This is a genomic window from Pseudomonas sp. MF7453 (genome assembly GCF_016405455.1).
Lineage (GTDB): Bacteria > Pseudomonadota > Gammaproteobacteria > Pseudomonadales > Pseudomonadaceae > Aquipseudomonas > Aquipseudomonas paralactis.
Window position 1 is genome coordinate 229040 of record NZ_JAEKCN010000006.1, and the last position, 57671, is coordinate 286710.

Here is a 57671-nt window from a genome sequence, read left to right on the forward strand (position 1 = left end):
CTGCTGAGCCAGGCGGGCGTGGATGTGGGGATCACCGATTTGCTGGCGCTGATTGACTGAAGGCCGACACGGTCAATGTGGGAGCTGGCTTGCCTGCGATTGCATCGCCGAGGTGTGACAGACAAACCGAGGTGCTTGCATCGCAGGCAAGCCAGCTCCCACAGTTGCCCTATATTGCCCACAGTATCAGTGCCGTCACTTCACCTTGCTGCTCAACGTCTCCACACTTCGCTTCAAATCATCCAGGCTGCGCTTGAGCCCGTCGATCTCGCTTTTCTGCCGCTCTATCGTGCTCTTCTGTTCATCCATCGTGCGCTTGAGACTCGACAGCTGGCTGTCACTGCTACTGGCACTCGAACCGTCCTTGCACTTGAACTCATCAAACGCATGCCGAAATGGCATATCGCAATGACTGTCATTTATGGGGCTTGTTCCTGCGTAGCGTGCGTTCATCAGGACTTGACACAAAGGCCCTGTAGATCACTGATCTGCCAAGCTTTTTCCTGCGCATCTTTATTCGGGAAAACCGGCTTTGAGGTTGCGCTGAAGCGACTGGATCTATATATTCCCAACCCTGCTACACCGCGCTACCGCCCGAATGGCGAAACTGGTAGACGCATGGGACTTAAAATCCCCCGCTCGTAAGGGCGTCCCGGTTCGATTCCGGGTTCGGGCACCATAGATATCAAGGGCTTGCCGGGGAAACCTGGGCAGGCCCTTATCTTTTCTGTTCCGCAATTTCCCTTCATCGGCGTCCTGTCGAACGATTATTTAAAAAAATTTGCAATAGCCATCTACGGCGGGGCGAGATCAAATCGTTCGTTCGCTTTCGTTGTTATCTCGAAGCGAGAGCAATGCCCGGCAGAAGACAGCTGCGCGGCCACAGAACAACCCAATCGTGAACCCTGATGCAACACCCGCAAGCACTATCATTTTTGCGTCGGCCGACGTAGCTGGATGCACGGCGGCTTGATAACCAATGAAATATTTCACAGCAAAAAAGAGCAGAGAGATACCGAGTACTTTCCAGGTGCCGGGAACGATCAATTGCCGGCGTGCCTCGTCAAAGGTGAGGCCGCGTCGGGGAAATAACACCAGGGAGGTCAAGCTGCCCAACATTATTCCGGCAAGCCAGCTACCCACAGCCAACTCAACGCGATCTAAATAACTGATGGAAAAAAGTGACCAAACCGCCAGGACAGCCGGTGTGATGATCAGAGACCGTAGACTTTCACGATTGGTTTTCCGAGCACTTAAACCGTAATACCAGACCAAGAGAAATGCGCCGTAAACCCAGAGTGGCGTGCCTTCCAGAGCATCGAGCATTGTTCAGCGTCCTTGCCAAAAGATGTGACCGGATGCTGGCACAGCCTCAGGACTGTTGCCACTTATTTCAGATAAGGCGAGTGGTAACACCCGGATTGGGCCTGACTCAAAAAGCAAGAAAAAACCCCACAGCATCAATGACGCTGTGAGGTTTTTACCGTCACGCTTGAGCGTGCCGCTTCAGACCACGCTGATCATCTCGGCACTCAGTTGTGCCGCATTGAACCCCACCAGGGTGACGCTGCTGTCCCCCGCCAGAATCACGCTGTCATTCCCATTCTGGGTAGCGGAGCCGAGGACCGCATCGGCGCTCGCAAACAGCGATTTTGAGAACACCAGCACATCATGCCCGTTCTGATGGATATTGAAGTCACTGATCACGTCGTGGCCGAATCCGCGTTGATCGAACACGAACAAGTCGCTGCCCACACCACCACTGAGTTGGTCATTGCCCTGCCCGCCGATCAAGACGTCATTACCACTGGCTCCATACAGCGAGTCGTTACCCGTGCCGCCCAACAGCGTGTCGTTACCGTCACCGCCGTGCAACAGGTCATTGCCGGCACCACCGTCGAGCCGATCATTGCCGTTCTGGCCGAATATCAGATCGCGCGCCGCGGTGCCTTTCAAGGTGTCGGCCAGTTGGCCACCTTCAATGGATCTGGCGTAAGCCTTGTCGGCGCCGAACAGGCCATCAAAATCCAGCTTGCCACTGGTGACCGTATAAGACGGCGTCAGCGCCTGCCCAATCCCGCTGAAGATGCCACCGATGACAGGCAACTGACCGAGCGTATTGGCAAGGCCTGTCTCGAACTCCACATGCTCTACGCCATGCAGTTCCTTAAGGCCATAGTGCCCGCTGCTATCGTTCAAAAACAACGTACCGTCGCTCAGTTTTACCGCTTCGTAGGAAGACGCCGCACCTTTAAGGAAGGCTTTGTCATCGCCTGCGCCGCCGGCGACGATATCGGTACCGGTGCTGACCCGGAAACTGTCGTCACCACTGAACCCGTCGAGAAAGTCATCACTGCGACCGTCCTGCAGCTTGTCTGCGCTGTCGGTACCGAGCAGGAAGGCCGGTGTGCCGTAATGGTTGGAGGTGGCGGTCTGTTTGTCGCTGACCCAGGTGAAGCTGCGGCTGATCGCATCGAGGTTGCTGATCACGATGGTGCTATCGCGCTCGATGTAATCGTAGAACGTCGACTGGGCGATACGCTGGATGGGGTTGATGAAAATACCTTCGAGGTGCGCAGCCCATCCTGACAAGTTGGCGATGGAAAACGGACCGTTGGGCCAGGTTGGCAGGGCGTAGATCGTATCGAACAGCACGATATTGTCGGTCGTCGAGGTGTAACTGGCGTCACTCCCCTGAAGAGCGTCGATGATGGCGCTTCCCACGTTGGTTTCCTGCCCGGTGAGGCGGTGCACCACATCGTTTTCAAAACCGAAGTTGTAGATTCCGTCGCTGTTGCTGGACTTGGGCGACTCCATGCCAAAGTAATCTGAATCCCTGAAGAAACCGTCTGCCAGCGTGTCCTTGCCGATATACATGCTGTTAGTGACTGAGCCGCCCTGGCTGTAGCCGGTTACCAGCACATCCTTGCCGCTCAGGTTGTGGTCTATCGCGTAATCCTTGATTGAATCGAGCAGGTACTCATAGCCGTTGATATAGGAGTTATCGATCATGGCCGGCCAGCCCAGCAGATCAGTCAGGGAGTTGGTGCCGGCAATGGAAAACCCCATTTTCAGCAATTGACCACTGTCATCGTATTGACCAAACACCCTGGCCTGGGAGCCAAACACACCTTCGCCGGTGAAGCTTCCAGTGATATCAGTGTGACTGCTATCAACGCTCAGTTCATTGGCACCGATCTCACGCCAGCCTTTGGGCAATGCAAACGTGTTGCCCTCCCCCAGTACCGCCCCTGGAAGGTTGTAGAGCGCGCCTACGGTTGCGACACCACTGGTGTAAGTGGCGAGGTTCCAGGCATCTGAAATCAGGACACGGGCATCTTGCCCCTTGTAATCGAATATAGCCATGTCAGTACTCCTTGAGCCCAGCGATCAACACCGAAGTCGACGGCAATAACTGATACGTCGGGCTAAACATATGCGTTGAAGTTGTTATTGTGCATTCTGTTCAGGCTGCTTCTTTTCTTAATATCGACTTTGACCATTAAGGAAGCTTGTCAACATTAGCGTAGGAGTACGGTGGGGAAGCGACCGGTTATCGGATTACAGGAGTATGTTGTTAGGAATACATACGACATAACTGCCATGAGCAGTGTTTACCGAGCGTTACGGAAATATCTGTATGCTTCGTGACCGACCGGTCAAGCGGCATTGGATGTAATGCCCAGTTTTGAATGGATGCAATTCTATTTCGGAGCCAAATAAACCTAAGATCAATTACAGCCATGGCCTAGCGCTCGGAAAATGCCCTTAGCGTTTCCTCAACAGCACGACTCAGTCTATCCAGGCTCTTATCATCAACCTAAAACCGGCGCGCTTTGGATGTGCGGCGGTGTGTTCTTCGAACTAGATGGGGTCGTGTACCTGAACCTTGGCCTGAGGATGGAAACGAAAACATCGAGTGCGCCGCCGAGATTCTCGGCAGCGAGTTTGAAGCCGCGCGGCAGCAGGTATTATGCCAGCGCAATGCGGCTTGAATTGTTACTCCGTCCTTGATAGCACCAGTGAGTGGGCATTACTAATCTCTTGCGCGGCCTGAACCCCGTAGGCGTTGCTGGCAATTTGATAAGGGCTGCCGCTGTCGACGATATATAAGCCGGCCTTTTTAATGATATTTCCGACGTCCACACCGCCTGTTTCGGCGGCTGCAATTATAGCGACGAGCGCCTGTTCCAATGCGACTTCACGATCTGTTGGCATCTGTCTCTCCTTGAGCCGGCTCCATGCCGGTCACCCGTAATACCGCCGCCAATACAAAATTTCCATTGCCCCGGAGAATGGTACCTACCTAAACAAGCACGATACTCAGCTTGGGGTTTCGCTTAAGACTACCCATCTCATTTTGTATGGATAGTGGTCGTCGCCGTAGCTGCACTGCAAGGAAAGATCCTCTGAGGGTTGAAGAGTGAAGGGCTTTAAAGCTTCCGTTGGCTTTCCCCCGCCCCATGGATTGAAGATCTCTTTAACAACGACCTTATATGCCCGTTTGGCATCGCTATTTATCAGATGTGCGATTTGGCCAGCTGAGGCGAAACCGCAGCGTTCATTGTATTTGACCGTTACGACAGGGTCAGCCATAGCTGGTCCAGAAAAAACCAAGACGACTGACCAACCTATCCAAGTCCTTACTCGCATAGACACCTCACGTGTTTCCGCTAGCCTAATGCCAGCTCACAAGTTATAGCCCACCAAAACCAAATTGCCACCACCGGTAACGGAGGGCGGCGCTTACCTGAGGTAAACGAAATGCCTGTACGCCATAGCGTCATCCACAAGATCGACAAGAAGCCCGACGGTAGCCCCGCCGTGCTGTTCCTGGGCGCATCCGAGCAGGTCGAAAGCCAGGCACGCGACGACCTGATGAGCCAGCTCAACGAAAGCTACGACAAAAGGGGACCGACAAAAGGGCGACGACAAAAGGGGACAGATTTATTTTCCGGAGACTCACTCGCCATATCTAAAAGGACTCGTCAAATCAAATAAATCTGTCACGAATGGCACTTCCTTAACAGCTAACCAGCTGATATGACTACAAAAAAATGAAAAAAGGCCGTCCTTGGTCTACGGTGATAGTTGCGAACACACACCACTCGAACAAGGACAGCCCGCGTGAATCGTAGACGTCAAATCGTCAGGCATCAACAGCAGCGCATTCAGCAGCACGCCAAAAACAGCAACGCCCATGCATTCTTTAAGCTGCTAGCCGATCCGGCGCTGCTACAGCGTGCCGAGTCAGTGATTCCCAAGCATCGTCAACGCTTATTCCCGCCGACTGAAACACTGTCGATGTTTCTGGCTCAGGCCATGAATGCCGACCGTTCTTGTCAGAAGGCCGTGAATGATTTTTCGATCAAACGTTGCTGCGATGGGCTAAGCCCCAGCAGTGTCTACACCGGCGCTTATTGCAAAGCACGGGCGCGGTTACCGGTAGAGATGGTTTCAACATTGTTGCGCTCCACGGGATCCTCGATGAGTAACAGCGTGCCACCGTCATGGCGCTGGATGGGTCGCCCGGTACGTCTCGTGGATGGCACCACAGTGACCATGCCAGACACTGCGGCCAATCAAGCTGCCTATCCGCAATCTCGTGGCCAGAAAGCAGGGTTGGGCTTTCCCATTTGTCGTTTGGTAGGAATCATTTGCCTGTCCAGTGGTGCCGTTTTAGACGCCTCACTGGGGCGCTTTCGAGGCAAAGGTGGCGATGAGCAGACGTTACTCAGAACGATGCTCGGTACACTGAATCGAGGCGATATTGTGCTGGGCGATGCCTACTACGCGACATACTTTTTGCTGTGCGAACTGCGACGTCGCGGGATTGACGGCGTGTTTGAACAATACGGCGCCAGACGGCGCAGTACGGACTTTCGGCTCGGGCAATCGCTTGGGTCGGAGGATCATTTGGTTGAGCTGACAAAGACCAAGAAGCGACCTTCTTGGATGAGCCAGGCTTCTTACGAAGAAGCGCCTGAAACACTGACAGTACGTGAACTGAAAACCGATGGAAAAATCCTGGTAACCACTTTGAACTGCCCGCAACAAGTGCCTAAAGCCGGGCTAAAATCATTGTACAAAGACCGTTGGCATGTTGAATTGGATCTGCGCAATATCAAGACAACGCTGGGTCTTGAAACGCTGAGCTGCAAGACGCCTGGCATGGCTGTAAAAGAATTATGGGTGTATCTGCTAGCGCATAATTTGATTCGGATGATCATGGCCCAATCAGCGCTGTTAGCGGATTGTTTGCCACGCGAGCTTAGCTTTAAACATAGCCTCCAATTATGCCTTGCGATGCAGCAGTACGGTGCCGACGAACAAGACGATGGGGTACCGAATTTACTCAGGTTGATCGCCAGGAAACGTGTCGGAAACCGGCCGGGACGGATTGAGCCTCGCGCCATAAAACGAAGGCCCAAGCCTTACCCGATGCTGATGCAGACGCGTTCGGCGGCTAGGGCCGAGGTCAGGAGAAATGGACACCCGAAGAAGGTTAAGTAAGTGCCATTCGGGACAGATTTATTTTCCGGAGACTCACTCGCCATATCTAAAAGGACTCGTCAAATCAAATAAATCTGTCACCTTTTTTCTCCAACTTCCCAGTCGCAGGGTTATACCTTTCTTGTGCTGTACTCCCTGTTCCAGGCGTGGTCTGATGCGGTTTTTTCCCCGTAAACACTTCGTCTGGAAAAGTTCCTTTCTTTTCAACGAGTTCCGGCTGTCCTGTCTTAGCAGTACCTGCTACCTCTTTTGCACCGACTAATTATCGACTATGGGCAATACTCAACCATATAACTGCTCCCTAGTTCTTGCTGCATCGATTTGGCCAGTTCCTCTCCCTCTGCTTTATGCCGAAGCTCTGCCTCAGGCGTGGCAAAACAAGAATCGGGCGGGTAGTCGTTGTTGAACGTCGATTGATACTCACCGTCCCACTCACTGATTTTGACCCTCAGCTCTGGACAAAGGGGTAAATCTTCAATATCAACGTGCCCCATTCTATCCGGATCTGGGCAGAATATCGGCCCAGCCAAATACTCACTCGTTAGTCTTAACCTGATCATGGCAATGGTTTCCAAGAACTTACCGGATTAGCTCGAACCACGAAGCCGTTTGAGCCAACCCCAACTGCGATGTTTTGCTCAACACCATTGTGCGTGATGCGATAAACATTAGCCGAACCATTGGTCCCGACAACTTTGCCACGCTCAAGAGCACTCATTACAACATTTGGAATGTCATCACGTGAGATGCCCGTGTTGACAAAGTCGGCTTCGTGTCGTTTGTAGATATGTTGCAATCCGGCAGCATCAGTACCCTTTTCCAGCCAGACTGTTCGGCCATCTGGCAACCTACGGATATCAACCACACTTCCTGGGGTGATTTTAGTGCCTACAGGCAATCCCGAAATCAATTCGTCCCTCGTCAGAGCGGACCCCGACACTCCTTTTGCACCGTTAGCAAAAATTTTACTTCCAGTTTTTACGCCTGAGGACTTGACCTCCCCGAGCACAGCATCCATCAAAAACTCGACCCGCACAGGGACAGATTTATTTTTAAGGATTTTTGAAACCCCGGATTCTAATCATATAAATCTGTCACCTTTTTTCGTCCGCGGCTTCAGTCACGAGGCTTGCAGCTTAAAACTGAAAACCCACGAGACAGCACTTCAAATCCAGAACCTCCATGATCTTTAAACCTAAAATTGATGCCTTCAAGCTGATCTGCCGAAACATTTTCCAGCTCTATCTCGCTCAAGTAAAAAGCACCGTTCACTTCGGGAACTTTAAACCGACTCACCCCCATAAACCTTAAGCAAACTTCAAACTCAGAACGCTCAAACTCATAAAGCATGACAAGCCCAATCTCATACGTTGAGACATCCTCTCCCGAGTGTTCTTGCCGAACGTTAAAGCTTAATACGAGATTCAAATTGTATAAATTAAATCCTGGAATGATCGAAAGTTTTTCAACCCCATCTACATTACTTCCTATCGTTTGCATATCCGCTCCTAATAATCCGGATGCACACCAGGCCTAGCGCCTCTCACATTCTGATTTTTTTCGAGATCTCGCACATGATGGTGCGGATTCGGATGCACGTCCGGCTGCCCGTGGTCAGTCATGTGAGTCTGGCCTTTGCTACGTCCGTATTCATCATAATGCGTCGTCCGCTCGTAGACTTCATCTTTTTTCCGGCTACTGGGTTTCAGATCCACCACACGTTTGGTTCCAGGAGTAACCTGCACAGGTGCTTCTTTATCCTTCCAATAATTATCAGGGAGCATCGTATCTTTGGAGCCGTTGACTGAAACCTTACTCCCTGCTTTTACGCCTAATGACTTGACCTCCCCGAGCACAGCATCCATCAAAAACTCAGTCGCTACAACATACTTATCTCCATGCAAAAGGTTATCAGGGTCAGCTTTAGCCTCTGCATGAAATCCCCTCATGGTTTCAACGGTACGGTCAGTCAGGTTTGCAGCAAGCTCGATAGCTTTAGATTCTTTGAACTCTCTGTACTGATCCCCCGCTACCGCTTCAGCTGCTGCATGTGCGACAACACTCACTACCAGCTTCATAGGCCCCATCATGGCCTGCACGCTAAGCATCGCAGCCTGAAACTGCTCTGCGGGCAGCTTCTGGGAAAGCTTGACTATATCAACGATGCCATTGAGCGCTGCTTCACCCCCGTTACGCGGTAAGTCATCAATGAGCACGGCCGGTAGCTCGTACCCTGAGCCAGTCTTCGGCTGGGTGGAAGGTGTGGCACGGCAACTGCCATCATCCATGCAGCCCTTGATTTTCTTATCGTAAATTGCTGCCTTTTCCGAAAAATCATTCAATGCGCTTATAACATCCGCCGGGAGCGCATCCAGAGTCTCAGGGGCGATGCCCTTTCGCACCAGATTCTTCGAAATTGTCAGCGCCTGCTCATCGCCGAATTTTTTACGAATATTCGCTGAAACATCGTCAATGCTGACGCGCTGAGCCTGAATTGCCTGAATTTCGCCCTTGATCTGTTCGAGCGCGCCGGCAACTGCTTCGATCTTTTTCTTTTGGTTGTCTTTGAAATTGACAACGTCTGCAACCAGATCTTTGGCGGCTTTCTCAGGATCCATCACAGCATCAATGGACGAACTACTCGCATAAAGATCCGTTCGCTTTTCATCATCCTTGGTGATCTCATAGGCCTTACCCACATCCCGGTTCAACCCGGCCGTAGAGTCAGCGCCCGTCTCGGTATCCCCACGTACGACGATTTCACCTGCCCCCACCGTGGCGCGGACAATCTGTTCACGTTCTTTCTCGTAGTTCCAACCCTCAACGCTCCAGCCGGTTTGACCTTCCTTGCCTTTTCCCGCCTGGCTGTTGTCTTGTACGGTGTTGCCTTTGCTTTCACTGCTCCCGGCTTTATAGGTGCCACCTACGTTCAGGTAGTACCCATGCTCTTTGTCTTGCCCGGCGATATCGCTGAAGCCGAGGGTGCCGGTGTCCAGTTTCAGGTTGCCGTTGTCAGCGGCGATGACGGCTCCGTCGATCTGGGTATGGTTCTCTGTTCTGATATCGACTGCATTTTTGCCGGTGATGCGGGTTTGCTCTTCGACCCAGTCGGTTTTGCCCGTGGTCTTGCCAAAGCCGACCGAACCGCTGACACCGGCGCCCGGGCCGATGGTGGCCGTAACGCTGATGTCGAACTCTTTGCCCTTGACCTTGCCCGTATCGGCTACCGACGAAACCTTGAGGTCGCCGCCCACGCGCCCCACCACTTCGTCGCCTCTGAGGTTCGCTCCGCCGATGGTGGTGTCTTTGCCACTGGCGAACCCCAGACGGTCGCCGGCATAGAGGTATGCCTCTTGTTGGCGTTGGCCTTCTCGCTCCAGGTTGCCCTTGCCCATGCTGACACTGACGTAGACGCCAATACCTTCGGAGCCAAACGTCAGGCCTGCTTCCCCGCCGCCACTGTGGCGGTTGTTTTCGCTGTTGCTGTCGTTATGCGCCGAACGAATATTCAAGTCGTTGCCGGCATTCAGCTCGATATCCCGTTGGGCTTTTGCCTGCGTTCCAATCAGGTTCAGGTCATTGCTGGCCTTGAGGTTGATATCGCGACCGGCCTCCAGCTGTGAAGCCGTAGACGAGCCTTGAGAGCTCTCGCCCGTAGCCGTGCCGAAGCTACCGCCGGCGCCCAACTTGATCCCGCCGCTGGTACCGCCATGGATGCCGCCCCAACTTTGGGTGTGGGTGGTTTCTTCACTGATGCTGCCCTTGGCTACGTCCAGCGTGACGTCACGCCCTTTGATATTGATGTCACGCCCGGCGTCAAGGTGGCTTCCCTTCACCAACACATCGTTGCCAGCGTTAAGGTGCAGATCGTTACCAGCGCTCAGGGTTGAAGATCGGTTGGTCTGCTCGATAACCTGCTTGCTGTTGGTTTGCTTGCTGTTGCCGAACTTCCCGTCCAGCGTCGGCCCACTGACAAACTGACTGACCGAATCAACCGCTTTGAGTGTGCTTGAGCCTTTGCTGACATTGTCCTCGCCTTTCCCTGCTCCGCTGACGGCATCCTTGGTATTGGCATAGTTATGGTTGATCGAAACACCCAGGCCGTTGCTCTCTTTCTCGCGTATCTGCTCGGTGAGCACGCTTTCACGCGCAGCATCGATATTGATATTTCTGCCCGCCGTCAGCTCGATATCATTGGCAGCGCCCACATCAGAGCCGCGCTGGTTGATATCACGCTTGGCGTTGATCGCCACATCTTGTCCGGCGCTGATCTGGCTGCTGGAAGCGGTCTCGTGTTCGACACGATTCTTCTCCCCACTGCCTTCGGTACCGGCGAAGATGCTGATGCCATTACCGTTACTGGAGATGCTTGAACCCGTCTGCTTTTTCTTCTCCCAGCTACGTTCGCTACGGGTGTCTTGTGCGGCGACCACATTGACGTCGCGCCCTGCATCCAGATTGACATTGCGCCCGGCGGTGATGCCGCTGCCAACCAGATTGATGTCGCGTTCAGCCTGCAAAGTTGCATCGCGCTCGGCGCTAACATGGCTGCCCACGCTGGTGCTGCTCTGGGCTTCACGACCGGCCTTCTTCGCAGACGAAATGGCGACCGATGTCGGCCTTTCCGTATAACCAAACTTCTTCTTGTGTTCTTCACTGCGACTATAAGCCGTGTCATTCGCAGAAATCAGGTTGATGTCACCCGTGCTATTGACCAGCCCGGAACGCAGTTCAGTGTCGTTATCGGCACTGATCTCACTGGCCCGCACCCGTACATCATTACCCGCCGCCACCACAACATCATTGCCCGCCTCCAACTCACTGCCCACTTGGCTGGCAGTGGTCTTCAACTGACTCTTGCCGCTTTTAGACAGCCCCAGGAACCCGGACTTGGTCTTCTTACTGTAAGAGCCATGCTCCTCGACACCCGACAGCACCGCGATGTCACCGGTGGCACCCAGCAACATGTCGCCACCCGCCTTCAACTGGCTGCCGATCACAGTGACGTCACGCCCGCCATTGATGCTCATGCCGCCATCGGCGTTCTTGCTGGCGTTAACGGTCAGGTCTTTACCGGCTTCGACGACAGAAGCCACGTTGGAACTGTCGTAACTTTCCCGCTGTTGGCTTTTGCTGCGTCCGAACGAGCCCTTGCTCTTTTTCGAGTAGAACGAAGCGTCTTCGTCCAGTGCCGACAGGATGCTCACATCGCGCTGTGCATCGAGGGCCACGTTTCCGCCCCCGGCAATCCGGCTGGCGGTGAGCTCGAGGTCTTTACCGGCATTGAGCGACACATCGCCGCCGGCCGTCAGCACGCTGGAAACCTGGCTGATGTGGTCCTTGGACTGGGTGACTTTCTTGGACTTGCTCGATGAATGCTGCTCGTCGGCGGCCGAAGAAATACTCAGGTTCTCAGTCGTCGTGATGCCCAAGTCACGCTTGGCGTCGATGCGGCTGGCAATGGCGGTGAAGTCACGCCCTGCCGAGACCTTGAGGTCACGACCGGTCTCCACACTGGCGCCGTTTTGCGTCACGGTTTCGGTGCGCAGACGGTTGCCCAGATCCAAGCCATTGCGTTGCTCAACGGCTTCGATGCGCACATCGCGGCCAGCGACCAGTGTGGTGTCACGCCCGCTTTTCAGCACGCCACCGGTATTGGCAATGTCCCGACCTGCATTCATCGTCAGGTCATTGGCCGCCTCGATGCGGGACGCACTGTCCAGATAGTCGCGGCGTTCAGCAGTGCCGTTGCCGGTACGGGTTACTGCGCGGTCGTTGATCACATCACCCTTGATCGCGGTGAGCGTCACGTCGCGTCCAGCGATGATGCCACCGGACTTGTTGACGATGTTGTTACCCGCCAGCAGGTCCAGGCGGTTGCCGGCTTCGATCAAGCCGCTGTTGATCAGGTCGTTGCCTGCTTTGGCCGACAGGTTGTTGGTGGCGCGCAGGGTCCCGGCGTTCTCCAGGTTTTCACCGGCAATCAGGTTCAGGTCGTTACCGGCGATCAAGGCACCGTTGGGCGCGAGACGATTGTCGGCCTGGGCCATGTACAGCACGGGCACCAGCACTTTCTCACCGTTCACTTCGTGCTGTTCGAGCCAGACGATGTCGTGGGTCAGCGCCGCGACCTGTTGAGAGGTCAGAGTCACACCCACTGCCAGGTTCAGTTGCTGCTTGCTCTGGATCGCATTGTCCATCAGGTACTTGAACAGCTTTTCGTCGGTGTTCTGACCGTCGATAAACCGCTGCCCTGTGCGTGCCTGCACAGCCTGCTGGATCAACCGTTGTTCATACAGCCCGTCACCCAGGCGCTTGGCACTTTCGTCCGGGTTGTAACCCAGGCCCGCGAGCAAATAGTCGGAGCTCATGAACTGCTTGAGGTCGGTGAGCACCGGGTTGGTTTCGATCAGGTATTTATGCGGCTGCGACTTGGGCGTGGTGGGCGTAAAGCCCTGTACACGGTTGATGGTCTGGCTGGCGACTGTCGTGGTTTGCGCCGCGGCATTCAGCGGCTGGGCAATCACCGCAGCGATCTGGGTGGGGCTGCTGCTCGGAGCTTGTGCAGCCGGTGTGCTCACAACTGGCTGCACACCTGGCATTACCGGCGTCACGCCAGGAATGTTCAGCGTCGGTCGAGCAGGCTCGTTCGGCGTAATAACCTCAATGCTTGTATCCCGCTCGATCAGCGCCAGCTCAGGCTGATCGCCCTGCCCGGTGACCATCGGCACTGGTGCAGTTGAGCCGGTAGACGGATTTTGGGCGTTGATGCCATCGCCCCGCGCGATTTCACCTGTAGTGATCTGGCTGGGCGTCCAGCCACTACCGTTGGCCGCATCGTTGGCACCTGCAACGTTAAGCGTTCTGCTGGTGGCGGTGATGCCACTGACCTGACGTGCGGTCGGATCCAGCTGATGAGTAGACGCCTCCTGTTGAGCGACGCCCTTGAAGTCGAAGGTGCGTGTTTCAATCGCTGGCTGTGCGTCCTGGCGTTGAGCAAGGCCCAGGGTTGCACCGCCCATTGTCCAACTCTGCGGGCCGCTGGGGGCTTGGGTGGCTTGAGTGTCATCAACCGCTTGGCTACTGAGGCGGAACAGACCGTGGGTGCCGGAGGGCAAGGTGAAGCCGCGTAGCGTTAACGGATTGACCTGTTGTTGGGCCAAGTCTGGTGGCAGCTGCGCGTTCAGGTCGATCGCAACAACAGCATTATTGACCGGGCGCGTCGCATCAAACCCACGCCCAGTGCCTACCGATAGTGGCTGGCCCTCTTGAATGACACTGTTGACCAGATTCTTGCTGGCATTGATTTGAACCGCACCGCCAGCTTGAACGATGGCTTGCGCAGTACCTGCGCTGCCGGGCTTGGAGATCATTCGCTGATCGTAGAAATTGACGCCACCCAGTGTGGCGGGTAATGCGGACCTGTTGCCCGCGTTGTAGGCTGGCGCAGGAAACAGGGCTTGGAAATTGACATTGAAGGTCGTGTAAGTTTTCCAGCCAAAAGTCAGGTTGGTTTGTCGTTGAGCCGTACCCCCCATTCTTGTGTAGGGCGTCACCATCGACTCGTTCCAGTTTTGATCCCAGAAATGCAGGGTTCCCGCGCGTCTCGAACCGGAGCCTTGAAGCGTATAGGACGGATCATTCGCAGCGTTGTAACCCATGATCGAGCCCCAGAAACGGGCGATATTCTTGTCTTCTTTGAGGTTAGGAAGGTCGAAAGACTTGAGAACCGAATACTTTCCTAATGTGGCGCCAACGTTATTAAAGTTTTCCAGCGCAGCATTGATATTGCCGGTGGCCGAAATAACCGAGGCAGAGTTCAACAGGCTACGTCCCTGAACATCCAGGTTCCTGCCGGACGAGATGCTTGCGGACACCGACTCCGCATCCACCTTGGATTCATATTCTTCCATCAACACCATGTGCCCGGCCCGTGCCGACGTGCCTCTCATCCCGATAGCGCCGGAGACCAATGTCGATGAAACATTGAAGAATTCTTTTTTGTTTTCTATCGCGCCCACATGGAGCGTCATATCACCCGCACTTTCCAGGTTGGCCGAAATATTGCTCAGGGTGCCCGCCCAATTCCCCTGTATATCCCGGGCGACAAAGAGTTTGCCCAGGCTGTAAACATCAGCGTTTTTATTGGTAAAACTCTCAGCCAGCAGCGACATGTCACCACCGCTGATGATCGAGCCGCGCTCGTTGAGCAAGGTCTGCGTGGCAATTTGCATGCCCTCACTGCTACCGAGAGTGCCCGCGTTAGTCAGCGCTCCAGCGTTGATCGCCAGATTGCCCATGGCGCTGATACGGCCCGAGTTAGTCATTTGGCCTGCGACGCTTAGGGTAGTCCCTCGACCTCCCGTAATACTTGAAGAAGCATCAAGGTTTAACGAAGCGGCGCCGACGTTCAGCGTATCTACGCTGCTGACACGCCCCCTGCCGCTGTATGTCCCCGTTAGCCCCAAGCTGAGCGTGCCATCACTGGCAATCAACCCATTATTGACCCAACTGCCACCCCTGCCTTCCAGGTGCGTCGAAGCCAGCAGTTGCCCGGTTTCCGTCTGGGTAAAGTGATTGACGTTGACGTTCAAACGCCCTGCCTGAATGACGCTGGTATTGGTCCAGGTATCCGCGTTCAGGGTCAGGCCACCGCGAGTGACAACAGTGCCGCCCGCGCCGGTAACGTTGGGCAACGAGATGTCGAACGTGCCCTCTCCCATATGCAGCAACTGGCCGCCGTTGTTCTGGAAGCTGGCAGCCGCGAGGGTAAGGTCCTGGTTGGCGGTTTCCACGGCGCCGTTACGGTTGTCGAACACGCCGCCGATCTGGAACGCTGTCTTGCCCGAGCGTCCAAGGGCGCGCAATTTGCCGCCCTGGTTATCGATGGCGTTGGCGGCCACGGTCAGGTTGTTGGTGCTTTCGATCAGGCCGTTGTGGTTGGTCAACTGGCCGTTGAGGCCGAGCGAGATCTGGTCACCGGCAATCTGGCCGGCGCTGTTATCCAGAGCGCCGCCATTGATGCGCATCAGACCCTTGGCATACAACGCGCCCTGCTGGTTATTGAGGGTTGCCGCCGTCAGCAGCGCATCGCTGGTCTGTGCGCCCACATAGCCGCCCTGGTTATCGAGGTGACCGGCACTGAGTAACAGGCGCTGGCCCTGAATCAAGCCGCCCTTGGGGCTGGCGCTCAGGTCATGACCGTTGCGCAGCACACCCACCACACCGGCCTCGATGGCACCCTTGAGACTGGCGAGCACGCCGCTGCGGTTGTCGAGGTTGCCGGCCTTGAGGTGCACGTCACCGGTCTGGCTGATGATATTGCCGCGCTGGTTATCGAGATCGCCATTGACCTCGACCCGCAGGCCGTTCTGCCCCTGCAGTTTGCCCTGCACGTTGGTCAGGCCAAAGGCGTTGATTTGCAGGTCGCCGTCTTGACTGTAAATCAGGCCGTCGGCGTTGTTTTGAACGATAGCGCTGGCATCAATGGCTAGCCGACCTTTGGACGCAACGGTGCCGCCTTCGCTGTTGTTCAGACCACCCAAGGCCAATGACAGAGCGCCCTGGCTAGCGAGTTGCCCACCACGGTTATCCACCTCAATAGCTTGCTTAAGCACCAGCGAACTGGTACCCGCGATCTTGCCGTTGACGTTGCCAAGGTGACCTTGCAGGTTCAGCACCAGATGGTCGTTACCCATCAGCGAGCCACCGGTGTTGAGCAAGTTGCCACCCAGGAAGTTCAGGTTGCGCAGGGCCGTGATAGTGCCGGCACTGTTGTCGAGGTTGGCCGCGCTCAGATCCAGCGTCGAGCCGCTGTCGATCAACCCACCTTGGGTGTTGTTCAATGCGCCAATCACGCTCAAGGTCTGCTGCGCGCCGCTGGAGATCACACCTTTGTTGCTGTTATCCAGGCTGGCGGCGCTGACATTCAACCGCCCTTGGCTAGCCAGCGCGCCTTCACCACTGTTGAGCAAGTGACCACCAAGGCGTACATCCAGAGTGCCGTTGCGACTGGACAGCGTACCTTTGTCACGGTTGTCCAACTGGGTGCCGATCAGGTTGAGCCCTTGCCAACCCGACAGCAAGCCGCCGCGATTGACGATGTCGCCTGCATTCAGCGTCAGCAGTTGCTGACTGATAAGCGTACCGGCGCTGTTGTCCAGGTTACGTAGCGTCAGGTTCAGGGCGTTTTGGCTGGACAGTTCGCCGCCCTGGTTTTGCAGGTCACGTACATGTTTGAGGGTCAACGGGCCTTTGGCGAAGATCAGACCTTTACGGTTATCCAGATCCCCGTTGGCCAGGTCCAGGCTCAGGTCCTGCTCGCCGATCAGCCTGCCGCCACGCAGGGCCATGGACGTCAGCGTAAGGTCCATATCGCCCTTGGCCGACACCTCGCCGCCATCGCTGGCGTCCAGTGCCTGGGCATTGAGTTGCAGACGGCCCTGGCTGTTGATCAAGCCTTTGGCGCTGTTGTCCAAAGCCGACGTATTAATTGTCAGCGCGCTGGTGCCGAGCAGGCTGCCGCCCTGGTTATTGAGGCTCCCCGCGTTGACCGTGAGGGCTTGCGCAGCATTGATCAAGCCTTGTTGCCCGTTAGTCAGCAGCCCGGTGCTGGTCAATTCAAGCCCGCCGCGACTGGTCAGCGTACCGCCGCTGTTATCGACGACACCCGCCTGAGCACTCAGGCTCGCCGCCGCGACCAAACCCTTGATGTTGCCGAGCGCCTGGTCGATTCGCAGGGTCAGGCCCTGGTTGCTGAGCAGGCGACCGTTGCTGTTATCCAGGTTGCGCGCAACGATATTGAACGCCTGAGCGCTGGAGATTTCACCGGCCTGGTTGTTCACGCCGTTGAGGTGGTTGAGCACCAGCGGCCCATTCGCGTTGATCAGGCCTTGCTGGTTGTTAAGCTGGCCGTTGTTCAGGTTCAGCGTCAGCGCGGCGTTGCTGAACAGCTTGCCGCCTGGCTGATCAAGCCCGTCGACGCTGGCCGTCAGGGCCTGGGCGCTGCCGATACTGCCGGCGCTGTTATTGAGTAGCCCAGCCTTCAGTTCCAGGGTGTCGCCACTGGTGAGACGGCCCCCCGTGTTATCCAGCGCGCCGGTGCTTACGCTGACCGCCCCTTTGCCGCTGAGCACGCCCTTCTGGTTCCCCAGGCTGGCGCTGCGCAGCTGAAGGGTGCTGTCAGTCACAAGCTCACCGCCGTCGTTGTTCAGGGCCCCCTGCGTACTCAGCACCAACGCGTCGGCGCTGGACATCCTCCCTTGACGGTTGAGCACGCTCGCCGCATCGACGCTCAGGCGCCCCTCACTGTTGAGCACGCCCTGGCTGTTATTCAACTCACCTTTAAGCTCAAGTTGCAGAAGCTGCTGAGCAAGCAGTTTGCCGGTGCTGTTGTCCAGGCCCTGAGCACTGAGCATCAGGCGCTGGGTATTTAGTTGGCCCTGGTTGCGATTAAGCAGCTTGGTAAGCGTGAGATTCAACGATTGCCCGGCCAGCACACGACCGGCATCGCTGTTATCCAGGGTTTGCCCGGTGACGGTCAGGTCGGCGTTCGTCGACAGTTCGCCGCCACGGTTATCGATGCTATCGACCCGTAGTTTCAGCGCTTTATCGGCGCCAACCAGGCCTTTGCGGTTGTCCAGGGATGCTGCACGCACATCCACGGCTGCCGTGCTGATAAGTTGACCGCCGCGGTTATCGACCTGATCGATATCAGCGCTCACCCCTGCCTTGCCCGACACATCACCGCCACGGTTATCGAGTCGCGCGGAAGACAGCCCCATGGCGCCGTCGGCAATCAGCGTTCCGCGCTGGTTATCAAGTGCCTGTGTGGCATAGACGTCCATCACGCCACGACTGTTGATCAGGCCGTCAGTGTTGTCCAGACGAGCGCTGCTGGCGTTGAGCGAGGCTGCGCTGATCGCACCTTTGGCGTTGCCCAAGGCATCCTGAATCTGCAGTGTCAGGCCTTGGTTACTGATCAGCTTGCCGCCGCCGTTATCCAGGTTGCGCGCCGCCAGGGCGAAGGCTTGCTGGCTGGAAATCTCACCACGCTGGTTGTTCACATCAGCCAGGTTTTTAAGCATCAGCAGCGGGCTATTGATAAGGCCGCCGACGTTGCTCAGTTGGCCGTGGTTCAGGTCAAGTTCGAGCTGAGTATTACTGAACAGCTCACCGCCCTGTTGATCCAGACCGGTCATCGTGGCGGTAAGGTTTTTGCTGCTGGCGATACGTCCGCTGTTGTCCACCTGGGTTGCAGCCAGGTCCAGACGATCGGCGCTGGTGATACGGCCATTGTTGCTAAGCGCGCCGGTGGTCAGGCTCAGCGCACCACGGCTGTTGAGCAGGCCTTTGGGGCCGTTGTTGAGGCTGGCGCTGGTGAGCGTCAGGGCGGCATCGGTCTCCAGGATGCCGCCCTGGTTGGTGATACCACCGCTGGCAGCAAGGGTAAGCGCACCCGCCGAAGAGACCGCGCCCGCGCTGTTGTCGAGGGTCGCGCTGGTCAGTTGCAGGGTGCCTTCGCTGCTGATTTTACCCAGTTGGTTATCCAGTCGCCCGTCCAGTTCTGTGCCGGGAATGGCCGTCAGCAGCAGGCTCAGCGACTGCTGGCCCGCGAACCTGCCTTGGCTGTTGTCCAGGCGCGCCCCGGTAAAACGGTTGTCTTGCGCAAACACCAGCCCTTGGGCCTGGTTGATCACCTGCGCCACGGCCAGTTGCAATGCAGTACCAGCCAGCAATTTGCCGGCGCTGTTATCCAGGCGCTGCCCCTTGAAATCCACACTGCTCTGACTGGAAATTTCGCCCGCACGGTTATCAACGGCGTCGACCGTCAGTTTCAGCGCTTTTGTGGCCCCTACCAAACCGCCGTCGCGATTATCCAGGGAAGTCCCGCTCAGGCTCAGCTCGTGCTGAGCAACCAGTTCACCGCCTTGCTGGGCCAGTACACCGATGGTTGCCTGTAAATCGCTTTGGCTGGCGATGCGGCCAGCCGCGTTTTGTACAGTGTCGGCAGTCAGCCGCAGCGGGCCCACGGCGCTGATCAGGCCCTTCTGGTTGCGCAGCAGCTGCCCGGCGAAGCCCAGGGCCGCCTTGCTGCCGAGTGAGCCTTGCTGATTGTCCAACTGCCCCACGTTGAGCTGTAGGTCTTTGTGAGCAAGGATCACGCCGCCGCGGTTGTCGACGTTGGCACTGTGCAAGGTCAACAGAGCCTGGCCTGTCAGTTGCCCCCCGCGGTTATCCAGGCCACCGGTGTGCAACTGCATCGCGCCCTTGGCCAGCACCTGCCCTTTGGCCTGGTTGTCCAATAACCCGTCGACAGTGGCCGTGAGTTGGCCGTCACTGGCCAGTTTGCCGCCCTGGCGGTTATCCAGGCTGGCCGCACGCACGTCCAGCGATGTGCCGGCGCCGAGTGTGCCCGCCTGATTATTCAGCGCGCCCTTGACCTTGACGTCTACGCGAACATCACCGAGTACTTGGCCTGCGGTGTTAGTCAAACTGGCCGCATCCAACTGCGTCTGGCCTGCGCTGACGATTTCGCCCTGGTCGTTGAGCAGGTCCTCTCGGATCGCCAGTCGTGCGTCCCGGGAGCTGCTCACCTTGCCTTCGCTGTTGTCCAGTCGCGCAGCATCAAGCCCGACACCGGCGGCTGAAATCAGCCCTTTGACGTTGAGCAGGGCCTGTTCGATTGTGAGGGTCAAACCCTGGTCGCTGAGCAAGTTGCCCGCGCTGTTATCCAGGCTGGCCGCACTTAGGGCGAACGCCTTGGCACTGGAGATTTCACCGTTACGGTTGTCGACGCTGTTCAGGTTTTTGAGCAACAACTGGCCTGGGGCATTGATAAAACCATCGGCGTTATTCAAGTGCCCATGGTTCATGTCCAGGGTCAGTTCGCTGTTGCTGTAAAGCTCACCAGCCCCGCGCTGGTCAAGGCGATGGATGCTGGCGTTGAGCGCTTGGCCACTGGCGATGCGGCCTTCGAAACGGTTATCTACGTCGGTTGCTGTGAGGTTGAGGCGATCAGCGCTGGTGACACGGCCTTGATGCTGGTTAAGCAAGACGCCTGTGGTCAGTTGCAGCGCACCGTCAGCCACAATGCGCCCGTGGCTGTTGTCGACACTGCCCGCATTCACCGTTGCCGTATCAGCGCTGAGCACCTCGCCGTTCTGATTGGCGAGGGCATTGGCGGAGCTCAACAGTAACGCCCCGCCGCTGCTGATACGCCCGCCGTTGTTGCCAAGGCTGGCGCTGCGCAGTTGCAAGGCGGCGTCGCTGCGTATCACGCCTTGGCTGTTGTCAGCCTGTTCGGCGAGGGTCATGTCGAGGTTGCGTTTGGCGTAGAGACTGCCTTGGGCGCTGTTGTCCAGGCTGATCGCTTTGAGGTTGACGTCCTGTTGCGCAGAAATCAGGCCCTTGAGCTGGTTGTTCAGCCTGTCGAGCGTCAACTGGAGCGTGCTATTGGCCAGTACGCGGCCGGTATTGCTGTTGTCCAGTTCGCGGCCGGTGATCGTCAATTCGGTAACGCTGGAAACTTCACCCCCCCGGTTGTCCACTTTGCCGATGGCCAGGTTCATGGCCTTGCCAGAATTGAGCAACCCGGCCTGACGGTTATCCAGCTCGTCACTCTTGACCTGCAACTGCCCGACCGAGGTGATGCTGCCATCTCGGTTATCCACGCGCCCTACCACAAGCTGCGCGTCCCCCTTGCTGGTGAGGCGGCCCTTGGCCTGGTTGTCCAGGCTGACGGCATTCACCATCAGCGTCTGACCGGCAGCTAACGTGCCGTTGGCATTATTGACCGCGCCGTGGCTGGTCAAGGCCAAGCGGTTATCGCCCTGGATGCGCCCCTGGCTGTTGTTGAGCGCAGCCACGTCGACTATCGAGCGCTGCCCCAGCAGCTCACCGCCGCGGTTATCCAGCACACCGTCCACGCGCAGACTCAAGTCAGAACCGGCACTCAACTTGCCGCCCTGGTTGTCCAGACTGGCGCTGTTTACCTGTAAGGCCGCGGCGGAAATCAGGCCACGGGTGTTATCCAATGCCTGGGCGATTCGCAGGGTCAAGGCTTGTTGGCTGAGTATCTTGCCGTCCGCCGTGTTCAAGGCAGTTGCCGCCAACTCAAAGGCGCGGGCACTGGAGATTTCACCGCCCTGGTTATCGACGCTGCCCAGTTGCTTGAGCAGCAGTTGCCCTGGGGCGTTGATCAGGCCTGCACTATTGTTGAGATGGCCACCTTGCAAGTCCAGGCTTACATCGGCCTGGCTGGAGACCTGCCCCTTGCGGCTGTTGTCCAGCGCGGTAACCGTCATCCCCAACCCAGTGGCACTGCTCAGGTGCCCGCCCTGGTTGCTCAGGTTGCCGGTCGTGATCTGCAGGTCGCCGGCACTGGAGAGTGTGGCGTCATCATTGGTTAAACCGGAGGCAGTGATGGTCAAACGACCATCGCTGCGCAGGGCGCCCTGGGCGTTGTTCAACTGGCCGCCGAGGGCCATACCCAATTGAGCTTTGGCATACAGACTGCCGCCTGCACTGTTATCCAACGCTTGCGCCGTGAGCTGTACCTGTTGCGCGGCAATGCGCCCTTTGAGCGAGTTGTTCAGCTCTGTGGCACTGAGCTGCAAGTCAGTGCCGGCACTCAAAAGCCCCGCTTGGTTAAGCAGGCTGCCCGCAATAACTGCCGTCAGTGCACCGTCGCTGGTCACGTTACCTTGGCGGTTATCCAGACTGGCGCTGTTAAGCCTCATGCTGTGCCCAGCGGCCAACGTGCCTGCCTGGTTACTCACCGCACCGCCCGTTTGAAGCAGCAACGTCGATTCACCCTGCACCAGGCCCTGGTCGTTGGTTAGCGTCCCAACGCCAAGCACAAGATGTTTGCCCAGCACCTTCGCACTGCGGTTATCGAGTTCGCCCTCGACTTGCAAAGTGAGGCCGTCCACCGCAGCCAGTCGACCAGACTGGTTAACCAGTGTTCCCGCTTGAACATCCAGGGACTTGGCGGTTACCACACCTTTGGTATTGTCCAGTGCACGGGCAATGCGCACGCTCAAGGCTTGCTCGCTGAGCAGCTTGCCCGCGGCGTTATCCAGTTGATCCGCGACCAGGTCGAAGGTTTGGGCGCTGGAGATCTCGCCACCCCGGTTATCGACGCTGTTAAGTTGAGTCAGCAACAACTGGCCCGGAGAGTTGATCAAGCCGCCCTGGTTGTTCAAGTAACCCCGATTGAGGTTCAGGCCAAGAGCGCCTTGACTGAAGAGTTGGCCGCCATTGCTGTTGTCCAGGCTACCCATGCTCAACTGTGCGCCTGCGTCGGCACTGAAATTTCCGCTTTGATTGGCGAGCAAACCGCCCACCCGGGCGTCAAGCCGACCACGGCTATAAACTCGACCGCGTTGGTCGTTGATCAAACTGGCAACATCAATGTCCAGGCCGCTGGCGGCGATCAGTCCTGCCCCGTTATTCAGAGTCTGCACAATTTTCAGGCCCAAGGCCTGGTCGCTGAGCAGCTTGCCGGCGCGGTTGTCCAGGCTGTTCGCCGCAAGCGTAAAGCCACGGGCACTGGAAATCTCGCCGCTGCGGTTGTCGACGCTATTGAGGTTATTCAACGTCAACTGCCCACCAGCGTTGATCAAACCACCGTCGCGGTTGTCCAGATGGCCGTTGCCCAGGTCCAGGATGACATCGCTGTTGCTGTAAATGCGCCCTTGGCCGTGCTGGTCGAGGTGGGTGACACGGGCATTCAGAGCTTTGGCGCTGGTCATCGACCCGCCCTGGCTGTTATCGAGCGAGCCGGTCGCCAACTGCAGGGCGCCGCCACTGACGAGTACACCTTGTTGCTGGTTATTGAGGTTTGCGGCGCTGATCTGCGCGGCCGTACCAGACTCGATTCGGCCCTGCTGTTGATTATCCAAGGTACCGGCAATGTTCAGCCCCAGACTGCCCTGGCTGCTCGCGCTACCGGACTGGCGGTTATCCAGTTGCCCGGCGTCAATCTGCAAATGCTGCCCCGCTACCAGGCGCCCCCCTTGATTGTTAACCATGCCATTGGCAGTCAAACGCAGCGCCTGGCCGGCAGATATCAGCCCGGCGACGTTATCCAGGCTGTCGACCTGCAAGCTGACTTCGGCAAGACTCGATAGCTCACCTTTACGATTGACCAACTGTCCAATGCGGCCGCTGAGCCCTCGGTCGCCAACCACCAGGCCCGCGTCAGCATTGAGCAACTGCGCAGCATTCAACTCAATGCGTGCGGCGCTCAATACGCGGCCTTGCTGCTGGTTATCGAGCTTTTCAGCACTCACCTGGAGCTGATTTTGCGCACTCAGGGTGCCGCTCCGGTTGTCGAGAGTGCCATCAACCTTGACGGACAGGTCACGGCTGGCGATGACGGTCTTGCCGGTGTTATTCAACCGGGCGGCGGTGACTTGGATATCACCCTGAGCATTGCGCGTCTGATCAGGGTTGACGCCGGCTTCGATGATGCCGTTGTTGGTCAATACCCCACCGCTGTGCAGCGCCACACGATCACGCGCCGCCAGGCTTTTTTGATTGATCAGCTCGCCCTGCGTCTTCATCTCCAGAACGCTGCCCGCTGCGACCACACCCTGGGCCTCAACGCTATGGGCCTTTACGTTAATGGCGCCGCCTGCCGTTGTCTGGCCCATGACCACCTTGCCGCCAGCGTCGATTTGAATATCGCCGCCAGCGACCATATCCCCCGACAACTTCACGCCGACACCCGCCTCGGTGCCCATCAGCTTGACCGCGCCTACATACATGCCGCCCAGCGCCGACGAGTCAATCGCCAGATCCGGCGCCTGGCTGCCATCTGCGGCCCGCGCGGTGGCATTTAAGCTGCGTGCGTCCACATCATTACGACCGGCGACGATGGTGAGCTTTTTCGCCTGGATCTGCGCATTGATGGTGGTAGCGCGGGTGATGATTTCGAATTGATCGACGTTGCTGGCGTTCAGGCCCGCGCCTTCGATGGCGACACTGCCCTGATCCACCTGATAACGATTGATCTGGCCGTTTTCGATCACGGCTTTACCGGTAGTGAGCGTCGCTTGCGGGGTATTGATAAAGCCGCAACCGTTACAGCTGATGCCATACGGGTTGGCAACGATCACATGCGCCGATTGCCCGGCCACTTCGGTGTAGCCGCGCAGTTGGCTGGGGCTGCCGCCGTTGACTTCATTGAGGATGATGTTGGCCGCGGTGCCGTTGAGATTGGGGTTGCCGACGATGATGCCGCCCAGTTGCGTGGCCTGGGTGCGGTCGGTGGCGTTGTTGAGGATCACCCCATTGGCGCCGACGTTGTAGTCATGGAATTGGTTATGCGACAGCCCGCTGGCATTTGGCGTGGCGATGTTGACGATGGGCACGCCATTGCCCGCTTGCCCGAGCGTAGTGCCCGGCGCATTCACGACGATGCCGTCCGCCTGAGCCAGTAACGGATGCCAGAACATGGCGTTGGCCAGGATCAGCGCCAACCCACGTTTAGGCAGCCCCAGAGAATGGGAACGGCTTTTTACGGCAGCAGAAGGCTGACGCGCGAGGAATGCGTACTGGCGAACGTCCATGTCATGTCTCGAAGCCCGAAGGCGGTCAAAAATTTAAAGAAAAAAATCCATGCGCAAATAGATCGGTGCTTCACGGTCCGTGATCGCGTCCGGTCTTTCCAAGGAGTGCGCAAAGGTCACGCTGGCCGCGACGTTCTTGCCACGCGCAAACAACTCCACCGAGTTGCTGCTCATGCGCCCGTGCTGCTCGGCGTTGTAGCGGCCATGGCTGATGACGCCCTGGTCGTAGCCGAGGCTGGTGCCATATTCGCTGAATACCGGCTGCATCCAGGCCCAGGTCACCGGCCGGCTCCAGCGCAAATCGTTGCGCCAATAACCGCCGCTGTCGCCGGCCAGCATTTGGTCTTTGTAGCCACGAATCGACGACTGTCCGCCCAGGCTCATGCGCTGAGGGCTGAACAGCACGTCTTCACTGCGCTGGCCGGTCATCAAACTGCTGAAGCTGAGGGACTCGCCCCACAGTTTGAAGGGGTACAGGTAGCTCACCGTGGCGGTGTATTTGCGGTAACGCGCATCGGGCTGGCCGGGCTTGGGGTCATGGTTGGCCTGAGCGTCGAACGCGCCGATGCCGTTTTGCATACCCAAGTCGATATTGAGAAATGAGCCGCCGATACGCCGACCATGGTTGACACCCACTTGCGCTTCACTGAGGCGGTTGCTGCTCAAGGCGAGCTTGCTGTCTTCGATGAAGTTGTTGGTACGAAGATAGGCAATACCGGTGTTCAGGGAGGTCTTGCTCAAGGCATCACGATGGATGACCCGCTCCAGGCGCAACTGGTGATTCTGGCTGTCGCCGGTCTGCTTGAACTTGAAGTTGTTGGCCTGGGCCTGGGAGCGGTACTCACTTTCGATGTAGCTGTACGAGAGGTTCCACCAACCGAACGGCAGGCTATAGCTGAGCATCGAATTGCGTGAGGTTTTTTGGTGATCGCTTTGAGCATCGTGGCCACCGCGCAGCGAGAGTTGGTCAGCCAGGCCCAACGGATTGTCCCAATCGAGACTGGCGCCCCACTGCTGCTCACCGGTGCTGCGCTGGCCGCCGTTATGCCGCGACAGGCCGACACGCCAGGGCTTTTGCGGTGTGTTTTTGACCAGAACATCGCTGCCACCCACGGCCTTGCCCGGCGCCAACTCCATCTGCGCCTGATTCGACGGCAAGCGATTCAACTGATCGACCATCTGCTCGATTTCGCGCAGGTTGAGCAGCTCGCCCTGCTTGCCGGGGAAACTCATGGTCAATTGACGGTCGGTGATACCACTGCCTTCGGCGCCCTTCAGGCTTTCCAGCCGGCCTTCGACAACTTGAATTTTGAGGTTGCCACTGGAAAGGTCCTGCTGAAGCAGGTAGGCGCGACTGGTGACCAGGCCCTTGGCCAAATAGCGATCGGTGATGACCTTGAGCACTTGGTTCAGCTGCGGTACGCCCAGGCATTGGCCGGTGTAAGGTTTGATAAGGCTCGTGCGCTCATCTTCGGTCAGTGCATCAGCGCCGCCCAGCTCGATGGTTTTGATCGGGAAGCAACGGGTGTCGACAGGCGCGACCGGTGCGGCGGGCGCCGCAGATTTGCCAGGCAGATCCTTGAGCTCTTCGATTCGCCGTTGCTGATCCTCAAGCAGGCGGTCCTGGCGATCACGGATCAGGTCGGTGATGCCTGGGGCATTCTGCGGCGTGGCAGCTTGCACCCCGCCAACAAAGCCCAGGCAAAAAAAAGCGGACAGCAGATGACACCTGGTCCGACGCGGTAAACGCCACATTCTCTAGATCCCTCTATTGTGGCCTTAAGCCACCAATGGAGGGCGATCATAGGATGTCATTTTGATGGCGTCAATTAAGCGTGTGAGTTTGTTCAATCTCTAACACGCGGCGAAGCGCGCTGAAAGGTAAGACTTTTTTGTCTGCGGCTGCTCATTGGCAACGAGCATTCAAAGGGGTTTTGCATGACATCCCATTGATCTCAGGAAGAAAAAATTTCAGCGCCTTGTCGTACCGGCTTTTGATATCGAGGCACTTGCTGCCTGGCCAATTGCGCCTGCACACCCGCGACAGCCTCAAGCACTCTCTGCGCCCACTGCTCATCCTGCGGGTCAACCACGACCACCCGAAAGCCATGCTCATGGCCTTCAATGCGCACGCCCTCGGAATCATCCACATGCAAATCGATATCGAAGGCCGACGGAAGCTTCGAAGGTGTGTTCAATAGCCCGCGTGCGTTCAGGGTCTGGTTATGCAGGACGCTGTTTACCACCCCATCGACACGAATGCCGTACAGCATCAGCCAACGCCTGATGTAGGAAGGCGCCCGCCCTGACGAGGTGTAAACCCAGATGCTGCATCCCTGGCGCCGTAACTCCCGGGTCAGGGAGCGAGTGCCGACACGCAGCGGCTCGCCCCACCAGCGATGGACGCAGGCCGGCAACCAGCTGCTTTCGACGGGGGAATGATCAAGTTGGCAGGCCAGTGTGTCGTCGATATCAAACGAGATCCGTACGCGCGGTCGCGCGAGCATACGCGTGGACAAGGCTTGTACGAGTCGGCTGACGGACGTTCGGCAGTTGCCTGCGAAAGTTTCATACCGGCGCATCATTGGCCTCCCTGATAGATTGGCTGCGGTGTGTCGCTCAAGAAAAACACCCCTGGATCAGGCGCTTGCTCTTCCAGGAACGCGGCGTACTTCTTCTTGATTTTTGGCAACTCATACAACGCCTTCACCCCATGTTTGGCCGAGTTGCGGATCACCGAAGAGGGGTTGAAGTAGCCCTCGGCGTTTTCCAGCGTGAGCACGAACGGCGGCAACCCGGCGCGCATCAGCAGGTAGCTGACGATCAACGACCCGCTGCGGTTATTGCCTTCGATAAATAATTGCGGCTTGCTGAGGATGCGTACATACACACCCGCCGCACGCTTCCACACCGATTCGCTGCGGTACGCGCAGTACCAATTGAACAAGTCCTTGATGCCGCCCTCAACGTTGTTGAAAAAGTGCTCCTCGGTAGCGGCCAGGTGCTGCGCATATTCCAGCCTGCGCGCCGGGTCTCGACCGCAGAGCACCGTGGCGTTGATCTCCAGCATCAGGTCAAGGTGATGCAGATCAAACAGGTCGACGCCCCGGGCGACATAGTCGTCAACCAGCGCGTAGCCCTCAAGCACGTTCTCCAACACCTCGTCCGTCAGCGGGTCCCGCGGCTCGGTAAACTGCGTGCTGAGCTGGGCAAAGCGGCTCTGCACCTTACGCAGGGCGCGTTCAATCGCTGGCAAATCTAGACGATGCGTTGCAGGCATTGGCATTCCCGAGAAGACGTTGGCGCAGGTGCGGCGGTTATCGAACATGGAGGACTCAGCTGAACTTGCCGCTGATGTAATCCTCGGTCATTTGTTCACGCGGGCTGCCGAAAACCTGCGCGGTCGCGCCCATTTCCACCAGGTAGCCCGTGCGCGTGCCCTGGGAAATATCCACCGAGAAAAACGCCGTGGTGTCCGCTACGCGAATGGCCTGCTGCATGTTGTGAGTCACCAGGGCGATGGTGTAATCCTTCTTCAACTCGACCATCAGTTCCTCGACCCGGCGGGTGGCGATGGGGTCCAGGGCCGAACACGGCTCATCGAGCAACAGCACTTCCGGCTCGGTGGCGATAGCGCGGGCAATGCACAACCGTTGCTGCTGGCCACCGGAAAGCGACAAGCCACTGACCTTGAGCTTGTCCTTGACCTCATCCCACAGTGCCGCGCCTTGCAGGGCGTGCTTGACGCGATCGCCCAGATCGCCCTTGTAGCGGTTCAGGCGCAGGCCGAAGGCGACGTTGTCGAAGATGCTCATGGAAAACGGGTTGGGCTGCTGGAACACCATGCCGATGTAGCGGCGTACCACCACCGGATCGACGCCCTTGCCATATACATCCTGGCCGAGGAAATGCACATGGCCCTCAAAGCGAAAGCCCTTCACGAGGTCGTTCATGCGGTTGAGGCTGCGCAACACGGTACTTTTGCCGCAGCCCGAAGGGCCGATAAAGCCGGTGATCTTGTTTTTTTCAATCGGCACGTGGCTGTCACGCACCGCCATGAAGTTGCCGTAGAAAATTCTGTCCAGCTTGCAGTCCATGACCACAGGCGACTGGGTGACAAACGGAGCGGCTATTTGCGCAGTTGAGACGTTCAAAATTCAGATGCTCCCGTTCTTAATACTTGGGCTTGCCGAAGATACGGCTGACAATATTGACAACCAGCACAATCATCACCAACACCAACGAGGCCGCCCAGGCGAGCTCAAGCTGGTTGTCGAAAGGCATGCCGGAGAAGTTGTAGATCAGTACCGCCAGCGAGGCCGTGGGGTTCATGACCGCGAGGTCGCCGTCGTGGTAGATCCAGTAGTTGCTGAACAGCGCGGTAAACAGCAGCGGCGCGGTTTCACCGGCAGCACGGGCCACGGCGAGCATCACGCCGGTGAGGATCGCCGGCAGGCCGGTCGGCAAAATGATCTTCCAGATCACCTGCGAGCGGGTGCAGCCCATGCCGTAGGCGGCGTCCTTCATGATCTTGGGCACCATGCGCATCGACTCTTCGGCGGTCAGCACCACGATCGGCAGCATCAGTACCGCCAGGGCTACACCGCCCGCCGGTGCCGAGTAAGTTCCGGTGGTCATGACCACCAGGGCGTAGGCAAATACCCCGGCCAGAATCGACGGCAACCCCGTGAGCATCTTGGCGGCAAAGCGCGCAGCGTTCGCCAATTTGCTGTCCGGCCCCAGTTCGGCCAGGAAGATCGCCGCCATGATGCCGACCGGTACCGCGATGGCAGCCGCGATGCCGACCATCACAAAGGTACCTGCCATGGCGTTGCCGAAACCGCCACCGGTCTCGAAGCCGGTAGGCGGCAGTTCGGTGAACACCTCCAGGCTCAGGCGTGCGCCGCCACGGGTGATCAGCATGTAGAGCACGGAAATCAGCGGCACGCTGGCAATCAGCGCCCCCAGCCAGACCAGCGTGGTCAACACCAGGCTGCGCAGCGCGCGGCCTTCGAACTTGCGCTGCAGGCTGGGCACCGCAGTGATCGGGGACGTGAGGTTAGTCATTGTTTGTTACCGCGCTGGGCGTAGAGCATGATCATGGAACCGATGACGTTCACCAGCAGCGTGATAAACATCAGCACGAGCGCGGCGTACATCAACACCTCGATCTCGTTCGGCCCGGCTTCGGGAAAGTTCAGCGCCAGCAAGGCCGCCAAGGTATTGGCCGGCGCAAACAACGACAGTGAGATGTTGTTGGCGTTGCCCACCAGCATGGCCAGCGCCATGGTTTCACCCAGTGCGCGACCGAGGCCGAGCACCAGGGAACCGAAAATACCGGTGGCGGCGGATGGCACCATTACCTTGAGAATCGCCTCCCAATGGGTGGTGCCCATGCCATAGGCGGCCTGTTTGGTTTTCATCGGTACGCTGGTCAGGGCGTCCTGGGACACGGCGGCAATCGTCGGCAGAATCATGATCGCCAATACCAGCGCCGCCGGGAGCAACCCCGGCCCGCTCAAGGACGTGCCGAAAAACGGTATCCAGCCCAGCTCGCTGTTCAACCAGGTGGTCAATGGCCGGATCGCCGGGATCACCACGTAGATGCCCCACAGCCCATACACCACGCTGGGGATGGCCGCGAGCAATTCAACGATGGTGCGAAACACTGCGGCGAGCTTCGCCGGCAGGAAATCCTGAGTGAGAAAAATTGCCATGCTGACGCCGAAAACCCCTGCAATCAGCAGCGCGATCAAGGCGCTATAGAGCGTGCCCCAAATCGCCGGCAGGATCCCGTACTTGCCTTGGTTGACATCCCAGACACTACCGAAGAGCACGTCAAAACCGTGCTTCTCCATGCCGGGAAGGGCCTTGCGTCCCACCTCGAATACCAAGGCTGCGACCAACGCCAGAATCAGTACCACCCCGATTCGCGCGAGCCCTCGGAAGGTGCGATCGACCAGGAAGTCCTTTGCAGAGGGGGGCTGGCAGGCAGAATCGGGGTTAACCGGGACGACGAAAGGTTTGATCATGGGCGAATTCCGGAACAAGGGGGGAAACGCTCCCGGCCTGGCTGACAGCCCAGGCCAAGAGCGACCTCACGGGTGTTACTGGATGTTGGCGGAAGCTTTGCGCACCTGATCGACAACCGATTGCGGCAGCGGGATGTAGCCCATCGAGTCGGCGATTTTCTGCCCCTCGGTCAAGCTGTATTCGACCATTTCGCGCATGGCCTTGGCCTTGGCCGGGTTACCGTTGTCCTTGCGGAAGATCATCCAGGTGTAGGACGTGATCGGGTAGGACTTCGCGCCGTCCGGGTCCGGCAGCCAGGCCACCAGGCTTTCCGGCATCTTCACGGCTGCCAGGGCCTCGGCACCGCTCTCGGCATTGGGCACCACATACTGCCCGGCCTTGTTCTGCAACTGGGCAAAGTCGACCTTGGCCAACTTGGCGAAGCCGTACTCAATGTAGCCAATCGCGCCTGGCGTCTGGCGTACAGTGGCGGTTACGCCATCGTTCTTGGGCGACTTGATGAACTTATCGCTGGCCGGCCAGTTGACGGTGTTGCCCTCCCCCAGCGCCGTTTTGAATTCAGGGTTGATGGTCGCCAGGTGCTTGGTGAATACCGCTGTGGTGCCGCTGGAGTCTGCACGCACCACCACAGTGATCGGCGTGTCGGTCAGTTTCAGGTCCGGGTTGGCGGCGACGATCTGTGGGTCGTTCCACTTGGTGATCTTGCCCAGGAAGATATTGGAGTAAACGTCGCGTGGCAGCTTGAGGCCCTTGGGGTTGCCCGGCAGGTTATACGCCAGCACGATTTCACCTGCGGTCATTGGCAGCAATTGCACGCCTTCGGCCACCTTGGCGATGTCCTCATCCTTCATCGCCGAGTCACTGGCGGCGAAATCGACGGTTTTATTCAGGAAATCCTGCACGCCTGCGCCGCTGCCCTTGGATTGATAATCCACGGTAACGCCAACGGTCTTCTTGCTGAAGTCCTTGAACCAGGTGAGGTAGATCGGTGCAGGGAAGCTGGCGCCGGAACCGGTGAGGCGCACGTTCTCGGCGGCGAAGGTCATGGAGGAGGCACACAGAGATACCGTAACGGCGAGTGCTGCGGACTTCATCAAGCTTTTCATTAAAAGGAACTCGTTGTGGTGACGGGCTCCCGAACTGTGCAGCAGGGTTGTTACATTTTTATGAAAATTGAATGGCAGGCTGCGGATTTGTCCCTGATTGCCCCTACAACGGGGAATTTTCTGACATCCAGTTAGTAACAAATTGCGACTGGATTACCGCCGAATGCACAAGATGAGGCTGCCGATAGCCGGCAGCCTCACTCATCAGGCTTATTTGCCTTCAGTCAAGGCGTTGTAACTGGTGAACAGGTTGCGGTAATCCGGGATGTGGTTGGAGAACAACGTCCCCAAGCCTTCAATATCGTTGCGCCAATCGCGATGCAACTCACACGCCAGGCCAAACCAGGTCATCAGTTGCGCGCCATTGGCCGTCATACGGGCCCAGGCCGATTGCTGGGTCAGTTCGTTGAACGTGCCGGAAGCATCGGTCACCACAAATACTTCAAACCCTTCAGCCAGGGCCGACAGCGCCGGGAACGCCACGCACACTTCGGTCACCACGCCGGCAATGATCAACTGCTTCTTGCCCGTGGCCTTGATGGCCTTGACGAAGTCTTCGTTGTCCCAGGCATTGATCTGGCCAGGGCGGGCAATGTACGGAGCGTCCGGGAACAGCGCCTTGAGCTCGGGCACCAGTGGGCCGTTCGGGCCGGTTTCGAAACTGGTGGTGAGGATGGTCGGCAGCTTGAAGTACTTGGCCAGGTCAGCCAGGGCCAGCACGTTGTTCTTGAACTTGTCCGGGTCAATGTCCCGAACCAATGACAGCAAGCCGGCCTGATGGTCGACCAACAGCACAGCGGCGTTATCTTTGTCCAAACGAACGTAAGGTGTAGACATTGTGGTACTCCTGATAAAAAGGTGATGCCCTGAGCGGGCACCTCGTAAAAAACCCAGCGTGTTTACTTTCGCTGTGAGTCCGGTTCTTCGTGACCATTGAAGTTTGCAGCGTTACCTGATGCAGTCAGGAGCCACCTTAGTCATCAGGTTCAGGGTTAGGTAGTGGCTGAATCAGGCCGCTGCATCTCATAAATGGAACGATGCCTGTGACCCGTCCGCTTGGACGTGCCAGCCGTTACAATGAGACCATCTGCTCAGCTCTCGCCGCGTACCGCGTTTCCGACACTCTTTCCAGGCAGCCTTAATGGACATAAAGCAACTCAAATTCCTGATCGCGCTGGAACAGACCCGCCATTTCGGTCAGGCCGCCGCACGCTGCCACATCACCCAGCCGACCCTGTCGATGCGCCTGCGTAACCTGGAGGATGAGCTGGGCCTGGAACTGGTCACCCGCGGCCAACGCTTCGAAGGTTTCACCGAGGCCGGCGAGCGTGTGCTGGCCTGGGCCAGGACCCTGCTCGCCGCCCATGACGGCCTGTTTGCCGAGGCCGCCGCGTGCCGTGGTCAACTGGTCGGTAACCTGCGCCTGGGCCTGGTGCCCTTGAGCGGTTTCAACCCGATCAGCTTCATTCAGGACTTGTCCAACACCTTTCCGGAACTCAAGTTCAGCCTCACCTCCATGAGTTCGGACAGGATCATCGAAGCCCTGGGCACCAACCAGCTGGACCTGGGCGTGTGTTACCTGGACCACGTCAACGCCAACTACCTGGAATTTTTCGAAATGGGCGAGACCCGTGTCGGGCTGCTCTACGACACCCGCCACTTCCAATTCGAAGGCAGCGAAATGAGCTGGGAAGAGGCCGCCAAACTGCCGCTGGGGATGATCAGCAACGGTATGCACTACCGAAAATCCATCGACCTGAGCTTCCGCAGCCGTGGCCTGGATCCGCAGCCCATTCTGGAAAGCGATTCCACCTATCAACTGTTCCAGGCGATCCACGAAGGCTTCTGCTGCGCGATCATGCCGCTGGACAGCGGCCTGGAAAGCCCGATTCAGAACCTGGCGTTCATCAACCTGCCGGACGCCAGCGTACTCGCGCCCCTGGGCATGGTGATGCGCAAGACCGAACCGCGCTCGGCGATTGCCGAAAAGTGCTTTGCCGAGGCCAGGAAGTTGTTTGCGGCCAAGGAAGAGGTTTAGCACGCACAAAAAAGGCGCTCCGTAGAGCGCCTTCTTACCGCCGATTACATCACTGCACGCTTACCTGACGCAGCTCGGGCTTGGCCTCGCCACCGATCGTGATGCGTTTTGGCTTGGCCTCTTCAGGCACTTCACGCAGCAGGTCGATGCTCAGCAAGCCATTGGTCAAGGCAGCGCCGCGCACTTCGATATGGTCCGCCAGGCGGAACGACAAACGGAAGGCACGTTGAGCAATGCCTTGGTGCAGGTAAGCGACCTTATCGTCGGTTTCGCGTTTTCCGCCGGAAACCGTCAAGACGCCCCTTTCGACCTGGATATCCAAGTCCTCCTCCGTCAGGCCGGCAACCGCGATGACAATCCGATACGCGTCATCACCGTGCTTTTCCACGTTGTGAGGTGGATAGGAATTGGGAGCCTCGCTGCGAAGCGCCGACTCGAACAGGTCGTTGAAGCGATCAAAGCCCACCGATTGACGGAACAGTGGGGCCAACGAAAGGGTAGTAGCCATTTTAAAATCTCCTGAGTTTCTCCAAGTGATTTAGTACGCGACCCGCGTTCGGCATCGCGTGCTCAAAAATCTATGGACGCTGAAAAGGAATTCAAGAGGGCTGAAAAAAATTTTTATCTTGCGCCGATCACCGTCACCAGAACCGTAGTGTCACGGCGTGTGCTCTAATCAGAACATCAGGCGTGCTTTAACCCGTGAGCGCCTGAGACAGCCCTTGAGGTACAAAAAATGAAAATGACATTCCCTGCCCTGGCATTGGGCATCCTGATTTCCCAAGGGGCCCTGGCCGCTGGCGATGGCACTGCTGCCCTGGGCGGCGGTGTCGGTGGCGCGCTGGGCAATGTGGTCGGCCAACAGCTCGGTGGGTCGACCGGTGCGGCCATCGGTGCAGGCGTGGGTGGCGCGGCCGGTAGTGCGGTTGGCGCGCAGAAAGGCAACAAGACCGAAGCGGCAATTGGCGGCGGTTTGGGCTCGGCAGGTGGTTCGCTGATTGGCAATCGCCTGGGCGGCACCACCGGTTCGACCATCGGCGCGGGCGTTGGCGGCGCCGCAGGTGGCGCGTTGGGTAATAATCTGGCGGATGACGAGAGCAATCACCGTTCAGGCGGCGCCAAGCACAAAGGCAACAAGCATAAGCACAAGAACAAACATCATTGATTCTTTGCTGCAGCTTTTGCAGTAAACAACACGAAGCAACCGGACCCTGGACGCTGGTGAGTGCATCACTATCGCCGCGAAGTGTGGCTATCCTTCCACAAAGGCAGCGGCTCGGGGTGCCTGTCGACCAGCGCACCTGACTCCAGGTCAAAAGGCACCACCCATAACTGTAATTGCGCCGAGAAACGGAAAGGGTCAAGTGGCTGATCAAAGCTCGCCTTGTAAGGATAGATGAGCAACATTTCGCCCTGCGGCTGGTCTTTCAAATAGTGCTGGCCATAAGCGAACAACTGATAGAAGTCCGTTTGGCTCAAGCCGTACTTGTTTGTGCGCTGATCCAGGCGTTTCCATTTGGTGTCCAGCACCCAGCGTTGACTGTTCTGTGTGATGAGCATGTCAGGTTTGAGTGGGAACATACCGTCGTCGTTATGCCGACACAGGAATTCTTGCTTGACCTGCCGTTGCATCGTTGCGCAATCCGGTAACGTCCTGCGAATACAGACTTCGACATACCGCTCAAACAGTTTTTCCATCGGGTACAACAAACTGATTCCATGCCAATTGCCCGACACTGCAGTGGGCATCCCCTCCCCCAGGACCAGTTCACACCAAGGCTTAACCGGTTGGTAATGGGCCATCAAACGGTCATTGCGCCACAGCTTCAAATCAGCTTTCAGGTTGCGGCTGGCAGGCAACTCCTGCAACAGCCCCCGCAACTCATGAGCCAGGCGCCAGCTGTCCGGTTGTTGCGTCGCCTGGCAGACTTTCTGCAAGGCCAGCATCAGCAGGCGATTCTCCGGACGGTCCGGCAGGAAGACATCATGGCGCAGTTGAAACTGATGCTGACGGCCCGGTGGCTGACGAATCTGCCTGACGATATCCAGTTGGCCACGCAGATAACGCTGCTCCTCTTCAAGGCGATGGTAGTCAAAGCGCAGCCCGCGCTTGACCAAGTGGTCCAGTTCCAGCAAGAACTGAAGCATCACCCACTCGCTAAGTGGCGCATCGAACAGCATCAAGTCCGCAGGGCCCACGCGACGGGTTTTGAGGTTAAAAGCTGCCTGAATCATCTTGCACAGCAATTTACGATTGAGCTCAACACAATCGCCTTGCTCAAAATGCTTGGGCAATATCTCCAACCGCATACCGCAGGGGCTCTCCAGCACGCCGACAAAGTTATCCAATTTCAGCCAACATTGGCCTTCTATCTGCGCTAACGCCGTCCCTGCCTTGGTGAAGGAGTCGTTCAGGTCACATAGCCAATTGAAAGCTGAGGGAGAAATTTGCGCACGGTCCAGCCCCGACTCGATCGCCTCAGTAGTCAGCCGCGCGTATTCGCGGACCGTGACGGTAGGATTCAACGGGAGATCCTGCTGATCGCCTTATAGGCCTGGATGCGATCAAATGCACACTCGTTCAGCTTCCAACGTTGGGTACGTGAGTCTACCGGCCCTTTTTCGCCAAACAATTGCAGGAAGTCTATTGTCACTTCCTGGACGAACTGATCGTCCTCTTCCTTATTGTGGTCGTTCAGCACCCAGTGAATGCGCTGCCAGTCCTCGAAGAAGTACTCTTGCAGCAGTGGCAGAATTTGCTGGCGAAAGATAGACGCCAACAGCGCCAGGCTCGGCTCGTCGCGCAACGGCAGGAAGTAAGCGTGTCCCAGGCAATGATCGCGATCGAGCAAAACCTCGATACGTTGATTCATTGTGCTCAACAGTTGCTTGATGTCCACCCCGGCTTCAGATGTGGAATCAGCGCCATCGTTGACAAAAATGCCTTCGAGCAGACCGGGCTTGGGCGGCATTTCGATGAAATTGAAACGACGGCGCAGGGCAATATCCATCGAAGCCAGGGAGCGATCCGCCGTATTCATCGTGCCGATAAGGTAAACGTTGTCGGGGACGCTGAAGGGCTTTTTCGAGTACGGCAGTTGGACGCTCAATGCCTCATTCGATTCAGCATTCAAGCGCTCACGCTTGCTCGGCTCGATCAGGCTGATCAGTTCGCCGAAAATACGCGAGATGTTGCCCCGGTTGATTTCATCGATCACAAGAACATGAGGTTTGCGTACTCCATCCGCTTGCTCGAAAGGCTTGATCGGCTTGGCGTCAGACTTGTGCAGATAGCCCAGCAGGTCGCTCCAGTTGAAGCGATCCAGTGGATATACGGTTTTGCGCGTAAATAACTTGTCGCCATTAATGGGCAGAACTGAAAGTTCAAGATCGCGATACAGCCAGTTCACCGGTAACACCTGCGGATACTCACGCACGATGCTCGGCGGGTTTGCCTCATAGCGATACTCGCCGGTAACCACGCCGACGGCCGAGATCAACTCCGCAGAATGAATACACACCAGAACATCACCCGGCTGAATTTCCTTTGCAAAAGAGCTCAAGGTGCCTTTGCTCTGGCTACTGAGCTGGTCGTAATAAGGCGTGTTGTTTTCGGCTTTCAGATCTCCGGCGCCCACCCAACCGATACGCGCTTCGCCATGTTCCAGGCAGTAACTCAACTCGGGGCTTCCCCAGCTGCCGTTGATGGAAATTTTCCAGATGCGCGGGTTGCTACTGGTGCCGGCGTTGGCAGAACTGGTACGCGCCTGGTCACACAAACGTTTGAAAACACCCGGCTCGACCGGGTACTCAATTTGACCATTGTCGTTGCTGACTGCACGCAAGCCTTCAACGAAGTCTTCGTAACTGAAGCTCTGGTGAAAGGTGACGAAGCGAATACGCCCTTCCCGATCCAGCTCATCGATGCGGGTTTTCAGGGAGTGGTGCAGCTCATCATCGGCCGGGCTGTTCAAGCGTTGCTCGGCGAGAAACTGCGGGTCGAGCACTTCCAGAGCGGCCTCGATGGTGGAATACGTTTTACCCGTGCCCGGCGGACCAAACAGAATCCGGTTAAGCGCCACTTTTTCAGCGGCTACCGAGGGTGAAACCTGAGTGCCGGGCGCAAGTGCGGGCAATGTGTCATCCCAATAGAGACGGCGGGGATTCTCCCCTTCGGATTGCACCTGGGAATAATTGTCCTCCCAGCGACCGCGAGAACCGTATATCTCACGGGCTATTTGAGATACCAACGCATCGTCAGTTTCGATGGCCTTGCTGCGCGCTTTTTTTTCCTGACACTCAACGGGATAGAGTCGAAAAAGCTCCAATGCCAGCTCACTAGGCGTCCAACGTGTACCAGGAGCTTCTTGCAGCAATTCGAACACACGGTTACGCAACTTCAATGTCATGTGAAACGTCCTGATGGAAAGGTGTGATGGCGAAGCTAGCCACTTGCCATCACCTTGTCCAGCTCAAAACAACAAAACACTCAAGGCTCGCGCCGACACGCACCGTTCAATACTGCTTTTGCCTAAAGCATCGGTGTACTGCTTACCACCCGTAGCGCCAAGCCCTCATACGCATCCAGGGTGATGGTGAACTCACCTTCGGCAGTCAGATCACCCTCCACGCGCTCATTGATGATGTCGACCACCGGCCCGGGCGCAATGTTAGGCAGGTGCAGGGATTCGGTGATCGGCGTGGCACCGAAGTTCAGCGCGGTGATCTGCGTCCCCTTACCCGCCGGCAGTTCATGGACCATAACCAGCAAACCTGGATGCTCGACATCCGGTATCAGGATCTGGCGGCTCGCGGCGATGTCGTAGGCGCGGCGTACGCTGAGGATTTTCTGCAATTGCGAGGCGAATGAATCCGGGTCCTGCAACTGGTGGTTCAGGCTGCCATACAGGCTTTTGGAGCGCGGCATCTGCCCGGCCGAGAGCTCGGCGTCGGGGTTCAGGTCCACCAGGTCGTAGGCGCCGCGGTGTATCCAGCGGGTATCGCCATCGGCCATCAAGTGCGCGACGTCTTCGGCCGCCAACGGCAGTGCGCCCACCAGGTCCCAGCCGGATAACGCAAACACGCCAGGCTGCATGGCGTTGTACATCACCAGCAGTAAATGGATCTGGCGAATCTGCTGGATATCCGCAGCAGTAATCGCCTCAAGGTCACGAATGCCCAAGGCCGCAGTGATGATGCTGACCGTGGTGCAGGACACGCCGTTGGTCACGAACTTGAGGTTGTACGGCGCATGTTCGCCGGTCAGGCGTTCGTACATCTGCTCGCGGATATGCTCGCGCAGGATGTTGCCGGGGAAGGTCTGCCCCTGGAACATGAAGCTGTCGTGGGCGTGCAGCGTCCAGAAGTGCACCAGTTCCAGGGTCAGTTCATCGTGGTTCTGTAGCGCGTGGATGAGCGAGCCTGGGTCGATACCCAGCGTGTGCATCTGGCGCAGCATCAGGCGCAGAAATTCTGTGTCGCCCATCAACAACGCGTGCTGGTAGGCAGGCCGGGTGATGAAATCATAGGACAGGTCGGCGCCGCCGTGGGACATGGAGGCAATGTCATCCACAGTCAGGTTGAGTTCCTGGAAGCTGAAACCACCGGCCTTGCGAATCGCCCCGCCGAGCAACTGGTTGCCGGTGATCGACAGCGGGTGGCTTTCCGACCAGGCCGTACCGTCCAACTTACGCTCTACACCGAGAAACCCGTTGGCGTCCAGGCGCAGGATCTTCGCGCCCATCACATCAATGGCGTGCAGCGCGTCGCCGATGATCATCTGCTGAGCCGCGAACGAGGGATCCAGCCAATTGAGCGACGGCTGGCCTTCCTTGAAGTAATGCAGGTACACCCAACGCCGTGGTTTGCCGTCTACGCCGACCACTTGCGGCGTGGCGCTCCAGTCAGTTTCCTTTACCCCCGGTTCGAAGAAGATCACCCGCTGCAACTGGCCGACGATGTAGTGCTTGTCGCGCAGCGCATCCACCTGTTGCGGACTGAGGTTCTGTGCATCGCGGCCTTCGGCGACATCCGGCAGCAACGACCAGTCTTCCTCACGGATTTCCACCATGTGGTAGAGCCCCGGATAGTCCTCATAGGCCATCTCTGCCAGGCGAAAGTCCGCGCCCTTGCCGGTATGGGACGGGATCACATCGTCGATGATCACCGCATTGTGCGCGGCGGCCATGCGCGTCAATGCCTGCAACTGCGCCTCGGTGCCCAGTTGGGGGTCGATGTCGAAGCTGATGCGGTCGAAATTGCCGTCGATGGTCGGGGTATGCCGGGTGCCGGACAGGCCGCCGGATTTCTTCAGGGGGCCGTTGTGAATGCCCTGGATGCCGATCTTCGACAAGGCGTGCCACAGGGTTTCATCCCCCAGCGCTTCGAGCACAGTGCCACCTTCGCGGGTGACAATCGAGGCTGGGTAGGCGGTGAACCATACCGACGACAAGGCTGACGCATCACGCGGCCGGGTCTGCGCGTAGGGCTGCTGCCACAAGCGCCCTTGCCCGCAGTAGAGCCTGGCCCGCTGCCGCGCCGCGTGCAGCATGGACTGTTGCACCAGCCAGTTCACATGATCGTTATTCGCCGCGGTCATAAGCTCGATACCTGTGGTCGTTAAAGGTTACTCGTAAGCATATGAGGGGCGTGCGCGCTATTCGTTGCATCGCAATGGGACGCTTATCCTATAGGAGCGTGCTTGCTCGCGAAAAACGTCAACGATAACGCGTGCTTCCTGAATGAACGCGGCGCGTGTGAGTTTTTCGCGAGCAAGCTCGCTCCTACATAAGACATTCACCTGCGCTGGCGCCTTGCGTTGCTTGCCGATACTGCCTGGGGGTGAACCCGGTGGATGCCTTGAACTGACGGGTAAACGCACTGTGGTCGGTGTACCCGCATTGCAATGCCACCTCGGTAATCGGCAGCTCGGTATGCAACAAGCTCCGGGCATGTTCCAGGCGCACTTTCTGGATCATCTGCCTGGGCGTCAGATGGAAGACGCGCTTGCAGTAGCGCTCCAACTGCGCCACGGAAATCCCGGCAATGCGCGTCAATTCACCGAGGGTGACGCGGCGGTTGAAGTGGGTGCGGATATGTTCATCCACCGCTGCCAGGCGTTGATAAGCCGGGTGGGTCTGGCTGGCCGATTGCAGGTCCACTGAAATCCCCGCCAAGCCGATGATCGCACCGAGCCGGTTGTACAGCGGCCATTTGTGCGTGAGGCACCAGCCGGGTTCGCGGGTGCCGTAGAGATGCAGCTCAAGCTGGTCTTCCAGTACCTGCCCGCGTTCGAGCACGCGCCGATCCTGCTCGGTATAGCCCGGCCCCAGTTGCGCGGGGAACACCTCGGCGCTGGTCTTGCCCAGCAGCGGCTCAAGCCGCCTGAGGCCGCAGCGCTGCACCAGAGTGCGGTTGGCGAGCACGTAGCGGGCATCGATGTCCTTGATAAAAATCGCCGCGTTGGGCAGCACGTCAAGCATCGGCAATAGCTGCTCTACCCCGCTTAACAGCTGCTCGATGCTGTCGGGGCGGCTGCCGTTGAGAAGGCTTGCAAACGCGCTGTGCAACATGACTTTCACCGCCCTTTTATTGATCGACGGCCAGCAGATTGCGCCATGTGCCTTGCGCTGTCGAGTACGGGAAATTGTGCTGAATTCGTCATTCATGCCCATGCAAAACATCAATCGCCGCCGGGCTGACCGGTTCACGATAGCGCCACTGCATGCCTATCCAATAACTCACAAGAAGGCGCCGCTATGTCAGGCCAAGGCAAGTTCAAGAAACAGCTGTCACTGATGGACCTCACCTTTATCGGGCTGGGGGCCATCTTCGGTTCGGGGTGGTTATTCGCTGCCAGTCATGTGTCGGCCATCGCAGGCCCGGCGGGGATTTTCTCCTGGTTGCTGGGTGGTTTCGCCGTGCTGTTGCTGGGTATTGTTTATTGCGAACTCGGCGCCGCCCTGCCCCGCGCCGGTGGCGTGGTGCGTTACCCGGTGTACTCCCATGGCCCGCTGCTGGGCTATCTGATGGGCTTTATCACGCTGATTGCGTTTTCCAGCCTGGTGGCGATTGAAGTGGTCGCCTCACGCCAATACGCCGCCGCGTGGTTTCCTGAGTTGACCAAGGCCGGTTCCAGCGACCCGACCACCCTGGGCTGGCTGGTGCAGTTCGCGCTGCTGTGCCTGTTCTTTATCCTCAACTACCGCAGCGTCAAGACCTTCGCCATCGCCAATAACCTGGTGAGCGTGTTCAAGTTCATCGTGCCGTTGCTGGTGATCGGTGTGCTGTTCACCTTCTTCAAACCAGCGAACTTCCAGATGCACGGTTTTGCACCGTTTGGCCTGTCGGGCATTGAGATGGCGGTGTCGGCCGGCGGCGTGATCTTCGCCTACCTGGGCCTGACGCCGATCATTTCGGTGGCCAGCGAAGTGAAGAATCCGCAGCGCACCATCCCCATCGCGTTGATCCTCTCGGTACTGTTGTCGACCGCCATTTATGTGCTGCTGCAAACCGCGTTCCTTGGCGGTGTGCCCACCGAAATGCTCGCCAACGGCTGGGCCGGCATCAGCAAGGAACTGGCCCTGCCGTATCGCGATATCGCCCTGGCGTTGGGCGTGGGCTGGCTGGCTTATCTGGTGGTGGCCGATGCGGTGATCTCCCCCAGCGGCTGCGGCAATATCTACATGAACGCCACTCCACGTGTGGTGTATGGCTGGGCGCAGACCGGGACCTTCTTCAAGATCTTCACGCGCATCGATGAGAAGTCCGGCATCCCGCGCCCGGCGCTGTGGCTGACCTTTGGCCTGTCGGTATTCTGGACCCTGCCGTTCCCGTCGTGGGAAGCGCTGATCAACGTGGTATCGGCCGCGCTGATCCTGAGCTACGCCGTGGCCCCGGTGACCGTCGCCGCCCTGCGCCGCAATGCACCGGACATGGCGCGGCCGTTCCGGGTCAAGGGCATGGCGGTATTGGGTCCGCTGTCATTCATCATCGCCGCGCTGATCGTGTACTGGTCGGGCTGGAGCACGGTGTCGTGGCTGTTGGGCCTGCAAATCCTGATGTTTGTGGTGTACCTGCTCTGTGCACGCTGGGTACCGACCGCACACCTTAATCTCACGCAACAAGTGCGCTCCTCGGCCTGGTTGATCGGCTTCTACGCCGTAACCATCTTGCTCTCCAAACTCGGCAGCTTTGGCGGTATCGGCGTGATCAGCCACCCGTTTGACACGCTGGTCGTGGCGGCTTGTGCCCTGGGCATCTACTACTGGGGCGCCGCCACCGGCGTGCCGGCCCACCTGGTGCGCCTGGAGAGCGAAGACGATGAAAGCGAAGCGGTCGCTGACGGCCACTACGACACCTCCCTCTCGGCGGCCACACACTGATGGAACCTTCCATGAAGCGTCTGCATGTAATCGATTCCCACACCGGTGGCGAACCCACGCGCCTGATCATGAACGGCTTCCCGGCCTTGGCGGGCACTACCATCGCCGAGCAGCTCGAAGATCTGCGCACTCACCACGACCAATGGCGCCGCGCCTGCCTGCTGGAGCCACGGGGCAACGATGTGCTGGTCGGCGCGCTGTACTGCGCGCCGGTCACACCCGGCGCCACCTGCGGGGTGATTTTTTTCAACAACGCCGGCTACCTCGGTATGTGTGGGCACGGCACCCTCGGCCTGGTGGCCTCGCTGCATTACCTGGGGCTTATCGCCCCTGGCGTCCACACCATCGACACGCCAGTGGGCACGGTGACGGCCACACTGCACGAGGATGGCGCGGTGACCCTGCGCAACGTGCCTGCCTATCGTTACCGCCAACAGGTACCGGTGCAGGTGCCTGGGTATGGCGAGGTGCGGGGCGACATTGCCTGGGGCGGCAACTGGTTCTTCCTGGTGTCGGACCACGGCCAGGCGTTGCAGATGAGCAACGTTGACGCCTTGACCGACTACACCTGGGCGATGCTCAAGGCTCTTGAGGCCCAGGGTATTCACGGTGCAGACGGCGCGTTGATCGACCATGTCGAGCTTTTCGCCGATGACGCCCATGCCGACAGCCGCAACTTCGTAATGTGCCCCGGCAAAGCCTATGACCGCTCCCCCTGCGGCACCGGCACCAGCGCCAAACTCGCGTGCCTGGCCGCCGATGGAAAACTCGCGGCGGGGCAGATCTGGGTACAAGCCAGCATCACCGGCAGCCAGTTCCAGGGCCGCTATGAATGGGACGGCGAACGCGTAAGCCCCTTCATTACTGGCCGCGCCTTCATGACCGCCGACAGCACTTTGCTGATCGACGAGCAGGACCCTTTCGCCTGGGGCATTTAAGCCCCTTATTTAAATGAACCTGGAGTGAGTACCATGAGCGATAACATCTTCACCGGCTGCATGCCCGCCCTGATGACACCCTGCACCGCCGAGCGCACGCCCGACTTCGACGCGCTGGTCGCCAAGGGCCGTGAGCTGATCGACATCGGCATGAGTGCGGTGGTGTATTGCGGCTCCATGGGCGACTGGCCGCTGCTCACCGAGGCCCAGCGCCAGGAAGGCGTGGCGCGCCTGGTCGCGGCGGGTGTGCCGACCATCGTCGGCACCGGTGCGGTGAACAGCCGAGAGGCCGTGTCCCACGCAGCCCATGCCGCCCAGGTCGGCGCCCATGGCCTGATGGTGATTCCCCGCGTGCTGTCCAGAGGCGCTTCGGTCACCGCGCAAAAGGCCCATTTCGCTGCGATCCTCAAAGCAGCGCCCAACCTGCCGGCGGTGATCTACAACAGCCCCTACTACGGGTTCGCCACCCGCGCCGATCTGTTCTTCGAACTGCGCCGCGAACATCCGAACCTGATCGGCTTCAAGGAATTCGGCGGCGGCGCCGACCTGCGCTACGCCGCAGAAAACATTACTTCTCAGGACGATGACGTCACGCTGATGGTTGGCGTGGATACGCAAGTGGTACACGGTTTCGTCAATTGCAACGCCACCGGCGCCATTACCGGTATCGGTAACGCGCTGCCACGAGAAGTGCTGCAACTGGTGGCCCTGAGCAAAAAGGCCGCCAAGGGCGATGCCAAGGCGCGCCGCCAGGCCCGGGAACTGGAAGCTGCGTTGGCGGTGCTGTCATCGTTCGATGAAGGCTGCGACCTGGTGCTGTATTACAAGCATCTAATGGTGCTCAACGGGGACAAGGGTTACGCCCTGCACTTCAACGAAACCGATGTGCTCAGCGCTGCCCAGCGCCGCTATGCCGAGCAGCAGTACGCGCTGTTCCGCCAGTGGTATGCCAGCTGGTCGGCTGAACAGAACGTCGCCTGATTTTCTGTAGGAGCGAGCTTGCTCGCGAAGGTCGTTAACGATAACGCGTTCATCCTGAATAAACGCGTTATATGCACTTTTTTCGCGAGCAAGCTCGCTCCTACAACAACCCTCTATTTACCTGGATGCCCCCATGACTCTGACAGGCAAGATGCTGATCGGTCAGCAATCCCTTCATGGCCGTCGCGATGCAATCCGCGCCATCAACCCCACCACCGACACGCCACTGGACCCCGCCTACGCTGGCGGCGATGCCAAACACGTAGACCAGGCCTGCGCACTGGCCTGGGCTGCCGTCGATATTTATCGCGAAACCTCCCTGGCAGATCGCGCCAGGTTCCTTGAAACCATCGCCGACAACATCGAGGCCTTGGACGAGGAACTGATCGAGCGCGCCATCGCCGAAACCGGCCTGCCGCGCCCGCGCATTCAAGGCGAGCGCAGCCGCACCTGTGGGCAGTTGCGCACTTTTGCCCGCACCGTGCGCCTGGGCGAGTGGCTCGACGTACGGGTCGATAACGCGCAACCCCAACGCCAACCCCTGCCCCGTGCCGACCTGCGCCAGCGCCATATCGCCCTGGGCCCGGTGGCGGTGTTTGGTGCCAGCAACTTCCCCTTGGCCTTCTCCGTGGCGGGCGGCGATACCGCGTCGGCGCTGGCGGCCGGTTGCCCGGTCATCGTTAAAGCTCATAATGCCCATCCCGGCACCAGCGAGCTGGTGGGCAGCGCCATTGCACAGGCCGTTAAACAGTGCGGCTTGCCGGAGGGCGTGTTTTCACTGCTCTATGGCTCGGGTAATGAGTTGGGTATCGCACTGGTGACCGACCCGCGTATCAAGGCCGTGGGTTTCACCGGTTCACGCAGCGGCGGTATCGCCCTGTGCCAGGCTGCGCAGGCACGCGCGGAGCCGATCCCGGTGTACGCAGAGATGAGTTCCATCAACCCGGTCTATTTGTTTGCTGCCGCGCTTGAAACACGAGGTGAACAATTGGCCGAGGGCTTCGTCGCGTCCCTCACCCAAGGCGCCGGCCAGTTCTGTACCAACCCTGGTCTGGTGATCGCTGTGCAAGGCCCAGCACTGGAGCGCTTTATCCATGTCGCCAGTGATTTGCTCAACCACTCTCCAGCCCAGACCATGCTCACCCCGAGCATCTTCAACGCCTATGAAACCGGCGTGAGTGCCCTGGCCAAACACGCCCGGGTCGCCGCCAAGGGCCTGGCGGCCACCGGGCCAAACCACGGCCAGGCCCATCTGTTCGTAACCCAGGCCCAGGCGTTCCTGAGCAACGTACATCTGCAGGCCGAAGTGTTCGGTGCGACCTCGCTGGTGGTGGAGTGCAAGGATGCCGAGCAAGTACGCCAGGTATCAGAGCACCTGGAAGGTCAACTCACGGCCACCCTGCATATCGATGACCACGACCTGCCACAGGCCCGGGCCCTGCTGCCCGTGCTGGAGCGCAAGGCCGGGCGCCTGCTGGTCAACGGCTGGCCGACCGGCGTGGAAGTCTGCGACGCGATGGTGCACGGCGGGCCCTTCCCGGCGACCTCGGATGCGCGCAGCACCTCGGTGGGCACGGCGGCGATCCACAGGTTCCTGCGGCCGGTGTGCTATCAGGATTTCCCGGATGCCTTGCTGCCCGCTGCGCTCGGGCACGACAACCCGCTGGGGCTGCGGCGCCTGGTTGATGGCCAGAGAGAGGCGTAGCCATGGCCCAGCCCAATCAAGCAGACATTGTGGTGGTCGGCGCCGGCATTATCGGCGTCGCCTGTGCCTTGCAGCTGGCACGCCAGGGCCGCCAGGTGCTGGTGGTCGACACGCAGGCACCGGGCATGGGCGCCTCCTACGGCAACGCCGGTCACCTGGCGACGGAGCAGGTATTTCCCATTGCCGACTTGTCGATCCTCAAGCGCTTGCCGGCCATGCTGCTGGACCCCATGGGCCCACTGCGCCTGGACTGGACCTACCTGCCCCGCGCCCTGCCCTGGTTTATTCGCCTATTGTTGAATCTGCGACCGGCAAGCTACCAGCGCACCGTGGCCGGCCTGCGTGCATTGAACGAAGGCAGCCTGGGCGCGTGGCAGCGCTTGCTGCACTCCATTGGGCAAACGCATTTGTTGCGTGAAGACGGTTCGCTGCTGGTGTTTGAGCGCGCCGAATCCCGCGCTGCCATCGATGCGTTGCAGCAGCGCATGACTCAGCAAGGCGTAGCGGTGAACTTCTGGAGCGGCGATGCGGTGCGCAAGGCCGCGCCACAACTGAGCGACGCGATACAAGGCGGATTGTTCTTCCCCGCTACCGGACACTTTCTCGACCCTTACACCGTGGTGGGCGAACTGGTGAACGCGGCCAAGGCCGAGGGCGTGCAATTTCTGCAGCAGCGCGTGTTGGATGGACGCCTTGAGGGCAACGGCGTTTCACTGATGACCGACCAAGGCGTACTGACGGCACGCCAAGTACTGATCGCCTGCGGTGCGCACTCGGCCAAACTCACCGCCGCACTGACCGGCAAACAGGTGCCGCTGGACACCGAGCGCGGTTATCACTTGATGCTGCCCCACGAGCATCAGCGCCTGCCCTTTGCCGTCACCTCGCTGGAGCGCAAGTTCATCATGACGCCCATGACCGGCGGTTTGCGCCTGGCCGGAACAGTCGAATTCGCCGGCCTCGACCGCCCGGCCACTATGCAACGGGCCTGGCAACTGCACCGCATGAGCCAAGGGCTGTTTCGTCACGACCTCAGCGACAGCCAGGCCACGCCCTGGATGGGGTTTCGTCCCTCCCTGCCCGACTCGCTGCCGATCATCGACCGGGTATGCGACGCCAAGGTGCTGCTTGCGTTCGGGCACCAGCATTTGGGGCTGACGCAGGCGGCGGTGACGGCCGAAAGGGTTGGGCAGCTGGCGGCGGGAGAGTCGGTGTCTGAGTTAAAGCCCTATCGACTCGATCGGTTCTGAGAAAACCGGCCTGTGGAGCGAGCCTACTCGCTCCAGATTTGGCGCCTCGCCTTGAGCCCCCAAAATCAGATAAATCCTGCAAAGCGCGTGGGAACCCGATCGCGCGGGTCCTTCACCCCACACTTATCACCATAAAACAAGCGGTTAGACAGATAACGTAGTACCTGGCCCACGTCGCGCAGATGGCGTGTATCGCAGACTTTGGCTCTGAATAAACATTACGTGACGATTCAGCCGGCCCCAACGAAAAAGTAGCTGCTAAAACGACGCAGGCCCTTTTGTACGAGACCTCGGTCGTGAAAAAAAGCACCTCTTCCACTTCATTCAACGCTTGGGGTTGGGTTGGCAAGCTAACGCCACCTTTGACACTGCAGACTTCCTTGCCTCGTCAGGCTTTATTGAAGTCTTTTCGCGAAAGAATGCGAGGCCCTTTGGTGCTGGTGATAGCACCCGCAGGTTTTGGCAAAACCACACTATTGATGCAGTGGCGACAAGACCTGCTGTCAGCCACGATACCTGCGACCCTCGCTTGGCTGTCATTGGATGAAGCAGATGGCGACCCCAACCGTTTCCTGTCCTATCTGATCCTGACGCTGGACCACGCCGGCCTGGATCTCGGGCACCTTGTGCGCCTGGCGCAGGCTCAATCACTGGATGTCCAACCGCAGCGCACAATCACTGCCCTGCTCCACGCACTGGCCCGTGCAAACCGAAAAGTCACCCTGTTCCTTGATGACTACCACACGACAGCGAACCCTCAACTCGACCCAATCGTTCAGGCCCTGCTGGAACAGGCCTCACCGTGGCTCGAATGGATTGTGTCCGCACGTGTGCGGCCCAACTGGCCCCTGGCGCAATGGAAGGCCAATGGTTGGATGTACGAAGTCTGCGCCCAAGCGTTAACGCTCACACCCGCCGAAACCGCTGCCATTCTGGGCCTCGATATTCCGACCGTCGAACTGCATGACTTGCACGAGAGAACCGAAGGCTGGGCGGTAGCCGTGCAACTGGCCAGGTTGTGGCGCGGCAGTGGCGATGCATCACCGTACAGCCTGAATGCCTTTTCCGGGCGTACCACCGACATGGCCGAGTACCTTACCGAACAGGTGGTGCAACGCCTGTCACCTGAATGTCAGGCTTTTTTGCGTGATATGGCATTGCTGGAGCGCTTCAACGCCGAGCTGGCCGACGCAGTACGTGGTCGTAACGACAGTGCGCAGCTCCTGACGCAGTTGACTCATCTGGACGCCTTGCTCGTCCCTTTGGATGCTGACCGCCAATGGTTTCGTCACCATCGGATACTTCAGGACTTTCTCAACCAGAGCATTGATGCCGACGCAGCCCGTAACCTCTATAACGCGGCAGCGCACTGGCTGGCGGAAGAAAGAGACTGGGTGCAGGCCATCCGCTATGCACTGCGCGCCCGTGACACTCGGCTCGCCGTTGACCTGCTTGTGCAGGCGGGGGGGTGGGAGGTAGTGCTGCATAACGGCATTCGTTACGCAGAAAGCCTGCTGCAGCAATTCGACAAAAAAACCCTCAGTACCGAACCAGACCTTTTGCTGCTCCAGGCGTACTTGCACGCAAAGCTTGGCGAGCACGCCCTCGCTAACCAGATGCTTGACCTGACCCGGGCCCGGGCCCATAAGGATAAAAGGCTGACGCGAGACTTTCATGTGATTCAGACGCTGGCCGATGCCTATATCGATCGCTACGAACTGCCATTTTGCGAAAGCGACTCAGCCGACAACCTGCTCGCAGCAGGTACGCTGGCAGCCGTTCATGCCTTACAGGCACAGGTGCAAGGCCAACTGCCCTTGGCCTTGCAAGTGATTCGTTCGGCTCAGATCAAGATGCGGGTGGCGGCCAGTCCCTTGGGTGAGATTTACTGCCAGATTCATGAAGCGCAAATCCAAGCGTTGGCAGGCGATATCCGCTCATCAGCACAGATAGTAGACGCAGCCCTGGCCGTGGCCAATATCCAGTTCGGCAGCGAAAGTTCCGTGCGGGCCCTGGTGGGCTGCCTCAAGGCGCAGCACCTGTATTGGCAAGGTGCGTGGGGCGAAGCGAAACCTTGGTTTCGCGACGGTTGGGCTTCGCTCAAACACACCGACGGTTGGCTCGATATCGCCGCGACCACTGCCGAAGCGTCATGGCGCACTTCACTGCGCAATCTTGGCCAACAGCCGGCGTTACTGGAGCTTGCGCAGGTGGTCCAACTCGCCACGGCGCGCAACTGGCATCGGTTGACACGGCTGGTCAACGCCTGGCGAGTCGACCTGCTGGTGCAAGCCGGGGCCTTGGCGCAAGCGCGTCAGGAGGCACTCGCCACTCAATTGGAAAGTGCCGCGAACAACGCGGATGACTGGCGCAACCATGAGGCAGCGACGTTGGCACTGGCCCGATTACAGTTCGCAACAGGGGCGTCCGGTGAGGCACTTAATCGTCTGCAGAGGGGCGCCAGGACTCTCCAGGAACGCGGCTTGCAACTGCCCGCCTGGCGCCTGCAGCTGCTGGCCCTGGCGATCCACGGTAAAGGCCATCCAGCAGAGCACCACGCAATTTTGACGTCGATCCCGGCTCAGGCATTGCCCGGCCTGCTACTGGAAGCCGGGCCTTGCATACTGGGGGCGTTGGAAGCCTGCCCGAACACCGCCCACAACCAACATGCAATCATCACTCGCCTGCGCGGATGGCGAGCGCACCCTGTGCGCTCGCGCCATTCCTTCAGTGCCAAGGAGACACAGATCCTCACCTTGCTCGCCGAAGGCCAATCGAACAAAGCCATTGCCCTGGCGATGGATATTTCTGAAAACACGGTGAAATTCCATCTCAAACACGTGTTTTCCAAGCTCTGTGTCGACAATCGCACCGCGGCTATGGCGGCAGCGATGCGTATTGGTCTACTCGCCCCCCCTCATTGACCCACCAACCTACCCAAGCGGGTAGTCGATGCGCCGCAATTCTCGCCACCTACCCACCCTGCTCGTAGCCGCAGCCGAGCAGCGCGCCCTAGCATCCCTCAACACCAGAGAGAGGTGCTCTCCTGGCCCCAACAACAATAAGTACAACAGGAGATGCCCTGTGGGTATGGACGGAAAAACAGTACGCGTGGCCACCGATGTCGGCGGGACATTTACCGACCTCGTGTATTTCGAAAACGATCCGGCGACCGGCGAACAGACGATTCGTACAGCCAAGGTAGACACCACTCCACCAAACTTCGCCCAAGGCGTGCTCAATGTCATCCGCAAGGCCGACGTAAACCTTGCTACCGTAGACTTTCTGGCCCATGGCACCACCGTGGTCATCAATGCCTTGACCGAACGCCGAGGCGTCAAGACGGGGTTGATCACCACCCGGGGCTTTCGCGATGTGCTGGAGATCGCCCGCGCCAATCGCCCGGATTACTTCAACTTGAAGTGGGTGAAACCGGCGCCGTTCGTACCGCGCTATTTGCGTCGTGAAATCACCGGGCGCCTGCACACCAATGGCCAGGAGCGCCAGCCCCTGGACCTCGCGCAAGTGGCCGAAATCATCGAAGCTTTTCGAGCCGACAACGTGCAGGCCATCGCGATCTGCCTGCTGCACGCCTACGCCAACCCTGCGCATGAACAGGCCGTGCTGGAAGAGGTTCGCAGGCTCTGGCCGCAAGTCAGCGTGGTGGCCTCTCATCAGATCACCCGAGAATGGCGTGAGTACGAGCGCTCCAGCACGACCGTGCTTTCGGCCTATGTCCAACCCATCGCCGCACGCTATCTGGACGACTTGGCCAACGGTTTGCGGGACGGTGGGTACAAGGCTCCGTTGTACATCATGCAATCGAACTGCGGCATCGACAGTGTGGAGCATGCGCGGGAAACCCCCATCACCATGGTCGAATCCGGCCCGGCTAGCGGTTTTTGGGCGGCGGCCGAACTGGGGCAGCTGATTGACGAGCCCAACGTATTGGGCCTTGATATTGGCGGCACCACGGCCAAGTGTGCATTGATCCGCAACGGGCAAGTGTCGATCAAGACCGATTACTGGATTGAGCGTAACAGGGTCAATGCGGGTTACCCGATCATGGTGCCCGTGGTCGACCTGGTGGAAATCGGCAACGGTGGGGGCTCGGTCGCCTGGGTGGACGACTTTGACAAGCTGCACGTCGGCCCCGAGTCCGCCGGTGCCGTGCCGGGCCCTGCGGCCTATGGCAACGGTGGCACGCAGATCACCACAACCGACGCCAACCTGATGTTGGGGCGCATCAACCCCGATTACTTTTGTGGCGGCGACATGGTGGCGGACCTGCCCGCTGTTGTACGCGGGTTGAACGCCCTGGGCCAACGTTTGCAACTACCCGCTGAGGAGATCGCGCGCGGTATCGTGCGCCTGGCCAACGACAATATGGTCAACGCGTTAAAGCTGGTGTCGTTGAGTCGCGGACATGACCCACGGGAACTGACCTTGATGGCCTTCGGCGGTGGTGGCGCCATGCATGCCGTGGCACTCGCCCAGGAATTAGGTGTGCAAAAAGTCATCGTCCCGCGCAGCGCCTCGGTGTTCTCGGCCTGGGGCATGACCCTTTCAGACTTGCGCCGCGACCTGTTTATCAATCGCTTTGTCGAGACCGCCCGCCAAGGCGAACTCGAGCAAGCGCAACAGTTCCTGGAAGAGCTGACGTGCGTGGCCCGCGAACAGTTCGTCGCGCAAGCCATCCCCCCTCAGCATGTCGACGTTCAGATTCATTGCAAGCTGCGTTACCAGAACCAGGAGCACTCGGTAGAAGTGCTGCTCGGCCCGCACGAGCGCATTGATGCGGGCTGGGCGGCGATCGAACAACGCTTTCACCACCTTTACGAACAGCACTACACCTACAGCCTGCAAGCGCCCGTTGAAATCATCGGTTTTCATCTGGTGGCCATTGCCCAGATCGGCAAGCTGGCACCCCAGGCGTTGCCGATTACCGGGCGCTTGGTGAGTGAGGCCTGCAAGGGGCGGCGACGCGTCGACTACGCCCAGGAAGGCATTCACGAGGCCACTCTCTACGACTATGCCTTGCTCGAACCCCTGATGACGTTTACCGGGCCCGCCATTGTCGAGGACGCCGGTACCACCGTGGTTGTGCACCCTGGCAACCTCGTGCAGGTGGATCGCCTGGGCAACCTGCACATCTTGATCAACGGCTGACGGAGTCTCGCCATGAGCAACCTCGATATTTTTACCCGCGACATCATCCAGAACTCACTCCAGGCGATTGCCGACGAGATGTTCACCGCGATGCGCAAAGCCGCCATGAGCCCGGTGATTTACGAAGTGTTGGATATGGGCACAGGCATTACCGACGCCCAAGGCGAGATCGCCAGTTCCGGCGCAGGTATCCCGGCGTTTGTCGGTGTGCTGGATAAAGCGGTAAAAAAAATCCGCCAGCATTATCCGTTGCCACAGGACATCGAAGACGGCGATGTTTTTATCAGCAACGACCCTCATGATGGCGCGGTGACGCACCTTAATGATGTGGTCTTGGCGATGCCGGTATTTGCCGACGGTCATCTAGTGGCCTGGACCGCCAACATTGCGCACTGGAACGATGTGGGTGGCCGAGTGCCGGGTTCGCTGTCTACGGACGCCACGGATATTTTTCAGGAGGGCCTGCGCCTGGCATCGGTGAAGCTGATCAGCAAGGGCCAGCCAATCCGTTCGGTTTTGCAGATATTGCGCGCTAACACCCGTATGCCAGACTTCATGGAAGGTGACCTTTGGGCTGGGGTCGCCGCCGTTCGCGGCGGCGCAACACGCTTGCGCGAACTCACGCAAAAATACGGTACGGCGCTGTTTTTGCTGGCGATGAACGACTTCATGGACCTGGGCGAGAAGGTCTCGCTCAAGGCGCTCGCCGCGCTGCCTGAAGGGCAACTGAGCCTTGAAGAGCCGCAAGATGACGGCTGCCTGTTCAAGGTGCACATAGATATCCGTAGCACCGAACTGGTGATCGACCTGCGGGATAACCCCGACCAGTGTCTGGGCCCGACCAACCTCAGTCGCGACGGCGCGGTAGTCGCGGCGCAAATGGCGTTCAAGGCATTGACTGCGCCACAGGGCATCACCAACGGCGGTACGTTTCGTCCCCTGAGGGTGCTGACACGTCCAGGCTCGTTGTTCGATGCGCTGCCGCCCGCTGCCGAAGGCTTTTATTTCGAGAACCTGATCCGGGTACACGACCTGATCCTGCGCTGTCTGGCTCAGCAATTTCCCGAGCGGTTACCCGCCGGCAATTTCGCCTCGGTGTGCGCCACGATCATTGGCGGCGTGCACCCGGACACCGGCCGCCCGTTCACCCTGGTAGAGCCGGAAATCGGCGGCTGGGGTGCCGAACCCGGCCGCGATGGCAACAACGCCGTTTACTCCGGGCTGCATGGCGAAACTTACAACTGCCCCGCCGAAGTGTGTGAAGCCCGTTATGGGCTGTATGTCGAACGCATGGAACTCAATGACGAGCCTGGTGGGCACGGCCAGTTCCGCGGTGGCCGTGGCGTATGCATCGACTACCGGATTCGCGCCGACGCCAGTTTCATGACCTGCGGCTACACACGTTCGGTCATACCGCCGTGGGGCCTGGAGCAAGGGGGCGAAGGCACGCCCAACTATGTCGAAGTCATCCGCGTTGACGGCCAAGAGGAGCGCTACTGCATGGCCAGCGGCATCGCCTTGAATACCGGCGACCTGGTCAGGGTGCGCACGGGCGCGGGCGGAGGGTACGGCCCCGCCAGCCGCCGAGACCCGCACGCCGTTCGCGAGGATCTGAAAAACGGCTATATCGACGCCGCGACAGCCCGCTTGGTTTACGGCCTGACACTTTAGCCTGGGGCGCATCGCGCGCCCTGAAGCTCGGCTTACAAGAACAACAACAAAAAGAGAGCACCACTATGAAACTGCAACACCCATCGCATCTATGCGTAGCGCCCGCGCTTGCCCTGATTTTTGGATTCACACCCACGGCACAGGGCGATCAGTTCATCGGCTTCGCCCAACCGGGGGTTCCCGGAAAGTGGGCGCTGGAAACGTTCCCAGTGTTCAACCGTACGGATAATGGCGACGTACGAGCGGGCAGTAATACGGTCCTGACGTACTTCTCCGAAACCGGCTTTACCGGAACGCAGCGTGATCAGTTGCAAGTCTGGGTCGGTGCCGATACGGGTTACACCGGAGCCAACAACACGCGCAGCAATGGCTCCTGGGGCGTTGCATCACCCAACGTCGGCCTTGCCTATTACTACAACGTGGTGCAACCCACCAGCGAGTACGGCGCCGATGACTTCACCACATTCTGGGTCAACCCTACCCTCTCGCTGGAGTTTCCCAACGGCAACGATGAAGGCACCGGATATGGCGCGTTTGCCAACCGCTATGGTGCCAGCTTCAGCGTCGCCAACTATCTGCGCGTAGGACGTTTCGCCGCCACCTTCACCCCGGTCGGCATTCATTACGCCGCGCGCAATCGTCACACCACCGACCTTGGCAACGGCGATCCCACCCGTCTTCAAGGCGGTGTCAGCCTGTGGTTTGCAAACATTGCGGCCGGGTACTTGGTAAGCGATGACTTATGGCTCGGTGTGCATCACGCCTACCACATCAACAACCATACGGCTTCGGACTTCAAGGAATCGCGCCAGGGCAAGATCGGCCCGGCAATGACCTACACCGGTTTCAGCAAACAGGGGTTCTACCTGTCAAGCAACCTGAACTTCGATTACTACCACAGCGCCAACCTGCCCCGTTCCAATAGCTTGACCATGGCACTGGTGAAGTTTTTCTAGCGCCACTCAATCTTCTATGAGGAATACCGTATGGACGACACCACAAGCACTCTTGCGCCACATGACATGCCTGTCATCGTGCGCTGGCTCAATCCGATAGGTTGCCCGACCTTCGACGCCCCTATCGCTGCGCTACTGCACAGCATCAAACAACCGTCCACCGAGGTTGAGGTGGTGTCGTTTGATATGACCCCAACCCCGACACACCTGGAATACCGCGCCTACGAGGCACTCACCTATGAGCGCACGGTGCGCATCGCCCGCGATTGTGCACACTCAGGGGTGGATGCCTTGGTGTTGGGCTGTTTTTACGATCCTGCACTGGAGGATGCCCGAGAAATCTCCGGTAGAACCCTGGTCATCGGGCCCTGCCAGGCGAGCCTGCAAGTGGCCGCGCACCTGGCCAATCGTTTCTCCGTCATTGTCGGGCGTACCAAATGGATCGAGCAGATGCGCACCCTGATCCAGGGCTATGGTGCTGGCGACAGGTTGGCCTCAATGCGACCGCTGGGCATGGGCGTAGATGAGTTCCAGCAGGACCACGCATTAACCCGCCAAAAGATCATCGAGCAAGCCCATCGCGCAGTCGACGAGGACGGCGCCGAGGCAATCATCCTGGGTTGCACCATTGAATTCGGCTTTTTCGAGGAGGTGCAAAGGGAGGTCGGCGTGCCGGTGATAGACCCGGTGGTGGCGGCCTTCAAAGTGGCCGAAGCCATGGCGGGCATGAAACGCAGGTTCGGCTGGCGGCCGAGCCGAGTGGGCAGTTGTGAGCCGCCACCGGAAGCCGAAATCGAACGCTTCGGTTTGTTCCAGGGCCCCGCCCCCATCGGCAACCGCGTCAGAGCCTGAACCTAAAAAAGGATCACCACCATGAGTGATATTCCCTTGAAACCGCACCAACCCCATTTGGAGCAGAGTACTGCGGCCCAACACCGCAACGTGGGAGATGTCTTTAGAGACGTACCACTGACAAGCACCCATCTGCGGTGCTGTCTGGTGCTGTTCTGTGTGTTTGCGATTGAAGCGTGGGAAATGATGATCATCGTCTACACCGCGCCGCTGATTGCCGCAGAGTTTTCCCTGGATGCACTCGCCGTCGGCCACCTGATCGGCGCGATGTTCATCGGGATGCTGCTGGGTGCGTTGGCGTGGGGCAAGGTAGCCGAGAGGATTGGGCGTAAACGCGCGATTATCTGGAGCCTTGGCACTTATGGGGTGATCTCCCTGGCCAGCGCGTTTGCACCCGATTATTCAACCCTATATGCCCTGCGATTACTTTCTGGCGGCGCGGCCGTGGGCATGATGGTGGTGACCTTTGCGCATTTCCAGGAGTTGCTGCCGGTGCGTCAC

The 57671-nt window shown here is 58.6% G+C and carries 37 protein-coding genes and 1 tRNA gene (2 of these 38 running past the window's edge); 17 read left to right on the top strand and 21 right to left on the bottom strand.

Annotation, left to right across the window (positions count from 1 at the left end; all coding sequences use genetic code 11):
* Window positions 1–60 carry the 3' portion of a DinB family protein gene (locus JFT63_RS11885; RefSeq protein ID WP_057703388.1) on the top strand. 468 nt of this gene lie to the left of the window's left edge, so the window shows 60 of its 528 coding nt (coding positions 469–528); its start codon lies off the left edge, out of view; the stop codon is at window positions 58–60.
* A 135-nt stretch (window positions 61–195) separates the two neighbouring features.
* Here the strand turns inward: JFT63_RS11885 and JFT63_RS11890 are convergent, their stop codons facing one another.
* The gene (locus JFT63_RS11890) at window positions 196–453 is read right to left on the bottom strand and encodes a hypothetical protein (protein WP_233102283.1); all 258 of its coding nucleotides are present in this window, start codon (window positions 451–453) and stop codon (window positions 196–198) included.
* Between the two features lie 139 nt (window positions 454–592).
* Here JFT63_RS11890 and JFT63_RS11895 point away from each other — a divergent pair.
* A tRNA-Leu gene (locus JFT63_RS11895) sits at window positions 593–679 on the top strand.
* A gap of 131 nt (window positions 680–810) precedes the next feature.
* Here the strand turns inward: JFT63_RS11895 and JFT63_RS11900 are convergent.
* From JFT63_RS11900 to JFT63_RS11910, 3 genes are all read right to left on the bottom strand, one after another.
* Complete coding sequence (locus tag JFT63_RS11900; RefSeq protein ID WP_198844009.1) at window positions 811–1326, bottom strand: DUF6622 family protein; 516 nt, start codon at window positions 1324–1326, stop codon at window positions 811–813.
* Between the two features lie 180 nt (window positions 1327–1506).
* The gene (locus JFT63_RS11905) at window positions 1507–3366 is read right to left on the bottom strand and encodes a calcium-binding protein (RefSeq protein ID WP_198844010.1); all 1860 of its coding nucleotides are present in this window, start codon (window positions 3364–3366) and stop codon (window positions 1507–1509) included.
* Between the two features lie 633 nt (window positions 3367–3999).
* On the bottom strand, window positions 4000–4218 hold the full coding sequence (locus tag JFT63_RS11910; RefSeq protein WP_198707832.1) for a hypothetical protein: 219 nt from the start codon (window positions 4216–4218) through the stop codon (window positions 4000–4002).
* Window positions 4219–4764: 546 nt separating this feature from the next.
* On the opposite strand from JFT63_RS11910, the gene JFT63_RS29595 reads away from it, so the two are divergent.
* Together JFT63_RS29595 and JFT63_RS11920 are read left to right on the top strand one after the other, a co-directional pair.
* Window positions 4765–5001: a hypothetical protein gene (locus tag JFT63_RS29595; RefSeq protein ID WP_233102284.1), complete on the top strand. Its 237-nt coding sequence runs from the start codon at window positions 4765–4767 to the stop codon at window positions 4999–5001.
* Window positions 5002–5127: 126 nt separating this feature from the next.
* Window positions 5128–6513: an IS4 family transposase gene (locus JFT63_RS11920; protein WP_198844011.1), complete on the top strand. Its 1386-nt coding sequence runs from the start codon at window positions 5128–5130 to the stop codon at window positions 6511–6513.
* A 269-nt stretch (window positions 6514–6782) separates the two neighbouring features.
* Here JFT63_RS11920 and JFT63_RS11925 read toward each other — a convergent pair whose 3' ends face one another.
* The 12 genes from JFT63_RS11925 to ycaC form a co-directional block, all read right to left on the bottom strand.
* A complete protein-coding gene (locus tag JFT63_RS11925; RefSeq protein WP_157243926.1) occupies window positions 6783–7088 on the bottom strand; it encodes a hypothetical protein in 306 nt (101 codons plus the stop codon).
* Complete coding sequence (locus JFT63_RS11930; protein ID WP_198844012.1) at window positions 7070–7531, bottom strand: hypothetical protein; 462 nt, start codon at window positions 7529–7531, stop codon at window positions 7070–7072. Before JFT63_RS11930 ends, JFT63_RS11925 begins: the two co-directional genes overlap by 19 nt.
* 98 nt (window positions 7532–7629) lie before the next feature.
* The gene (locus tag JFT63_RS11935) at window positions 7630–8013 is read right to left on the bottom strand and encodes a hypothetical protein (protein WP_057703394.1); all 384 of its coding nucleotides are present in this window, start codon (window positions 8011–8013) and stop codon (window positions 7630–7632) included.
* An 8-nt stretch (window positions 8014–8021) separates the two neighbouring features.
* Window positions 8022–25088, bottom strand: coding sequence for a hemagglutinin repeat-containing protein (locus JFT63_RS11940; protein ID WP_233102286.1), 17067 nt, complete (start codon window positions 25086–25088; stop codon window positions 8022–8024).
* Between the two features lie 33 nt (window positions 25089–25121).
* Window positions 25122–26843 carry a ShlB/FhaC/HecB family hemolysin secretion/activation protein gene (locus tag JFT63_RS11945; RefSeq protein WP_082629652.1) on the bottom strand — a complete coding sequence of 574 codons (1722 nt, stop codon included), beginning with the start codon at window positions 26841–26843 and terminating at the stop codon, window positions 25122–25124.
* Window positions 26844–27043: 200 nt separating this feature from the next.
* Entirely contained in the window at window positions 27044–27670 is a 627-nt protein-coding gene (locus JFT63_RS11950) for a hypothetical protein (RefSeq protein WP_416146408.1), read from the bottom strand.
* Window positions 27670–28368 (bottom strand): hypothetical protein, encoded by a 699-nt coding sequence (locus JFT63_RS11955; protein WP_057703396.1) that lies wholly within the window; start codon window positions 28366–28368, stop codon window positions 27670–27672. Before JFT63_RS11955 ends, JFT63_RS11950 begins: the two co-directional genes overlap by 1 nt.
* Window positions 28369–28423: 55 nt before the next feature.
* Window positions 28424–29185: a phosphate ABC transporter ATP-binding protein PstB gene (gene pstB / locus JFT63_RS11960; RefSeq protein WP_233102297.1), complete on the bottom strand. Its 762-nt coding sequence runs from the start codon at window positions 29183–29185 to the stop codon at window positions 28424–28426.
* 76 nt (window positions 29186–29261) lie between these two features.
* Window positions 29262–30155, bottom strand: a complete 894-nt coding sequence (gene pstA / locus JFT63_RS11965) for a phosphate ABC transporter permease PstA (RefSeq protein WP_057703398.1) — start codon at window positions 30153–30155, stop codon at window positions 29262–29264.
* Complete coding sequence (pstC, locus tag JFT63_RS11970; protein WP_057703399.1) at window positions 30152–31120, bottom strand: phosphate ABC transporter permease subunit PstC; 969 nt, start codon at window positions 31118–31120, stop codon at window positions 30152–30154. The genes pstA and pstC overlap by 4 nt, the downstream gene beginning before the upstream one ends.
* Before the next feature lie 75 nt (window positions 31121–31195).
* Complete coding sequence (gene pstS, locus JFT63_RS11975; RefSeq protein WP_198844013.1) at window positions 31196–32227, bottom strand: phosphate ABC transporter substrate-binding protein PstS; 1032 nt, start codon at window positions 32225–32227, stop codon at window positions 31196–31198.
* A 210-nt stretch (window positions 32228–32437) separates the two neighbouring features.
* A complete protein-coding gene (gene ycaC, locus JFT63_RS11980) occupies window positions 32438–33064 on the bottom strand; it encodes an isochorismate family cysteine hydrolase YcaC (RefSeq protein WP_057703401.1) in 627 nt (208 codons plus the stop codon).
* 304 nt (window positions 33065–33368) lie between these two features.
* Here ycaC and JFT63_RS11985 point away from each other — a divergent pair, with 304 nt between their 5' ends.
* Entirely contained in the window at window positions 33369–34265 is an 897-nt protein-coding gene (locus JFT63_RS11985) for a LysR family transcriptional regulator (RefSeq protein WP_186562063.1), read from the top strand.
* Window positions 34266–34314: 49 nt separating this feature from the next.
* On the opposite strand, the gene JFT63_RS11990 is transcribed toward JFT63_RS11985, so the two are convergent.
* Window positions 34315–34773 (bottom strand): Hsp20 family protein, encoded by a 459-nt coding sequence (locus JFT63_RS11990; protein ID WP_046068267.1) that lies wholly within the window; start codon window positions 34771–34773, stop codon window positions 34315–34317.
* A gap of 228 nt (window positions 34774–35001) precedes the next feature.
* Between JFT63_RS11990 and JFT63_RS11995 the strand changes: the two genes are divergently transcribed.
* Window positions 35002–35430 carry a glycine zipper domain-containing protein gene (locus JFT63_RS11995; RefSeq protein ID WP_198707827.1) on the top strand — a complete coding sequence of 143 codons (429 nt, stop codon included), beginning with the start codon at window positions 35002–35004 and terminating at the stop codon, window positions 35428–35430.
* A 68-nt stretch (window positions 35431–35498) separates the two neighbouring features.
* Here the strand turns inward: JFT63_RS11995 and JFT63_RS12000 are convergent, their stop codons facing one another.
* The 4 genes from JFT63_RS12000 to JFT63_RS12015 form a co-directional block, all read right to left on the bottom strand.
* Window positions 35499–36791 (bottom strand): McrC family protein, encoded by a 1293-nt coding sequence (locus JFT63_RS12000; RefSeq protein ID WP_198844014.1) that lies wholly within the window; start codon window positions 36789–36791, stop codon window positions 35499–35501.
* Window positions 36788–38347 (bottom strand): AAA family ATPase, encoded by a 1560-nt coding sequence (locus JFT63_RS12005; RefSeq protein ID WP_332873446.1) that lies wholly within the window; start codon window positions 38345–38347, stop codon window positions 36788–36790. Before JFT63_RS12005 ends, JFT63_RS12000 begins: the two co-directional genes overlap by 4 nt.
* 449 nt (window positions 38348–38796) lie before the next feature.
* Window positions 38797–40863 (bottom strand): maltose alpha-D-glucosyltransferase, encoded by a 2067-nt coding sequence (gene treS / locus JFT63_RS12010; protein ID WP_057703406.1) that lies wholly within the window; start codon window positions 40861–40863, stop codon window positions 38797–38799.
* Between the two features lie 184 nt (window positions 40864–41047).
* Window positions 41048–41836, bottom strand: coding sequence for an AraC family transcriptional regulator (locus JFT63_RS12015; protein ID WP_057703625.1), 789 nt, complete (start codon window positions 41834–41836; stop codon window positions 41048–41050).
* A gap of 186 nt (window positions 41837–42022) precedes the next feature.
* Between JFT63_RS12015 and JFT63_RS12020 the strand changes: the two genes are divergently transcribed.
* The 11 genes from JFT63_RS12020 to JFT63_RS12070 form a co-directional block, all read left to right on the top strand.
* Complete coding sequence (locus tag JFT63_RS12020; RefSeq protein ID WP_057703407.1) at window positions 42023–43648, top strand: APC family permease; 1626 nt, start codon at window positions 42023–42025, stop codon at window positions 43646–43648.
* Between the two features lie 11 nt (window positions 43649–43659).
* A complete protein-coding gene (locus tag JFT63_RS12025) occupies window positions 43660–44586 on the top strand; it encodes a 4-hydroxyproline epimerase (protein ID WP_057703408.1) in 927 nt (308 codons plus the stop codon).
* A gap of 33 nt (window positions 44587–44619) precedes the next feature.
* Window positions 44620–45567: a dihydrodipicolinate synthase family protein gene (locus JFT63_RS12030; RefSeq protein ID WP_198844015.1), complete on the top strand. Its 948-nt coding sequence runs from the start codon at window positions 44620–44622 to the stop codon at window positions 45565–45567.
* 133 nt (window positions 45568–45700) lie between these two features.
* Window positions 45701–47272, top strand: a complete 1572-nt coding sequence (locus JFT63_RS12035; RefSeq protein ID WP_198844016.1) for an aldehyde dehydrogenase (NADP(+)) — start codon at window positions 45701–45703, stop codon at window positions 47270–47272.
* Window positions 47273–47274: 2 nt separating this feature from the next.
* Window positions 47275–48522, top strand: a complete 1248-nt coding sequence (locus JFT63_RS12040) for an NAD(P)/FAD-dependent oxidoreductase (protein WP_198844017.1) — start codon at window positions 47275–47277, stop codon at window positions 48520–48522.
* 419 nt (window positions 48523–48941) lie between these two features.
* Window positions 48942–51446 carry a LuxR C-terminal-related transcriptional regulator gene (locus JFT63_RS12045; protein WP_233102288.1) on the top strand — a complete coding sequence of 835 codons (2505 nt, stop codon included), beginning with the start codon at window positions 48942–48944 and terminating at the stop codon, window positions 51444–51446.
* Between the two features lie 166 nt (window positions 51447–51612).
* Window positions 51613–53691, top strand: coding sequence for a hydantoinase/oxoprolinase family protein (locus tag JFT63_RS12050; RefSeq protein ID WP_233102289.1), 2079 nt, complete (start codon window positions 51613–51615; stop codon window positions 53689–53691).
* Window positions 53692–53703: 12 nt separating this feature from the next.
* Window positions 53704–55362 carry a hydantoinase B/oxoprolinase family protein gene (locus tag JFT63_RS12055; protein ID WP_198844019.1) on the top strand — a complete coding sequence of 553 codons (1659 nt, stop codon included), beginning with the start codon at window positions 53704–53706 and terminating at the stop codon, window positions 55360–55362.
* A gap of 65 nt (window positions 55363–55427) precedes the next feature.
* Window positions 55428–56318 carry a hypothetical protein gene (locus JFT63_RS12060; protein WP_057703414.1) on the top strand — a complete coding sequence of 297 codons (891 nt, stop codon included), beginning with the start codon at window positions 55428–55430 and terminating at the stop codon, window positions 56316–56318.
* Between the two features lie 30 nt (window positions 56319–56348).
* Window positions 56349–57170, top strand: coding sequence for an aspartate/glutamate racemase family protein (locus tag JFT63_RS12065; RefSeq protein ID WP_186560663.1), 822 nt, complete (start codon window positions 56349–56351; stop codon window positions 57168–57170).
* Window positions 57171–57191: 21 nt separating this feature from the next.
* Window positions 57192–57671, top strand: partial view of an MFS transporter gene (locus tag JFT63_RS12070; protein WP_198844020.1) — the 5' end (the start) only. The gene runs 879 nt beyond the window's last position; only the first 480 of its 1359 coding nucleotides appear in the window; it begins with the start codon at window positions 57192–57194; its stop codon lies beyond the right edge, outside the window.

What these genes read in the sequence shown, in the direction of transcription:
- JFT63_RS11945 (WP_082629652.1), bottom strand. Translation starts at nt 26,843, where the DNA reads ATGTGGCGTTTACCGCGTCGGACCAGGTGTCATCTGCTGTCCGCTTTT.
- JFT63_RS12015 (WP_057703625.1), bottom strand. Translation starts at nt 41,836, where the DNA reads ATGTTGCACAGCGCGTTTGCAAGCCTTCTCAACGGCAGCCGCCCCGAC.
- JFT63_RS11995 (WP_198707827.1), top strand. Translation starts at nt 35,002, where the DNA reads ATGAAAATGACATTCCCTGCCCTGGCATTGGGCATCCTGATTTCCCAA.
- JFT63_RS12065 (WP_186560663.1), top strand. Translation starts at nt 56,349, where the DNA reads ATGGACGACACCACAAGCACTCTTGCGCCACATGACATGCCTGTCATC.
- JFT63_RS11940 (WP_233102286.1), bottom strand. Translation starts at nt 25,088, where the DNA reads ATGGACGTTCGCCAGTACGCATTCCTCGCGCGTCAGCCTTCTGCTGCC.
- JFT63_RS29595 (WP_233102284.1), top strand. Translation starts at nt 4,765, where the DNA reads ATGCCTGTACGCCATAGCGTCATCCACAAGATCGACAAGAAGCCCGAC.
- ycaC (WP_057703401.1), bottom strand. Translation starts at nt 33,064, where the DNA reads ATGTCTACACCTTACGTTCGTTTGGACAAAGATAACGCCGCTGTGCTG.
- JFT63_RS11900 (WP_198844009.1), bottom strand. Translation starts at nt 1,326, where the DNA reads ATGCTCGATGCTCTGGAAGGCACGCCACTCTGGGTTTACGGCGCATTT.
- JFT63_RS11990 (WP_046068267.1), bottom strand. Translation starts at nt 34,773, where the DNA reads ATGGCTACTACCCTTTCGTTGGCCCCACTGTTCCGTCAATCGGTGGGC.
- JFT63_RS11905 (WP_198844010.1), bottom strand. Translation starts at nt 3,366, where the DNA reads ATGGCTATATTCGATTACAAGGGGCAAGATGCCCGTGTCCTGATTTCA.
- JFT63_RS11890 (WP_233102283.1), bottom strand. Translation starts at nt 453, where the DNA reads ATGAACGCACGCTACGCAGGAACAAGCCCCATAAATGACAGTCATTGC.
- JFT63_RS12050 (WP_233102289.1), top strand. Translation starts at nt 51,613, where the DNA reads ATGGACGGAAAAACAGTACGCGTGGCCACCGATGTCGGCGGGACATTT.
- JFT63_RS11930 (WP_198844012.1), bottom strand. Translation starts at nt 7,531, where the DNA reads ATGGATGCTGTGCTCGGGGAGGTCAAGTCCTCAGGCGTAAAAACTGGA.
- pstB (WP_233102297.1), bottom strand. Translation starts at nt 29,185, where the DNA reads ATGGACTGCAAGCTGGACAGAATTTTCTACGGCAACTTCATGGCGGTG.
- JFT63_RS11985 (WP_186562063.1), top strand. Translation starts at nt 33,369, where the DNA reads ATGGACATAAAGCAACTCAAATTCCTGATCGCGCTGGAACAGACCCGC.
- JFT63_RS11910 (WP_198707832.1), bottom strand. Translation starts at nt 4,218, where the DNA reads ATGCCAACAGATCGTGAAGTCGCATTGGAACAGGCGCTCGTCGCTATA.
- treS (WP_057703406.1), bottom strand. Translation starts at nt 40,863, where the DNA reads ATGACCGCGGCGAATAACGATCATGTGAACTGGCTGGTGCAACAGTCC.
- JFT63_RS11935 (WP_057703394.1), bottom strand. Translation starts at nt 8,013, where the DNA reads ATGCAAACGATAGGAAGTAATGTAGATGGGGTTGAAAAACTTTCGATC.
- JFT63_RS12055 (WP_198844019.1), top strand. Translation starts at nt 53,704, where the DNA reads ATGAGCAACCTCGATATTTTTACCCGCGACATCATCCAGAACTCACTC.
- JFT63_RS11955 (WP_057703396.1), bottom strand. Translation starts at nt 28,368, where the DNA reads ATGCCTGCAACGCATCGTCTAGATTTGCCAGCGATTGAACGCGCCCTG.
- JFT63_RS12040 (WP_198844017.1), top strand. Translation starts at nt 47,275, where the DNA reads ATGGCCCAGCCCAATCAAGCAGACATTGTGGTGGTCGGCGCCGGCATT.
- JFT63_RS12045 (WP_233102288.1), top strand. Translation starts at nt 48,942, where the DNA reads ATGCGAGGCCCTTTGGTGCTGGTGATAGCACCCGCAGGTTTTGGCAAA.
- JFT63_RS12060 (WP_057703414.1), top strand. Translation starts at nt 55,428, where the DNA reads ATGAAACTGCAACACCCATCGCATCTATGCGTAGCGCCCGCGCTTGCC.
- JFT63_RS12025 (WP_057703408.1), top strand. Translation starts at nt 43,660, where the DNA reads ATGAAGCGTCTGCATGTAATCGATTCCCACACCGGTGGCGAACCCACG.
- JFT63_RS12035 (WP_198844016.1), top strand. Translation starts at nt 45,701, where the DNA reads ATGACTCTGACAGGCAAGATGCTGATCGGTCAGCAATCCCTTCATGGC.
- JFT63_RS11950 (WP_416146408.1), bottom strand. Translation starts at nt 27,670, where the DNA reads ATGCGCCGGTATGAAACTTTCGCAGGCAACTGCCGAACGTCCGTCAGC.
- pstS (WP_198844013.1), bottom strand. Translation starts at nt 32,227, where the DNA reads ATGAAAAGCTTGATGAAGTCCGCAGCACTCGCCGTTACGGTATCTCTG.
- JFT63_RS12020 (WP_057703407.1), top strand. Translation starts at nt 42,023, where the DNA reads ATGTCAGGCCAAGGCAAGTTCAAGAAACAGCTGTCACTGATGGACCTC.
- pstA (WP_057703398.1), bottom strand. Translation starts at nt 30,155, where the DNA reads ATGACTAACCTCACGTCCCCGATCACTGCGGTGCCCAGCCTGCAGCGC.
- JFT63_RS12030 (WP_198844015.1), top strand. Translation starts at nt 44,620, where the DNA reads ATGAGCGATAACATCTTCACCGGCTGCATGCCCGCCCTGATGACACCC.
- pstC (WP_057703399.1), bottom strand. Translation starts at nt 31,120, where the DNA reads ATGATCAAACCTTTCGTCGTCCCGGTTAACCCCGATTCTGCCTGCCAG.